At 63.6% G+C, this 55,526-nt stretch carries 53 protein-coding genes and 2 pseudogenes (1 of these 55 cut by a window edge); 39 read left to right on the top strand and 16 right to left on the bottom strand.

Features of this window, described 5'->3' with window-relative positions:
* Nucleotides 1–132: 132 nt before the first annotated feature.
* Together B0G75_RS06715 and B0G75_RS06710 are read right to left on the bottom strand one after the other, a co-directional pair.
* Entirely contained in the window at nucleotides 133–1,428 is a 1,296-nt protein-coding gene (locus B0G75_RS06715; protein WP_106302316.1) for a DUF3108 domain-containing protein, read from the bottom strand.
* Between the two features lie 280 nt (nucleotides 1,429–1,708).
* Complete coding sequence (locus B0G75_RS06710; protein ID WP_106303628.1) at nucleotides 1,709–2,602, bottom strand: IclR family transcriptional regulator; 894 nt, start codon at nucleotides 2,600–2,602, stop codon at nucleotides 1,709–1,711.
* 128 nt (nucleotides 2,603–2,730) lie between these two features.
* On the opposite strand from B0G75_RS06710, the gene B0G75_RS06705 reads away from it, so the two are divergent.
* From B0G75_RS06705 to rfaE2, 6 genes are all read left to right on the top strand, one after another.
* Nucleotides 2,731–3,714: a fumarylacetoacetate hydrolase family protein gene (locus B0G75_RS06705; RefSeq protein WP_106302313.1), complete on the top strand. Its 984-nt coding sequence runs from the start codon at nucleotides 2,731–2,733 to the stop codon at nucleotides 3,712–3,714.
* A 254-nt stretch (nucleotides 3,715–3,968) separates the two neighbouring features.
* Complete coding sequence (locus tag B0G75_RS06700; protein ID WP_106302309.1) at nucleotides 3,969–5,204, top strand: ABC transporter substrate-binding protein; 1,236 nt, start codon at nucleotides 3,969–3,971, stop codon at nucleotides 5,202–5,204.
* Between the two features lie 49 nt (nucleotides 5,205–5,253).
* Nucleotides 5,254–6,141, top strand: coding sequence for an enoyl-CoA hydratase/isomerase family protein (locus B0G75_RS06695; protein ID WP_106302306.1), 888 nt, complete (start codon nucleotides 5,254–5,256; stop codon nucleotides 6,139–6,141).
* Between the two features lie 97 nt (nucleotides 6,142–6,238).
* Nucleotides 6,239–7,060 carry a PhaM family polyhydroxyalkanoate granule multifunctional regulatory protein gene (locus B0G75_RS06690; protein WP_106302303.1) on the top strand — a complete coding sequence of 274 codons (822 nt, stop codon included), beginning with the start codon at nucleotides 6,239–6,241 and terminating at the stop codon, nucleotides 7,058–7,060.
* A 563-nt stretch (nucleotides 7,061–7,623) separates the two neighbouring features.
* Nucleotides 7,624–8,496 carry a ferritin gene (locus B0G75_RS06685; RefSeq protein ID WP_012431553.1) on the top strand — a complete coding sequence of 291 codons (873 nt, stop codon included), beginning with the start codon at nucleotides 7,624–7,626 and terminating at the stop codon, nucleotides 8,494–8,496.
* 154 nt (nucleotides 8,497–8,650) lie between these two features.
* Complete coding sequence (gene rfaE2 / locus B0G75_RS06680; protein WP_106302300.1) at nucleotides 8,651–9,133, top strand: D-glycero-beta-D-manno-heptose 1-phosphate adenylyltransferase; 483 nt, start codon at nucleotides 8,651–8,653, stop codon at nucleotides 9,131–9,133.
* Between the two features lie 72 nt (nucleotides 9,134–9,205).
* Here the strand turns inward: rfaE2 and B0G75_RS06675 are convergent, their stop codons facing one another.
* Genes B0G75_RS06675 through B0G75_RS06665 form a run of 3 tightly spaced genes read right to left on the bottom strand, consistent with a single transcriptional unit; the run spans nucleotide 9,206 to nucleotide 11,200 of the window.
* Nucleotides 9,206–9,445, bottom strand: coding sequence for a hypothetical protein (locus B0G75_RS06675; protein ID WP_106282276.1), 240 nt, complete (start codon nucleotides 9,443–9,445; stop codon nucleotides 9,206–9,208).
* 52 nt (nucleotides 9,446–9,497) lie between these two features.
* Nucleotides 9,498–10,310, bottom strand: a complete 813-nt coding sequence (locus B0G75_RS06670; RefSeq protein ID WP_106302297.1) for a type III pantothenate kinase — start codon at nucleotides 10,308–10,310, stop codon at nucleotides 9,498–9,500.
* Nucleotides 10,307–11,200 (bottom strand): biotin--[acetyl-CoA-carboxylase] ligase, encoded by an 894-nt coding sequence (locus B0G75_RS06665; RefSeq protein ID WP_106302294.1) that lies wholly within the window; start codon nucleotides 11,198–11,200, stop codon nucleotides 10,307–10,309. The genes B0G75_RS06670 and B0G75_RS06665 overlap by 4 nt, the downstream gene beginning before the upstream one ends.
* Before the next feature lie 105 nt (nucleotides 11,201–11,305).
* Here B0G75_RS06665 and B0G75_RS06660 point away from each other — a divergent pair, with 105 nt between their 5' ends.
* The 10 genes from B0G75_RS06660 to B0G75_RS06615 all read left to right on the top strand — a co-directional run bounded on the left by B0G75_RS06660 (nucleotide 11,306) and on the right by B0G75_RS06615 (nucleotide 20,035).
* On the top strand, nucleotides 11,306–12,439 hold the full coding sequence (locus B0G75_RS06660) for an ABC transporter permease (protein ID WP_012431558.1): 1,134 nt from the start codon (nucleotides 11,306–11,308) through the stop codon (nucleotides 12,437–12,439).
* On the top strand, nucleotides 12,436–13,314 hold the full coding sequence (locus B0G75_RS06655) for an ABC transporter ATP-binding protein (protein WP_106302291.1): 879 nt from the start codon (nucleotides 12,436–12,438) through the stop codon (nucleotides 13,312–13,314). The genes B0G75_RS06660 and B0G75_RS06655 overlap by 4 nt, the downstream gene beginning before the upstream one ends.
* Before the next feature lie 16 nt (nucleotides 13,315–13,330).
* Complete coding sequence (locus B0G75_RS06650; protein WP_106302288.1) at nucleotides 13,331–14,293, top strand: MlaD family protein; 963 nt, start codon at nucleotides 13,331–13,333, stop codon at nucleotides 14,291–14,293.
* Nucleotides 14,294–14,337: 44 nt separating this feature from the next.
* Nucleotides 14,338–14,964 (top strand): ABC-type transport auxiliary lipoprotein family protein, encoded by a 627-nt coding sequence (locus B0G75_RS06645; RefSeq protein WP_106302284.1) that lies wholly within the window; start codon nucleotides 14,338–14,340, stop codon nucleotides 14,962–14,964.
* Nucleotides 14,965–14,995: 31 nt separating this feature from the next.
* Nucleotides 14,996–16,153: a VanZ family protein gene (locus B0G75_RS06640; protein ID WP_106302281.1), complete on the top strand. Its 1,158-nt coding sequence runs from the start codon at nucleotides 14,996–14,998 to the stop codon at nucleotides 16,151–16,153.
* A gap of 136 nt (nucleotides 16,154–16,289) precedes the next feature.
* A complete protein-coding gene (locus B0G75_RS06635; RefSeq protein WP_012431563.1) occupies nucleotides 16,290–16,613 on the top strand; it encodes a ferredoxin in 324 nt (107 codons plus the stop codon).
* 8 nt (nucleotides 16,614–16,621) lie between these two features.
* The gene (locus tag B0G75_RS06630; RefSeq protein ID WP_106302278.1) at nucleotides 16,622–17,266 is read left to right on the top strand and encodes an alpha/beta hydrolase; all 645 of its coding nucleotides are present in this window, start codon (nucleotides 16,622–16,624) and stop codon (nucleotides 17,264–17,266) included.
* A 319-nt stretch (nucleotides 17,267–17,585) separates the two neighbouring features.
* Nucleotides 17,586–18,815, top strand: coding sequence for a D-alanyl-D-alanine carboxypeptidase family protein (locus B0G75_RS06625; protein ID WP_106302275.1), 1,230 nt, complete (start codon nucleotides 17,586–17,588; stop codon nucleotides 18,813–18,815).
* A gap of 13 nt (nucleotides 18,816–18,828) precedes the next feature.
* Complete coding sequence (locus B0G75_RS06620) at nucleotides 18,829–19,794, top strand: D-amino acid aminotransferase (protein ID WP_106302272.1); 966 nt, start codon at nucleotides 18,829–18,831, stop codon at nucleotides 19,792–19,794.
* Nucleotides 19,766–20,035 (top strand): DUF493 family protein, encoded by a 270-nt coding sequence (locus tag B0G75_RS06615; protein WP_106302269.1) that lies wholly within the window; start codon nucleotides 19,766–19,768, stop codon nucleotides 20,033–20,035. The genes B0G75_RS06620 and B0G75_RS06615 overlap by 29 nt, the downstream gene beginning before the upstream one ends.
* Before the next feature lie 16 nt (nucleotides 20,036–20,051).
* Here B0G75_RS06615 and B0G75_RS06610 read toward each other — a convergent pair whose 3' ends face one another.
* A complete protein-coding gene (locus B0G75_RS06610; RefSeq protein WP_106302266.1) occupies nucleotides 20,052–21,020 on the bottom strand; it encodes a transcriptional regulator GcvA in 969 nt (322 codons plus the stop codon).
* 98 nt (nucleotides 21,021–21,118) lie between these two features.
* Between B0G75_RS06610 and B0G75_RS06605 the strand changes: the two genes are divergently transcribed.
* The 3 genes from B0G75_RS06605 (at nucleotide 21,119) to lipA (ending at nucleotide 23,400) form a co-directional block, all read left to right on the top strand.
* Entirely contained in the window at nucleotides 21,119–21,445 is a 327-nt protein-coding gene (locus B0G75_RS06605; protein ID WP_106302264.1) for a DUF2917 domain-containing protein, read from the top strand.
* A gap of 208 nt (nucleotides 21,446–21,653) precedes the next feature.
* Nucleotides 21,654–22,379 (top strand): lipoyl(octanoyl) transferase LipB, encoded by a 726-nt coding sequence (gene lipB / locus B0G75_RS06600; protein WP_106302261.1) that lies wholly within the window; start codon nucleotides 21,654–21,656, stop codon nucleotides 22,377–22,379.
* Between the two features lie 13 nt (nucleotides 22,380–22,392).
* The gene (gene lipA / locus B0G75_RS06595) at nucleotides 22,393–23,400 is read left to right on the top strand and encodes a lipoyl synthase (protein WP_106302258.1); all 1,008 of its coding nucleotides are present in this window, start codon (nucleotides 22,393–22,395) and stop codon (nucleotides 23,398–23,400) included.
* A 120-nt stretch (nucleotides 23,401–23,520) separates the two neighbouring features.
* On the opposite strand, the gene B0G75_RS41190 is transcribed toward lipA, so the two are convergent.
* Both B0G75_RS41190 and B0G75_RS06590 read right to left on the bottom strand, forming a co-directional pair.
* Nucleotides 23,521–23,655 (bottom strand): hypothetical protein, encoded by a 135-nt coding sequence (locus tag B0G75_RS41190; RefSeq protein ID WP_012431572.1) that lies wholly within the window; start codon nucleotides 23,653–23,655, stop codon nucleotides 23,521–23,523.
* A gap of 56 nt (nucleotides 23,656–23,711) precedes the next feature.
* Nucleotides 23,712–24,158: a hypothetical protein gene (locus B0G75_RS06590; protein WP_106302255.1), complete on the bottom strand. Its 447-nt coding sequence runs from the start codon at nucleotides 24,156–24,158 to the stop codon at nucleotides 23,712–23,714.
* Nucleotides 24,159–24,433: 275 nt separating this feature from the next.
* Here B0G75_RS06590 and tauA point away from each other — a divergent pair, with 275 nt between their 5' ends.
* The 3 genes from tauA to B0G75_RS06575 are packed head-to-tail and all read left to right on the top strand — an operon-like array spanning nucleotide 24,434 to nucleotide 27,161.
* The gene (tauA, locus tag B0G75_RS06585; RefSeq protein WP_106302252.1) at nucleotides 24,434–25,456 is read left to right on the top strand and encodes a taurine ABC transporter substrate-binding protein; all 1,023 of its coding nucleotides are present in this window, start codon (nucleotides 24,434–24,436) and stop codon (nucleotides 25,454–25,456) included.
* 41 nt (nucleotides 25,457–25,497) lie between these two features.
* A complete protein-coding gene (locus B0G75_RS06580; RefSeq protein ID WP_106302249.1) occupies nucleotides 25,498–26,295 on the top strand; it encodes a taurine ABC transporter ATP-binding protein in 798 nt (265 codons plus the stop codon).
* Nucleotides 26,292–27,161: an ABC transporter permease subunit gene (locus tag B0G75_RS06575; RefSeq protein WP_106302246.1), complete on the top strand. Its 870-nt coding sequence runs from the start codon at nucleotides 26,292–26,294 to the stop codon at nucleotides 27,159–27,161. The genes B0G75_RS06580 and B0G75_RS06575 overlap by 4 nt, the downstream gene beginning before the upstream one ends.
* Nucleotides 27,162–27,188: 27 nt before the next feature.
* On the opposite strand, the gene B0G75_RS06570 is transcribed toward B0G75_RS06575, so the two are convergent.
* Entirely contained in the window at nucleotides 27,189–27,872 is a 684-nt protein-coding gene (locus tag B0G75_RS06570) for an HAD family phosphatase (RefSeq protein ID WP_106302243.1), read from the bottom strand.
* 216 nt (nucleotides 27,873–28,088) lie between these two features.
* On the opposite strand from B0G75_RS06570, the gene B0G75_RS06565 reads away from it, so the two are divergent.
* Entirely contained in the window at nucleotides 28,089–29,756 is a 1,668-nt protein-coding gene (locus B0G75_RS06565) for a Na/Pi cotransporter family protein (protein ID WP_106303625.1), read from the top strand.
* A gap of 31 nt (nucleotides 29,757–29,787) precedes the next feature.
* On the opposite strand, the gene B0G75_RS06560 is transcribed toward B0G75_RS06565, so the two are convergent.
* The gene (locus B0G75_RS06560) at nucleotides 29,788–30,558 is read right to left on the bottom strand and encodes a DeoR/GlpR family DNA-binding transcription regulator (RefSeq protein ID WP_106302239.1); all 771 of its coding nucleotides are present in this window, start codon (nucleotides 30,556–30,558) and stop codon (nucleotides 29,788–29,790) included.
* Between the two features lie 566 nt (nucleotides 30,559–31,124).
* Between B0G75_RS06560 and ugpQ the strand changes: the two genes are divergently transcribed.
* The 8 genes from ugpQ to B0G75_RS06520 all read left to right on the top strand — a co-directional run bounded on the left by ugpQ (nucleotide 31,125) and on the right by B0G75_RS06520 (nucleotide 41,249).
* Nucleotides 31,125–31,913 carry a glycerophosphodiester phosphodiesterase gene (gene ugpQ, locus B0G75_RS06555; protein WP_106302237.1) on the top strand — a complete coding sequence of 263 codons (789 nt, stop codon included), beginning with the start codon at nucleotides 31,125–31,127 and terminating at the stop codon, nucleotides 31,911–31,913.
* Nucleotides 31,914–32,018: 105 nt separating this feature from the next.
* The gene (locus B0G75_RS06550) at nucleotides 32,019–33,134 is read left to right on the top strand and encodes an ABC transporter substrate-binding protein (RefSeq protein ID WP_106302234.1); all 1,116 of its coding nucleotides are present in this window, start codon (nucleotides 32,019–32,021) and stop codon (nucleotides 33,132–33,134) included.
* A 144-nt stretch (nucleotides 33,135–33,278) separates the two neighbouring features.
* Complete coding sequence (locus B0G75_RS06545) at nucleotides 33,279–34,217, top strand: ABC transporter permease subunit (RefSeq protein WP_106302231.1); 939 nt, start codon at nucleotides 33,279–33,281, stop codon at nucleotides 34,215–34,217.
* On the top strand, nucleotides 34,214–35,005 hold the full coding sequence (locus tag B0G75_RS06540; protein ID WP_106302229.1) for an ABC transporter permease: 792 nt from the start codon (nucleotides 34,214–34,216) through the stop codon (nucleotides 35,003–35,005). The genes B0G75_RS06545 and B0G75_RS06540 overlap by 4 nt, the downstream gene beginning before the upstream one ends.
* A 59-nt stretch (nucleotides 35,006–35,064) precedes the next feature.
* Nucleotides 35,065–36,135: an ABC transporter ATP-binding protein gene (locus B0G75_RS06535; protein WP_106302227.1), complete on the top strand. Its 1,071-nt coding sequence runs from the start codon at nucleotides 35,065–35,067 to the stop codon at nucleotides 36,133–36,135.
* A 406-nt stretch (nucleotides 36,136–36,541) separates the two neighbouring features.
* Entirely contained in the window at nucleotides 36,542–37,822 is a 1,281-nt protein-coding gene (locus B0G75_RS06530; protein ID WP_106302225.1) for a dicarboxylate/amino acid:cation symporter, read from the top strand.
* Nucleotides 37,823–37,878: 56 nt separating this feature from the next.
* Nucleotides 37,879–39,879, top strand: coding sequence for an ATP-binding protein (locus B0G75_RS06525; RefSeq protein WP_106302222.1), 2,001 nt, complete (start codon nucleotides 37,879–37,881; stop codon nucleotides 39,877–39,879).
* A 17-nt stretch (nucleotides 39,880–39,896) separates the two neighbouring features.
* Nucleotides 39,897–41,249 carry a sigma-54 dependent transcriptional regulator gene (locus tag B0G75_RS06520; protein ID WP_181309187.1) on the top strand — a complete coding sequence of 451 codons (1,353 nt, stop codon included), beginning with the start codon at nucleotides 39,897–39,899 and terminating at the stop codon, nucleotides 41,247–41,249.
* Nucleotides 41,250–41,327: 78 nt separating this feature from the next.
* Here the strand turns inward: B0G75_RS06520 and B0G75_RS06515 are convergent, their stop codons facing one another.
* Entirely contained in the window at nucleotides 41,328–41,858 is a 531-nt protein-coding gene (locus B0G75_RS06515; protein WP_106302219.1) for a TlpA disulfide reductase family protein, read from the bottom strand.
* Between the two features lie 329 nt (nucleotides 41,859–42,187).
* Between B0G75_RS06515 and B0G75_RS40540 the strand changes: the two genes are divergently transcribed.
* Nucleotides 42,188–42,736 carry a hypothetical protein gene (locus tag B0G75_RS40540; RefSeq protein ID WP_374956880.1) on the top strand — a complete coding sequence of 183 codons (549 nt, stop codon included), beginning with the start codon at nucleotides 42,188–42,190 and terminating at the stop codon, nucleotides 42,734–42,736.
* Nucleotides 42,737–43,079: 343 nt separating this feature from the next.
* On the opposite strand, the pseudogene B0G75_RS06505 reads toward B0G75_RS40540, so the two are convergent.
* The 3 genes and pseudogenes from B0G75_RS06505 to B0G75_RS06500 form a co-directional block, all read right to left on the bottom strand.
* A pseudogene (locus B0G75_RS06505) lies at nucleotides 43,080–44,195 on the bottom strand (YifB family Mg chelatase-like AAA ATPase); the annotation flags it as partial.
* Between the two features lie 83 nt (nucleotides 44,196–44,278).
* Nucleotides 44,279–44,678: pseudogene (locus B0G75_RS41970) on the bottom strand (magnesium chelatase domain-containing protein); the annotation flags it as partial.
* A 121-nt stretch (nucleotides 44,679–44,799) separates the two neighbouring features.
* Entirely contained in the window at nucleotides 44,800–45,054 is a 255-nt protein-coding gene (locus tag B0G75_RS06500; protein WP_012431591.1) for an accessory factor UbiK family protein, read from the bottom strand.
* Nucleotides 45,055–45,479: 425 nt separating this feature from the next.
* Between B0G75_RS06500 and B0G75_RS06495 the strand changes: the two genes are divergently transcribed.
* From B0G75_RS06495 to ptsP, 7 genes are all read left to right on the top strand, one after another.
* Nucleotides 45,480–45,818 (top strand): P-II family nitrogen regulator, encoded by a 339-nt coding sequence (locus B0G75_RS06495; protein WP_006048089.1) that lies wholly within the window; start codon nucleotides 45,480–45,482, stop codon nucleotides 45,816–45,818.
* Between the two features lie 44 nt (nucleotides 45,819–45,862).
* Nucleotides 45,863–47,371 (top strand): ammonium transporter, encoded by a 1,509-nt coding sequence (locus tag B0G75_RS06490; protein WP_106302214.1) that lies wholly within the window; start codon nucleotides 45,863–45,865, stop codon nucleotides 47,369–47,371.
* 237 nt (nucleotides 47,372–47,608) lie between these two features.
* The gene (gene gshA, locus B0G75_RS06485; protein WP_012431593.1) at nucleotides 47,609–48,898 is read left to right on the top strand and encodes a glutamate--cysteine ligase; all 1,290 of its coding nucleotides are present in this window, start codon (nucleotides 47,609–47,611) and stop codon (nucleotides 48,896–48,898) included.
* A gap of 103 nt (nucleotides 48,899–49,001) precedes the next feature.
* Nucleotides 49,002–49,958 (top strand): glutathione synthase, encoded by a 957-nt coding sequence (gene gshB, locus B0G75_RS06480; RefSeq protein ID WP_106303615.1) that lies wholly within the window; start codon nucleotides 49,002–49,004, stop codon nucleotides 49,956–49,958.
* Between the two features lie 337 nt (nucleotides 49,959–50,295).
* The gene (locus B0G75_RS06475) at nucleotides 50,296–50,823 is read left to right on the top strand and encodes a PTS sugar transporter subunit IIA (protein WP_106302211.1); all 528 of its coding nucleotides are present in this window, start codon (nucleotides 50,296–50,298) and stop codon (nucleotides 50,821–50,823) included.
* Nucleotides 50,824–50,919: 96 nt separating this feature from the next.
* Nucleotides 50,920–51,189, top strand: a complete 270-nt coding sequence (locus B0G75_RS06470; RefSeq protein WP_012431596.1) for an HPr family phosphocarrier protein — start codon at nucleotides 50,920–50,922, stop codon at nucleotides 51,187–51,189.
* Nucleotides 51,190–51,497: 308 nt separating this feature from the next.
* A complete protein-coding gene (gene ptsP / locus B0G75_RS06465; protein WP_106302208.1) occupies nucleotides 51,498–53,246 on the top strand; it encodes a phosphoenolpyruvate--protein phosphotransferase in 1,749 nt (582 codons plus the stop codon).
* Nucleotides 53,247–53,332: 86 nt separating this feature from the next.
* Here the strand turns inward: ptsP and B0G75_RS06460 are convergent, their stop codons facing one another.
* Together B0G75_RS06460 and B0G75_RS06455 are read right to left on the bottom strand one after the other, a co-directional pair.
* Nucleotides 53,333–54,091, bottom strand: a complete 759-nt coding sequence (locus tag B0G75_RS06460) for a molybdopterin-synthase adenylyltransferase MoeB (RefSeq protein ID WP_106302205.1) — start codon at nucleotides 54,089–54,091, stop codon at nucleotides 53,333–53,335.
* 167 nt (nucleotides 54,092–54,258) lie between these two features.
* A protein-coding gene (locus tag B0G75_RS06455; RefSeq protein ID WP_106302202.1) for a S41 family peptidase crosses the window boundary here: on the bottom strand, nucleotides 54,259–55,526 show its 3' portion. The gene runs 301 nt beyond the window's last position; only the last 1,268 of its 1,569 coding nucleotides appear in the window; its start codon lies beyond the right edge, outside the window; it ends in the stop codon at nucleotides 54,259–54,261.

Below are 55,526 nucleotides of genomic sequence, written 5' to 3'. Positions count from 1 at the left end.
CTGCCTGGCACTTGCTTACCGGGCTGATCTATATACGCAGCATAGGCGCGAACGGTTGCAGCAGATGGTGCGAGTCGGCCCCGATGCAGAAGTTTCGCCGAACCGATGGAAACTCTCTTCAAGTTCGCCGATTCAGGGTTTGATGATGCCGGGCGTGTTGCCGGAGTCGGTCGGATCGACCGGCGCGGAGGGCGTGGCCTCGGGCATAGCTGCCGATGCGGCCGGAGCCGAAGGACTGGTCGAATCGTCAGGAGAAGCCGCGGCCGCGTCGCTATTGCTGTTGGGAGCGCTGCCACCCGTGTCCGCATTGAGCTTGCCGCGCCACACCAGTTCGAATTGCGTGCCGTTCGGCTCCGTCTGCACGATGCGCGCAGGCAGCCAGCCAAGCGACGGCGCGAGCCACACGTCGATGCGGCGCAAATCGCCGTCATGCCGGGGCAGGCGTTTGAAATGGCGCGTGTCGAGGAAACCTTGGGCCGTGCGGATGGTTTCATCGCCGATCGTTTCGACCGGCCAGTTTTCGCCGCTATCGTTATCGACCACGAAGAACTCGCGTGTCACGCCGGGCTTGTAGGCGCCCGGATCGCCACGCACGAGGCTCGCAAGCTGCATCACCATGCTGAAACGGTCCTGCGCGCCGTCGGGCAACGGTAAGGTGGACGGGGTGCGTGTAAAAGCGATCTTCTTGTCGGGGCGGTTGAAGATTGCGATGTCTTCCGCCCGGCGGCCGCGTTTTTCGATGTACTGGTCCGGCGCGAGACCGAAGGCGTCGATACGGCCATGGCTCGAATACACAAAGGTGCCGACAAAAGGCAGCGGCACGGAGACGACCATTTCGTAGCTTTGCGCGTTGCTGGTCCAGTGGATCGTGCCCGGCTGGTTGCGCACGCCGTTGTAAAACGTGTCGTACTGCAGTTCGCCCGATGGCGGGACGGAGAACTTCACGCCCGGCGACGCTTGCGGCGCGCTTGCGGCAGCGGGCGCGCTGGCCGTGCCGGTGGCGCTGGCGGCGGCGTTAGTTGCTGTGTCGGCGCTCGACGCCGCGCCGGGAGCGCTCGCGACGGCGTCCGATGCCGTAACAGGTACCGCCGGCGTGGCTTGCTTTGCCGGCTGCAGGGCAGTCAGCACGTGTTCGCGCGGCTTGCTCGCCGCAGCGTGGCGAGCGGGCGCAGGCTCAGGCGCGGGCGACGCGGCGGCGGCCGGTTTGCGTTCGATACGTTCGGGCGTCAGCAATGCGACTTGCACCGGCACATGCTCATTGTCGGAGGGATTGAGGTTCGCGCGATTGCGCTCGACCCATTGCGCGGCGATCCAGTGCAAAACGGCCACGATGAACAGCACCACGATCCAGCGCCACACGCGCAAACCGGTGCGCGGCCCGCTGGGTGGCGTGTGATCGGAACGGCGGGTGGCGGGGGCTGAGGACATCGGTCAGTGATTGTGCGCGGGCGCGAGGCTTTGGGATTGACGAGCGGAGCGTGCGAGCTGCGGTGAATGCGACAAAGGCGCAAGGCTTTGTCGCCTGATGCGGTTAGGGACGGCAGCGAACCGATTCGACCGCGCCGCCGCGAGCGATGTTCCGCGCGGTTGAAAACACGCGCACGTTCAAGACCCGGAACAGTACACACAGCGCGGTGCCGCCATGCTTGCCGACTGAGTTCCTGTGAAACCCAGCAACGCGTCACGCACCGACCGCGCCGCCTCACACCTATTCGTCGCGTGGCGACGCACTATACCCCAGCTCATACGACAGTTTTTCTGCGCATTCGCGCAATGCCGTATCGATCTCACCACCCCAGCGAATATCGAACGCGCCCTCATGACCCAGCGCGACGAGGCCGAGCGCGAGTTCACCGGTCGAGTCGAACACCGGCATGCAAAACGCGTGAATGGTCGGCAGCAACATGCCTTCGACGCGCGCCGCCTGATGCTCTCGCACCTGCGCGAGGACCTGTTCGACTTCATCACGCGTACGGGGCGCCCCGATATGCGACGAACGGCGCGAATCGGCCAGTTCACGTTCGAGCATCGCGGCGGTCTTGCTCGCCGGCAGATACGCGGCGAACAACAGGCCGGTGGCGGAACTGAGCAGCGGCATCACGTCGCCGAGTTTGAGCGATGCTTTTGCCGGATAGCTCGATTCCATCCAATGCACCATGGTCGGCCCCCGATTGCCCCATACCGCGATGCCGACCGTGAGATCGAGCCGGTCGCGCAATTCGGAGAGCGCGATGCGCGCGAGCTTGACGCCGTCGACCCGAGCAAGCCGCGCGAGTCCCAGTTGCAGCGCGAATCCGCCAAGCTCGTAACGGCCCGACAGCGGGTCTTGCGACACCACACCGAGGCGCAGAAAGCTCACCAGATAGCGATGCGCTTTCGCCGGGCTCATGCCGGCACGCTGCGCGAGATCGCGCAGCATCATGGCGCGCGGTTCGTGGGTCAGCACATCGAGCAACCTGAAGCCGACTTCGATCGACTGGATGCCCGAGCGCAGCTTTTCCTCGCCGCTCTCGCCGCCTTCTTCGTCGGGTTCGATCGGGTCGAGCGGTTCAGCGGAGTCGACGTCGGTGCGGATGGCGCCGGAGCGGGCAGTTGGAGGCATGAGCGAGGCGCACGCGGCGCATTCAAAAAGTGACACACGGATGAGGCGGATCGCCGGCACTTGGGCCGGGCCGATTCACCATCGTAGAATAGATTCCTTCTATCGTCACTAACACGGTTCATTCCTCTATGAAACTTGCCACGCTGAAGGACGGCACGCGCGACGGCCAGCTGATCGTCGTGTCCCGCGACCTGCACACCGCAGCTGTCGCCGACGCGATCGCGCCCACGTTGCAGCGCGTGCTCGACGATTGGGCCTTCTACGCGCCGCAATTGCACGATCTCTACGACGCGCTCAATCAGGGCCGCGCGCGCAACACTTTCGCGTTCGACGCCAAGGAATGCATGGCGCCGCTGCCGCGCGCGTTTCAATGGGCCGACGGCTCGTCGTATGTGAACCATGTCGAACTGGTGCGGCGCGCGCGTGGCGCGGAAATGCCGCCGGAATTCTGGACCGATCCGCTGATGTACCAAGGCGGCAGCGACGACTTCATCGGCCCGAAAGACGACGTACTGTGCGCGTCCGAAGCATTCGGCATCGACTTCGAGGCTGAGGTCGCCGTGATCACCAGCGATGTGCCGATGGGCGCCACGCCCGACCAGGCGCTCAGAAGCGTGCGTCTGATCACGCTCGTCAACGACGTGTCACTGCGCAATCTGATTCCCGCCGAACTCGCGAAGGGCTTCGGGTTTTTCCAGAGCAAGCCGGCCACGTCGTTTGCGCCGGTTGCTGTGACGCCCGACGAACTCGGCGAACACTGGCGCGAAGGCCGCGTGCATCGGCCGATGATCGTCCACTGGAACAACAAGAAGGTCGGCCAGCCGGATGCCGGCACGGACATGGTGTTTCACTTCGGCCAGTTGATCGCGCACGCCGCGAAGACACGCAATCTGCGCGCGGGCGCGATCGTCGGCTCGGGCACGGTGTCGAACAAGGATGCCAAGCGTGGCTATTGCTGTATCGCCGAGAAGCGCTGCCTCGAAACCATCGAGCACGGCGCGCCGCAGACCGAGTTCATGAAGTACGGCGATACGGTGAAGATCGAAATGTTCGACGAAGCGGGCAAGTCGATTTTCGGTTCGATCGATCAGGGCATCGCGCCGCTGGATTGACGCACCGCTGTTGTGCGGAACGCGGCATATCGGCCACGCGCCAGTCCGCGCGCTTCATTCCGATTCGAAAGGGTTTCGCCCGATGCCGCGGCGAGTGTGCACCGCTACACTGACTGGCGCGACGGCATGGCCGGGGTGGCTGACTGCGGATTCATCGCAGGACTGTCGCGAAGCCGCGTGTGACGGCAGGCGAGCAGGGCATGAGCCGGACATCGGCAGTACATCAAAACGAAAAACCGACGTGAGGAGACAGCATGCCGCGAATCGAATTCCTTGAACCCGAAACACGGCGCGCTCGCGCGTCCAACCACTCGCGCCTGACGCCCTCGCGCAATCGCCTCGCGCGCCGTGCCGTTGCGTTATGCGCGGCGTTGGCAGGTGTATTGCCCGGTATCGCGTTGGCGCAGGTGAAGATCGGACTGGTGCTGTCGCTCACCGGACCGGCCGCGTCGCTCGGCATTCCCGCGCGCGATACGGTCGCGCTGCTGCCCAAACAGATCGGCGGTCAGAGTGTCGAATACATCGTGCTCGACGATGCATCCGATACCACGCAGGCCGTGCAGGACACCAAGAAACTGATCTCCGAGAATCACGTCGACGCGATCATCGGGTCGTCGATCACGCCGAATTCGCTGGCGATGATCGACGTGGTCGCTGAAGGTCAGACACCGATGATCTCGCTGGCCTCGTCGGCGAAAATCATCGAGCCCGTGGATGCGAAACGCCACTGGGTCTTCAAGACGCCACAAACCGACGCGATGATGGCGTCGGCGATTGCCGAACACGCCAGTCTGCACGGCGTCAAAACCATTGCATTTATCGGCCAGGCCGACGCGCTCGGCGAGACTTTCTATACCGAGGTCGCGAAGTTCGCGCAATTGCATCACATCGAGATGGTGGCCAGCGAGCGCTTTAATCGCACCGATCCGAGCGTGACCGGCCAGGTCCTCAAGATTCTCGCGACGCATCCCGACGCGGTGGTGGTCGGCGCGGCCGGCACGCCCGCCGCCTTGCCGCCGAAGACGCTCAGGGAGCGTGGTTACAAAGGCGTGATTTATCACAATCACGGCGTCGGGAATAACGACTTTTTGCGCGTCTGCGGCGCCGATTGCAATGGCACCTTCCTGCCCGCGAGTCCGGTGCTGGTCGCCGCGCAATTGCCGGCGGATCATCCGGCCAAGCGGCTCGCGCTCGATTACATTGCGCGCTTCGAAGCGGTGCGCGGCGCGGGCAGCGTCTCGGCATTCGGCTCGTACACGTGGGACGCGGGCATGCTGCTCGGCAATGCCGTACCGATCGCGCTCAAAAGCGGCGCGCCGGGCACGCCGGAATTTCGCCGCGCGCTGCGCGATGCGCTCGAAGCGACGCACGGGCTCGCGGACACCAACGGCGTCGTCAACATGAGCGCCACGGATCACCTCGGGCTCGATCAGCGGGCGCGGGTGATGGTCGAAATCAAGAATGCGAAGTGGGTTTATCAGCCGCGTTGAACGAACGCGGCACGGTTCAAACGAAACACCGATATACGGATTGCTCATCATGTCTCAGGCACCACACCGTAACGACGCGTTTTACGCGCACTACCAGTCGCTCCAGTTGCATCGCCATCCGCACGGCGTGCTCGAAGTCGTGATGAGCGGCGAGGGCGCGAACAAGAGCGCGCTCGCCACCGCCAACGCGCGCATGCACTTCGAACTCGCGGAGATCTGGCGTGACATCGACCGCGATCCCGACACGCGCGTGGCGATCATTCGCGGCGAAGGCAAGGGCTTTTCGGCCGGCGGCGACCTGCAACTCGTCGAAGACATGGCCACTGATTTCGACGTGCGCGCGCGAGTGTGGCGCGAGGCGCGCGATCTGGTCTACAACGTGATCAATTGCAGCAAGCCGGTTGTGTCGGCCATGCACGGGCCGGCAGTCGGCGCGGGGCTCGTGGCGGGGCTGCTCGCCGACATTTCGATCGCGACGAAGACGGCGCGGATCATCGACGGCCATACGCGTCTGGGCGTGGCCGCGGGCGACCACGCGGCGATCGTCTGGCCGCTGCTGTGCGGGATGGCGAAGGCCAAGTATTACCTGATGCTGTGCGAGCCGGTGAGCGGCGAGGAGGCTGAGCGCATCGGCCTCGTCTCGCTCGCCGTCGACGAAAACGATCTGCTCCCCAAAGCATTCGAAGTCGCGCGGAAGTTGGCCAACGGCTCGCAAACGGCGATTCGCTGGACCAAGTACGCGTTGAACAACTGGCTGCGCTCGGCGGGACCGGCGTTCGATACGTCGCTCGCGCTGGAATTCATGGGCTTTGCCGGCCCGGATGTGCGCGAAGGCGTGAACTCGCTGCGCGAGCGGCGCGCGCCGGATTTCGGTGGCGCCGACCCGTGGGGCGGTCAGCCGTCGAACGGCGGCGCGACAGGCGGCGAGCGCTCCTGAGGCCGCCTTCCGCACGGTATGATCGAAACAAGACGCGCGCGGGACGGCGCCCCTTCCTTAACGCTTCTTCTTCAATTTACGCAGCGAGTCGACAACCATGACCGATTCTTCTAACTCCACGCCGCCCTTTCCCGGCTTTCCCGGTTTCCCGCCCGCTGAAATGCTCGAACGCATGTGGGGCATGATGCGGCTGTCGCCGTTCGGCTCGGCTTTTTCGGGCGCGCAGCCAGCCGGTGGCGGCGGCCTCGGACCTTCGCTGTCGATGATGTCCGACATGATGGCGCCGCTCACCAATGTCGAGGAACTCGACAAGCGCATCACCGACATGCGGGCGGTCGAGCAATGGCTCAAGCTGAATCTGAGCATGCTGCAATCCGCGATTCAGGCGCTCGAAGTGCAGCGCGCGACGCTCGCGACATTGCGCGCGTTCGGCGCGTTCGCGCAGTCGTCGATGTCGCAGCCTGCGGCGGAGTCGGCAGCGCCGAGTCCCGCGCCTGCGAGAGGCTGGCCGCATCCGGCGGCGCCTGCCCCGGCGCCGGCTGCTGAGGCGAGCGCCGCTTCGTCGGCTGAGGAGCCGGCGGGTGGGGAAGAGGAGGCGCCGGCCACGCCGCCATTCGACGCGTCCGCGTGGTGGAATCTGCTGCAATCGCAGTTCAACCAGATCGCCCAGTTCGCGATGACGCAACCGCCGGCCGCCGGTGCGGGCGCCGAGCCGTCTGATTTTGTCCCGGACAATGCGGCCGCTTCGGCTGCCGGCGGCGAGCCAGCGGGCGGCGAACCGCAGACGTCGGCACGAGACGCGGACGCCGCGGAGTCAGAGGCCAAGCGGCCAGCGGCGAAGCGGGCTCCAGCGGCCACGAAGCGCACGAGCGGCGCCAGCGCAAGCACCAGCCCGAAAGCCACGAAAAAGTCCGTTTAAAGGCGGAAATGAAACACGCGGGGTGGCGCGGTTTTGAAGCGACACAGAAAGGCGAGTTGGCCGTCTGTCATGCTTTTGACCCCGATCGTCCGCCACACTGCGCAAATCGCACGATTTCTTGCGCACGGTCAGCCAGGCACCGGAATTGCTCCTGTCACAGCGCGGGTTTGGCCAAGTCAGCGTGCTATCATTGTGTAAGCTTTATTTTGGCTTTTGGGCGCGCGCTGAAAACTACCAATCCAGCCGCCCTTGCTCCATTCGCCGCCGGCAACACCGGCGCAGGGCTGGACGGTGCGGTTTTCATCGCAAACTGGCTCGACCTCAGGCACAGGGTATCCCTCACCCACGGTTGGCCGCGCAGCGCGTAACGTAGGGTGACGCGCGGGCGCAAACGCCTGGACTTCTTTGCCGTCAGGTGCATCTGGGCGGCCGATTACCGCGTAAAATTGAATGCTTGGCCGGCAAACGGTGCACATTTAGGTGCGATCCGTTCGTCGTGGGCAAAAGTACTACACCGTAGTAGTGACAGACACACACAGTATGCGCAGAACAGGGGTGGGACTATGAACACCATGCTTTATCCGGAACTTTATAAATCGCTCGAATCCGTTCGATGGGACATGGAGAAAGACATTCCCTGGGACAAGTTCGATGCATCGCTATTGACCGACGAGCAGGCAGCGACGATCAAGATGAACGCGATCACCGAATGGTCGGCGTTGCCCGCCACGGAAATGTTTCTGCGTGACAACCATCACGACAGCGATTTCTCCGCGTTCATGAGCGTGTGGTTCTTCGAGGAACAGAAGCATTCGCTGGTGCTGATGGAATATCTGCGCCGCTTCAAACCGGAAATGTGCCCGACCGAAGAGGAACTGCACGCCGTGCGCTTCGAATTCGATCCAGCGCCGCCGCTCGAAACGCTGATGCTCCACTTCTGCGGGGAAATCCGCCTGAATCACTGGTATCGCCGTGCAGCCGAATGGCACACCGAACCGGTCATCAAGCACATCTACGAAACCATCTCGCGCGACGAAGCGCGGCATGGCGGCGCGTATCTGCGCTACATGAAGAAGGCAATGGCGCAAACCGGCGACATCGCGCGGGCCGCGTTTGCGAAGATCGGTGTCCTGATGGCATCGGCTCGCCGCACGGAAAAACCGCTGCACCCCACGAACCTGCACGTGAACCAGGCGCTGTTCCCGCGCGACACGATTCAGTCACGTCTGCCGGATCCGGAATGGCTCGAACGCTGGCTCGACGAACAGATCCGCTTCGACGACGGCTGGGAAAAGAAGGTGGTCGAACGCATTCTGCACAACCTGTCCATTCTGTTCGAGCGCACGTTCAATACGGCGCAGGAACTGAACCGCTACCGCAAGGAAGTGGTTCTACGTTTGCAGGCCGATCAGAAGTCGGCTGAACAACCGGCCTGAGGGTCGCGAGCATGTGACTCGGTTTGCGCCGCCACGCGCTGCGAAACGGTTTGAAAAAGGAACGGCCTGACGCCCTTATGTGCGCCAGGCCGTTTTGTTTCATGCGACCCATCGTGTATGGTGACGACACCTTCCTGTCCTTTCCGATTTCTCCATGGCTGCCATTTTTGAACGCAAGATTCTCACGCGCGATGCACTGGTGACGCTGCGTCCCTCGCTGAACGCGCCGGTTGTGTTTACCAACGGCGTGTTCGATATCCTGCATCGCGGGCACGTGACTTATCTTGCCGATGCCAAGGCTTTGGGCGCTTGCCTGATCGTCGGCGTGAATAGCGATGCGTCGGTGCGCATGCTTGGCAAAGGCGACGACCGGCCCATCAACAACGAGGCCGATCGCATGGCCTTGCTGGCAGCGCTGGAGAGCGTCGACTACGTGGTGTGCTTCGGCGAGAAGACGCCAGTCGAGTTGATTTCGGCGGTGCGGCCGGACGTGCTCGTAAAAGGCGGCGACTACGACATGGACGTGTTGCCCGAGTCGGCCATCGTACGAAGTTGGGGCGGTAAAGCTTTGGCAATTCCCTTCGAGCACGACCGCTCGACTACCGCGCTACTGAAAAAGGTTCGTACGCAAAGCTAGTGGTCGGCTGCGACGTGAGTCTCTCACCGGCTTCGCGACTTGCATCGCATACGCCGCAAGATTGCGAGCGACTTACTGCGAAAGCGCGGATGCCGCGATCGGCGCCACCGGCGCCGGACCGCCCACAACGGCCTGATCGGCGGCTTCGGCGGCAGTGACCGGCTGCACCTTCAACCATTCCTGATGAACCTGGCGATTCAGATGATTGGGCTCGCGTCCGCCGGCTGTGGGCGTCGGGCCGAACACGCCGCGGACCGCGACGAATGCCAGCATATTGGCAAGAAACAATATGGCGATCAGCCAGCGCAGCATTGTTGGTTTTCCCCGTCCAGAAGTTGGCCGCCGTTATGCCGTTGGTCGCGATTCACTTGCCGCGTTCCAAGGCGCGCTCGGCAGCAATTAGCGCAAGACCGGACAGCACGAGCGAATCGTGGCGAGTATGCGGCACTTTCAGTGCGCTCGCCACTTCGTCCACGGCGCCGCCGCTGACCACGAGCCGCACCGGCACCCGCCATTCATCCTGCAGATCGCGCCACATCCGCTCGATCAAGCCCGCTTGCGCCAACGTGCAACCGGCGGACAACGAACGCGGCGTATCTGTTGCGAAGAACGGGCCGCTGCGCGCCGCATCGGGCGTGCTGCCGTCGAGCAGACCGCGAGCCGCGTGGGCGTCGAGCGTCGGCAATTGCGCCGTGTGCTCGCCTAGCGAGCGCATCATCAAGCTCCAGCCCGGCGCGATCAGACCGCCGACAAAGCAGCCGTCCGCGCGCAATGCTTCGAGCGTGGTCGCCGTGCCGAACGTCGCAATCAGCAGATGTTCGCCGGGGAACGCCGCGTGCGCGCCGATCATGCCGGCCCAGCGGTCGCTGCCGAGCGCATGCGGCGTGGTGTAGCTGTTGGTCACACCGCATTGCTGCGTGCAGGCGCGGATCGTGGTGAGCGGCAACTGCGGCCAGCGCGCGTCGAGCAAAGCGGCAATCCGCGCCGCGACATTTTCGCCCGCGACATTGGACAACCATGCGCGGCCGGGCGTCGGCAAGTCCGACCAGTCCGGTTGATCCGCGCCGCCGTGGGGCAGGGCGCCGGCCGCGATCTGCGACCCGTCCGCCGTTACCAGCGCCCACTTGATACGGCTATTGCCCGCGTCGATCAGCAAATCAGGCGCGCCGCTCGTCATGCGACACCGTCGGCCAGACGCAGCGAGACGTCGCCGGTCGCGACGGTCTCGCGGCCGGTGGCGGTGTCGAGCAGCAACTGGCCGCGCTCGTCCACGCCCGCCGCCACGCCGCGCATCTGTTCCTGGCCTTGTTCCAGCAACACCACTTCGCGGCCAGCATAGGCGTGCACCGCGTTCCAGCGCGCCTGGAACGGCGCGAAACCTTCAGCGCCGAAGCGCTGCAAGGCCGGTTCGAGCGCGTTCAGCTCGGCGGCGAGCGTGTCGGTAAGGTTGGCGTTGGGCAGCGCGCGCTGCAAGGCGGTCGGCGCGGTGCCGCGCGCCTGCGGCGGCACGCCGGCGTTCAGCGCGCCGACTTTGGCCGCGAGTTCGTCCGCGCCCTTCACGTTGGTGCCGATGCCGATCACCACCGCGCTGGCGTCGTCGGTGCTCCACGCGGTTTCGATCAGGATGCCGGCCAGCTTGTCGCCTTCGAGCAGGACGTCGTTCGGCCACTTCAGCGCGATCTGGCCGGGACCGGCGACCGGCAGCGCGCGTAGCCCGTCGACCAATGCGACGCCCACCGCGAGACTCAGGCCCGCAAGCCCTTCGAGCGGACGCGGCAGCACGCACGCCACCGAAAACAGCAGCGCATTGCCCGGCTCCGCATACCACGGACGGCCACGGCGGCCACGCCCGGCGGTTTGCAGATACGCGACCCGCACGATCGGCCGCGGCAGCGCGCCGGCCTTGCGCGGCAGCGCTTTGACGCGCGTCATCAGGTCGGCGTTGGTCGAGCCGGTTTCCTCGACGATTTCGATCGGCCAGTCGTGCGCGTGCGGGCCGAAGAGCGCGACGGCGCGCTCGCGGTCGATGCGCCAGTCGCCTTGAGGGGGAGTCTTGGACGTGTTCATGATTCATATTGTAGCGACAGCGAACCCGTTGAGCCCGCGCGCACGGTTCCCGCGCCGTGCCTTCGTTACAATGGCCGCTAATCCGATAACCAGATTCAACGATCCTTGAACTACGACACTCCGCCCGGCCTCGAAGTCGCGGCAGGCAGCCAAGGCAAGATCGTCCGGCTCTCGGGCCAGTGGACGGCGCTCGCGCTCGCGCGCGACAGGGCCACTGGGCACGTGATCCCTCTGTTGCGGTCGCTGGTCGGCGCCGAAGGCATCGGTCAATGGGATCTGTCGCGTATCGACCGGATGGACCACGTCGGCGGCCAGGCGCTGTGGCGCGTATGGGGCCACAAGATGCCCCCGGACACCACGCTGACCGACACGCAACGCGACATTTTCGAGCGCATCGCCTTGCTCGACACCGTGCGCGAAAAGGCCGAGCCGGTGATCAGGTTCGATCCGCTCACGCGGCTCGGGCTCGCGATTTTCTCGTTCTTCGAGCATCTGTACGGCGGCGTGGCGATGCTCGGGCGCGTCGTCCTCGACCTGCTGGCGATCGCGCGCAAACCGAAAATCACGCCGTGGACCGAGATCTCCGCGAACATCTATAACGCCGGCACCAAAGCCCTGCCGATTACCGCGCTGGTCGCGTTCCTGATCGGCATCGTGCTCAGTTATCTGTCCGCGCAGCAACTGCGGCTTTTTGGCGCAAACCAGTACATCGTCAATATCCTGGGGCTTTCAGTAATTCGCGAGCTCGGGCCGGTGCTCGCCGCGATTCTGGTGGCAGGCCGCTCGGGTTCGGCGATCACCGCGCAGATCGGCGTGATGCGCGTGACCGAGGAACTGGACGCCATGCGCGTGATGGGCATCCCGCACGGCCTGCGGCTGATCTTGCCGCGCGTGGTGGCGCTCGGCGTGGCGATGCCGCTGCTCGTCATGTGGACCAACATCATCGCGCTGACGGGCGGCGCGCTCGCCGCGAAGATCGCGCTCGGCATCGACATGAGCTACTTCGCGCGGGCTTTGCCGGGCGTGGTGCCGGTCGCGAATCTGTGGATCGGCCTGGGCAAGGGCGTCGCGTTCGGCATGCTGATCGCGATCGTCGGCTGTCATTTCGGTTTCCGTATCAAGGCCAATTCGCAGAGTCTCGGCGAAGGCACGACGACCTCGGTGGTGACCTCGATTACCATCGTGATTCTCGCGGACGCCGTGTTCGCGATCCTCTTCCAGAACGTGGGGCTCGGATGATCGCGCCACTCACTCAGGCCGTGCGCGGCCAACCCGTGCCTTCGATCGCCGAGCCGGTGATCGAAGTGATCGACGTGACCAAGCGCTACGGCCGCAACATCGTGCACCAGCATCTGAATCTGGACGTGCGGCGCGGCGAGATCGTGTCGATCGTCGGCGGCTCGGGTTCCGGCAAGACCACGCTGGTGCGGCAGATTCTCGGGCTGGAGCGCCCCTCGTCGGGCACCATCAAGCTGTTCGGCGAGAATCTCGCGACCATTTCGCCGGAAACCGCGCTGCTGATGCGCAGCCGCTCCGGCATGCTGTTTCAGCGCGGCGCGCTGTTCTCGTCGCTGTCGGTGTTCGACAACATCGCGCAGCCAGTGCGCGAACTCGGCAAGGTGCCCGAAGATCTGTTGCGCGACATCGTCATGCTCAAGCTGGAGATGGTCGGCCTGCCGTGCAAGCACGCATCGAAAATGCCGTCGGCGCTGTCGGGCGGCATGATCAAGCGCGTGGGCATTGCGCGCGCGATCGCGCTCGAACCCGAACTGCTGTTTCTCGACGAACCGACCGCCGGGCTCGATCCGCAGGCGTCGGATGAATTCGTCGAGCTGATCTCGGCGCTGCATCGCGCGCTCGGCCTGACGGTGGTGATGGTCACGCACGATCTCGACACGATGATCGCGCTGTCCACCCGCGTCGCCGTGCTGGCGGATCGCAAGGTGCTGGTCGCGGCGCCGGTCGAGGAGGCCGCGGGGGTCGATCATCCTTTCATCCGCGAATATTTCCTCGGCCTGCGCGGGCGCCGCGCGTTGCAGGCGCTGCCGCCGGAGCGCCGCGCGAAGCTGCCGCGGGCGGCGCTCGAGCCGGCATCGTCCGAATTGCCGCTGTGAACCAGGGAACCTGACAATGGAAAACAAATCACATGCCTTCTGGGCCGGGCTCTTCACGATCGTTTTGCTGGTGGCTATCGCGCTGGCGGGTTTTTTGTTCAATGTCGACCGTTCCGTGCGGGTGCCGTACGATCTGATCGCACGCACCAACGTGACGGGCCTGTTCACCGACGCCGCGGTGCGTTATCGCGGGCTCGACGTCGGCAAGGTGCAGTCCATCAAGTTCGATCCGGCTCATCCGGGGCAAATTCTGATTCGCATCCTCGTCGATACGCACGCGCCGATTACCCATTCGACGTTCGGCAGCCTGGGTTTCCAGGGCGTCACGGGTATCGCCTTCATCCAGCTGGATGACAGTGGGCGCGATCCGACGCCGCTGGCGTCGTCGGCCAAACAGGTGGCGCAGTTGCCCATGCGCCCCGGCTTGCTCGATCAACTGCAGCAACGCGGCGACGTGCTGCTGCGCAAACTCGAAAAAGTCGCGGACGACGTCGACCGTTTGCTGTCGCCGGAAATGGCTGCGCAGTTGCAAGGAACGGCCGCAAGCCTGCAGCAAGCCGCCGACGGCGTGGCCACGCTGACGCAGAAAATAACGCCGGCCGCCGGGATGCTGCCCGGCACGATCAACCAGCTGGATCGCACGCTGGCGTCGACCAATCAGTTGATCACCAGCCTGAACCGGCCGAACGGCCCGTTCGAGACCAACCTGAACAAGGTCGGCACGGCCGCGCAGCAGGCCGGCGACGCGCTGGTGTCGATCAACGGCGCGGTGCAGGACCTGTCGTCGCGGGTCGGCTACGACACCTTGCCGCGCGTCAATTCGCTCGCTGAAGACGTGCGCTCCGCGGCCCGCTCGGTGGACCGCGCCGCCGATACGTTCAGCAGCAGCCCGCGCAGCGTGCTGTTCGGCGCGCCGGGTGCGGCGCCCGGTCCCGGCGAAGCGGGCTTCAAATGGCCCGCCGCGCGCGCTGCCCAATGAAGTTGAAGCAATGATTTTGAAGGTTTGAAGAAAGGAAGATTGTCATGTCACGCTCGATTCACCGATTTTTGCCCATGAGCGCCGCGCTGGCGGTGCTGCTCGCATTCGGCGTGCTCGCCGCGGGCTGCGCCGGCACGCCGGCCGCTCTCTCGGACATCCGCTATGACTTCGGCCCGCCGAGTCCGGCAGCGTCCGCAGGCACGTCGCCGGCCGTGAAGGTGCTCGATGTGAGCGCGCCCGACGTGCTCGAGTCGGACAAGCTGATGTACCGCCTGAGTTACGCCGACGCGCAGCAGACCGCTGCGTACGCGAACAGCCACTGGACCATGACGCCTTCGCAATTGCTGACCCAGCGTCTGCGTGGCGCGCTGAGTTCGCGCGGCACGGTGCTGACGGGCGCCGACGGCGTCGCCGCGCCGGTGCTGAAGGTCGATCTGAGCGAGTTCGAACAGGTCTTCGACAGCCAGTCCGAAAGTCACGCCGCGGTCACCGCGCGCGCCACGCTCACGCAAAGCGGCAAGGTGCTCAGCCAGCGCACGTTCATTGCCCGGGCGCCGTCCAGGTCGGCGGACGCCGCCGGAGGCGCGCAGGCGCTCGCCACCGCCAGCGACGATCTCGTCTCGCAGATCGGCGCATGGCTCGGCGTGCAGGCGCTGGTCGCTGCGCAATGACGGGCTTGCAGCGCACATCGCGGAGCGCTGCATGAGCGTGAAACCCTGGGCGCGCCGCCCGTCGGTGCTCGCCCGCCAGGCGCTGGTGCTATATACCGCGTTGATCGTCTACGGTTCGTGGTATCCGTTTTCGGGCTGGCGTTCGCTCGGCCTCGCTCCATTTGCCTATCTGTCCGATCCCATGCCGCAGTACCTGACGGCGTTCGACGTCGTCACCAACGTGCTCGGCTATATGCCGTTCGGCGCGCTGGTGGTGCTCGCGGCTTATCCGCGCTGGCGCGGCACGCTCGCCGTTGCCTTCGCCTTCGTGCTGGGCGGGCTGCTGTCCGGCGTGATGGAAGCCGTGCAAACCTATCTGCCGACGCGCGTCGCCTCCAACCTCGATCTCGCCGCCAACGCGCTCGGTGCACTGCTCGGCGCGGCGATCATGTCGCCGGCGACGGGCGCGCTGCTCGATCGCGGCTTGCTGCGGCGCGTGCGGCTTCTGTGGTTCGAGCGCGATCGAGCCGCGCTCGCGTGCCTGGTCGTGGCGTGGCCGTTCGCGACGATGTACCCGGCGCCCCGCCTGTTCGGTCTCGGCAACTGGCCGCGCGCGCTCTGGCTGCGTTTCGATTCGACCACGCAAGATGCCTTGCTCGCGTGGACGCCACCGGGCTGGCACGTCGGCGCCTGGCCGGCGCTCGTCGCCGCCTGGATGCCCGACGACGTGTGGGAAGCCGTGATCACCACACTCAACCTGTTCGCCGCGCTCGCGCTGGCGTCGTTGCCGGTGCGCCGACATGCGCCGCGCGTGCGCCTGCTGCTCCTGTTTATCGTGATGACTTTGTGCGTGAAAGCGGGCGCGACGTTTTTGCAGTCGCAGTCCGGCCTCGCGTTCGACTGGGCGACGCCCGGCGCGTTGGCGGGTCTTGTGTGCGGGACCGCGGCCGCACTTCTGACGTTGCGTCTGCAGCGCCGATCGCGCGCGGCGCTGGCGGGTGTCGCGCTGACGATCGCGCTGGTGTTCGTCAACCTGCTGCCGGTCAATCCGTATTTCGATGCCGTGCTCGCCGACTGGCGGCAAGGGCGTTATCTGCACTTCAACGGACTGGCGCACTGGCTCGCGTGGATCTGGCCGTATGCGGCGCTCGTGTGGCTGGCGTATGTGGTCGAACAGGCGTGGCTCAAGCGGCGCATGAAGCACACATGAAGCCTATGCGGCGCGCGGGCAGGCGTGGACAGCATCAGCGACCGCTAGCCTCGCTCGTTATAATCGTTCGCACAACAGGCGCGCCGCCGTGCATCCTGCGCCATTCCCCACACCGACAGTCTCGCCCCCGGACATCATGGACTCCTTCTACAAGTACCACGTCTTCTTCTGTCTCAATCAGCGCGACCCCGGCGCCGAGCGCCCAAGCTGCGCGAACTGCAATGCGCAGGAGATGCAGGAGTACGCGAAAAAACGCGTAAAGAAGCTCGGACTCGCAGGCCCGGGCCAGGTGCGCATCAACAAGGCCGGGTGCCTCGACCGCTGCGAACTCGGCCCGACGCTCGTCGTGTATCCGGAAGGCATCTGGTACACGTACGTCGACGAGAGCGACATCGACGAAATCGTCGACTCGCACCTCGCGAACGGCAAGATCGTCGAGCGTCTGAAAATCGATCAATAAGTCCCGCCATGAACGTACACACCAAAAAATATCTGATCGACGGCCCGGTCGGCAAGATCGAGGTCGCGCTGGATCTGCCCGACGAAACGCGCGAAAACGGCGCCGCGCCGCGCGGCATCGCGCTGGTCGCGCATCCGCATCCGCTGTTCGGCGGCACGATGGACAACAAGGTCGCGCAGACGCTCGCGCGCACGCTGGTGCAGTTGAACTACGTAACGTATCGCTCGAATTTTCGCGGCGTCGGCGAAACGCAAGGCGAGCATGACGCAGGCATCGGCGAGCGCGACGACTTGCGCGCCGTGCTCGATCACATGCGCGCCGAACCGGGTCAAAGCGATCTGCCCCTCGTGCTGGCGGGTTTTTCGTTCGGCACCTTCGTGTTGTCGCACGTGGCCGCGCAGCTGCGCGAAGAAGGTCAGGAGATCGAGCGAATGGTGCTGGTCGGCACGGCGGCGAGCCGCTGGGAAGTCGCCCCCGTGCCGGAAAACACACTCGTGATTCACGGCGAAACCGATGAGACGGTTCCCATTCAATCCGTTTACGACTGGGCGCGGCCGCAGGAATTGCCGGTTGTCGTGATTCCGGGCGCGGAGCATTTTCTGCATCGCAAGCTGCACGTTCTGAAGCGGATCATCGTCGACGCCTGGCGGTAAGCGGCGCGCGATGTGTGTTTTCCGGGGTACAGGTACGCACAAACGCAAATTAATCGCCGGCCTTTGCGCAAAGTAACGGGGAGAGCGCGCGTATAATGGCGACTCTTTTTTGGGCGCAGCGCCGCCCATCCGGCAGTTCGCGCGACGCGTAGCGTCTTTTCGCGCGCAGCGGTGCCGGATGCGGGCGTGCTGCGCGAACCGATCGCGTGGCCGGAAGTCCAATGGGCGCCGCGCCGTTTTTACGGCCAGACGCTCGCCGACCGGCTCTTCCAAACTCTGCGCCCTGCGCGCGATGTATTTTTCTGCACGAATCGACCCTATGCGTTTTTCCACCTCCGGCCGCACGTCATTCCCTTCCCTTGCTTCCTTCGTTCCTTCTACGCTTAGCCGTGCCGTGACCCTCGGCGTGGTGCTGCCGGCCACGCTCGTCGCCAGCACCGCGTTCGCGCAAGTGCCGCCGCCGGCCGTGAATGCGCGCTCGTGGGTGCTCGTCGACGCGACCAGCAACCAGGTGCTCGCCTCGGGCAATCCGGACGAGCGCGTTGAACCGGCGTCACTGACCAAGCTGATGACGGCGTACCTCGTCTTCGAAGCACTGCAGACGAAGAAGATCAACATGGACCAGACGGTCATGCCGAGCGAAGCGGTGCGCCGCGTGCGCACGGACGAATCGCGCATGTTCATCGAAGCCAACAAGCCGGTGACCGTGCACGATCTGGTGTACGGCATGATCATCCAGTCGGGTAACGACGCGGCGATCGCGCTGGCCGAACTGGTCGGCGGCAGCGAGTCGCAGTTCGTCAATATGATGAACACGGAAGCGCAGCGCCTCGGCATGAAGAACACGCATTTCGCCGATGTGAACGGCATGCCAGATCCGCAGCACTACACCACGGCGGGCGACCTCGCGGTCCTGTCGGCGCGTCTGATTCGCGACTTCCCTGACTACTACAACATCTTCTCGGTCAAGGATTTCACGTACAACAAGATCAAGCAGCCGAACCGCAACCGTCTGCTGTGGATCGACCCGACCGTCGACGGTCTGAAGACCGGTCACACGCAAGGCGCCGGTTACTGCCTGATCGCGAGCGCGAAGCGTTCGCTGCCGGGCGCGACCGACGCGTCGCGCCGTCTTGTCTCGGTCATGATGGGCGAGACCAAGGAACACGACCGCGTGCAGGATAGCCTGAAGATGCTGAACTACGGCTACAGCGCCTACGACACGGTGCGTCTGTACAAGGCGAATCAGGTGGTGAGCACGCCGCGCGTCTACAAGGGTGCGCAGGACACCGTGCAGATCGGCGTGAAGAGCGACCAGTACATCACCGTGCCGAAGGGCATGGGCGACAAGGTGAAGCCGCAGATCGAGCAGATCGATCCGCTGATCGCACCGATCGCGAATGGTCAGCAGGTCGGTACCGCAAAGCTGGTGGCCGACGGCAAGGTGCTCGCACAGTTCCCGATCGTGGCCTTGCAGGCTGTGCCGCAAGCGGGCGTGGTCGGCCGCGTGTGGGATTCGCTGATGCTCATGTTCAACAAGAAGAAGTAAGAGCCTGATTGCAATGAGCGCTGTTTCCGATGTTTCGCCCGATCCGATTGTCTATCTGAACGGCGAGTTGGTGCCGTTGTCCAAAGCGCGCGTGCCGGTTCTCGACCGCGGCTTTATTTTCGGCGACGGCATTTACGAAGTTGCGCCGCTCTACGCGCACCCCGCGCATGCGGGCGGCCGCACACCGTTCCGTTTCCAGCAGCACCTGGCGCGCCTCGCGCGCTCGGTCGACAAGATCGGCATCGTCAATCCTTTCGACGACGCCGGCTGGCGCGCGCTGATCGAGCGCGTGGTCGCGGCGAATGAGGCGGACGGCGGTTTGCGTGCGGACCAGGACGCGATTGCCTATATTCAGGTCACGCGCGGTGTCGCCAAACGCGGTCATGCGTTTCCGGCCGGCATCCAGCCGACCGTGTTCGTGATGGTCACGCCGCTGAACCTGCCAGACGCAACGCAGCGCGCGCAAGGCGTGCGTTGCGTGACCGCGGAAGATCGCCGCTGGCTCAATTGCGACATCAAGTCCGTGTCGCTGCTCGGCAACGTGCTGATGGCGCAATATGCCGCGGAGAACGATGCGTTCGAGACGATCCAGTTTCGCGACGGCATGCTGACCGAAGGATCGTCGTCGAATGTATGGATGGTGAAGGACGGCGTGTTGGCCGCGCCGCCGCGCAGCCACAAGATTCTCGAAGGGATTCGCTACGGCCTGATCGAGGAGCTGACGGGCGAATGCGGCATCCGTTTCGAAGCGCGCGAGATCAGTGAAGCCGAACTGCGCGCGGCTGACGAGATCATCGTCAGTTCGGCAACCAAAGAAGTGCTGCCGGTCACGCAACTCGATGGCCGGCCGGTCGGCGAGGGCAAGCCGGGCGCCGTCTTTGCGGCGCTGTACGCGGCGTATCAACGAGCCAAGGCCCAGCAAGCGCGCGAGGCGCAGCAAGGAGTAGAGAATGAGTTCCGTGAACGAGTCACTGTTTGAGTTTCCTTGCGATTTCCCGATCAAGATCATGGGTAAATCGCACCCTGAGTTCGCCGAGACGATTGTCACGGTGGTGCGGGAGTTCGACAACGAAGTCGACGCCTCACGCATTGAAACGCGTCCGTCCAGCGGTGGCAATTACACGGGCCTGACGGTCACGGTGCGCGCCACGAGCCGTGAGCAGCTCGACGATATCTATCGCGCGCTCACCGGCCATCCGATGGTCAAAGTGGTGCTTTAAGCCCTTCGTTTACGTGTTACGGCGTGACGCGCAATGCGTTCGCCGACAGATCGGCGCTTGCGGCAGGTCGTAGCTCGCAAGCCCGGTCGAAAAGCTGCTTGAAGCGTCCCACCTCCTCGAATACCCAGTCGCGAAACGCTTTCACACGGGCGGTTTCGAGCATCTGCGGCGTGCAGATGAAGTAGTACTGCCATGGGCTCGGCCCATCCACATCGAAAAGCCGCACGAGGCGGCCCGCCGCGATTTCGGGCATGGCCAGCGAGCGGCGCGTGAGCGCGACACCCTGGCCGTCGATGGCGGCCTGCAGCAGATTCGACGAATCCTGGTACAGCACGCCGCGCTTCGGCTCCGGCCAGTCGGTGAGGCCGGCGGCGTCGAACCAGGGGCGCCAGAGTTCATCGTCGGAACGCAGCAAGGTGACTTTGGCCAGATCGGCCGGTGTTTGCGGCAGCTTGCCGCCGTTGAAATTCGGCGCGCAGGCGGGAAAGAAAATCTCCTCCAGCAACAACTCCGAATGCAGACCCGGATACCTGCCGAAGCCGAAACGGATCGCCACGTCGACGTCGTCGCGCGCGAAGTCCGTGAGCGCGTTGGTGGACAGCAGTTCGAGGTCCCACTGCGGATGCGCCTCGATAAAGCTGCCGACGCGCGGCGTAACCCAGCGCGCCGCAAATGACGACAGCATGGACACCACGAGGCGCCGCTCGCGGTCGCCGGCGCGAATTTCGCGGGTGGCATCGGCGAGCGCCATGAGGGCGGAGCGCACGTGCGTGGCGTAGCGTCGGCCGGTCTCGGTGAGCCGCACGCGCTTGCCGTCGCGCGCGAACAGCGAGACACCGAGTTCGGCTTCGAGCGCGCGGATCTGGTGGCTGACGGCGCCGTGGGTGACGAAGAGTTCGTCGGCGGCGCGCGAGAAGCTTTCGTGGCGGGCGGCGGCCTCGAATGCCTTGATTGCGTTCAGGGCGGGTAATTGCCGAAGGTCCATGGCAATATTTCTCACATAGAGGTGAAAATAGATCGTTTTGCTTAAACCCTTGCTGCGTCTAGGATTGTAGTCATGAAACGACTTTTGGCGAGGGCATCATGCGAGAAATTTCCTCTAGCATCGCGTTTGAAATCCGCAGTGGCGAAACAGTTCCCCTGAAGGTGGCGCGCAGCACCAAGCTGGTCGTTCGTCGCGGTGCGGTGTGGGTCACGCGCAGCGACGATACGGAAGATTACTGGCTGCAACCTGGTCATACGCTGCGGTTGCGGCGCGGTGAGCGGCTGTGGCTGAGCGCTGAGGGCAGCAGCCAGGCGAGAGTGGCGTTTTCAGTGCCCACACGCTGCGATGAGCGCGCGCTGAACTGGTTTGCGCGCATCGGCGAACGGTTGACGGCGCGTATGCGAGGCGGCTGGCGCACGGTTTGATGGTGCTGCCGCGGGCGCGCTGGTTTAGCCGGATGGCGCGCCGCGGCGGAACTCGGCGGCGCAGCCGAGCGACTGCATCTGGCACTGCCGGCGTGGCCGCGCGACGGTGGAACGGTACTTTGAGGCTCGGCCACGCCACAACGACTCGACGCGTCCAACCCCGCCACCTTCGGCGGGGATTCCCAGATTTCGGTAAACTGCGGGGATCATGTGCGCCGCCCCGGTTTCCCCGACACCCTTGCCCTCCACGACGCCGCTCACGCTGCGTTGGCGTGGCAGCGAACCGTACGAAGCCAGTTTCGAAGCCATGCGCACGTTCACCGACGAACGCACGGCCGACACCCCCGACGAAATCTGGCTAGTCGAACACCCACCCGTCTTCACGCTAGGCCAGGCGGGCGATCCCGCCCATCTGCTGGCCGCCGACAGCGGTATTCCTCTGGTCAAAGTCGACCGGGGCGGGCAGATCACGTATCACGGGCCCGGCCAGGTGGTGGCCTACCTGCTGCTCGATTTGCGCCGCCGCAAGTTGATGGTGCGCGAGTTGGTCACGCGGATCGAGCAAGCCGTGATCGACACCCTTGCGGCGTATAATCTCGCCGGAGAACGAAAGGCGGGCGCCCCCGGTATCTACGTGGCGCCGGGGCTGGACGTCGGACCGCACGCCGGCGCCAAGATTGCGGCGCTGGGTCTGAAGATCCGCAACGGCTGCAGTTATCACGGCGTGAGCCTGAACGTGAACATGGATTTGCGGCCGTTTCTGGCCATCAATCCATGTGGCTACGCGGGGCTCGAAACAGTCGATATGGCAACGCTCGGCGTGGCCGCCGGCTGGGACGACGTGGCCCGTACCTTTGCAGAACGCCTCACCGCAAACCTCGACGGCAGTCCCGCGGCCGTCGCCCAACCACAGGCCGGTGTGCTCACCGCCTGACTGGATCGAACGAATGACTGACGTTACCGCGAACCTCGCAGCTTCCCCCGCTCCTGACGCCGTGCCGGCTTCCGCCGCCGCATATGACGCCACCGCGAAGCAAAAGGCGCAAGCCAAGACCGCCCGTATTCCGATCAAGATCGTCCCGATCGAAAAGCTCAAGAAACCCGACTGGATCCGCGTCAAAGCGGCGACCGGCAATTCGCGTTTCTACGAAATCAAGCAGATTCTGCGCGAGCACAACCTGCATACGGTGTGTGAAGAAGCGAGCTGCCCGAACATCGGCGAATGCTTCGGCAAGGGCACGGCGACCTTCATGATCATGGGCGACAAGTGCACGCGCCGCTGCCCGTTCTGCGACGTCGGCCACGGCCGCCCGGATCCGCTCGATGTGGACGAACCGGGCAACCTCGCGCGCACCATCGCCGCGTTGAAGCTCAAGTACGTGGTGATCACCAGTGTCGATCGTGACGATTTGCGTGACGGCGGCGCGGCTCACTTCGTGGAATGTATCCGTCAGACGCGCGAGCTTTCGCCGGAGACCCGCATCGAAATTCTGACGCCGGACTTCCGTGGCCGTCTGGATCGCGCGATCGGCATTCTGAATGCCGCGCCGCCCGATGTGATGAATCACAACCTCGAAACGGTGCCGCGTCTGTACAAGGAAGCGCGCCCGGGTTCGGACTACGCGCATTCGCTGAAGCTGCTGAAGGACTTCAAGGCGCTGCACCCTGACGTGGCCACCAAGTCCGGTCTGATGGTCGGCCTCGGCGAAACCGAAGAAGAGATTCTGCAGGTGATGCGCGACCTGCGTGAACACGACGTGGACATGCTGACGATCGGTCAATACCTGCAACCGTCGGAACACCATCTGCCGGTGCGTTCTTACGTGCACCCGGACACGTTCAAGATGTACGAGGAAGAAGCGTACAAGATGGGTTTCACGCACGCAGCCGTGGGCGCGATGGTTCGCTCGAGTTACCACGCCGATTTGCAGGCGCATGGAGCTGGCGTGGTCTGAGCGTCTTAGCTGATAGCTGTCAGTTTGAGAAAAAGCCTGCACACGTTGCAGGCTTTTTTCTTTTGGGGCGCCAGATTTTGATTGCCGATGCAGCGCGTTTTCAGGCTTCTCTGCAAAGAATTACCGGTAGTAACGTGCGAGCAGCATGCAGATCGAGGCGATGATGCTACCGATGACTGAAAATGGAGCGGCCAGTTCGATCAGGCGATCACGCACATCGCGATTTTCCATGACGTAGTCGATCAGATTGGGCATTTGAGTTCTCCCTGTTGGACGTGCTTAAAAGTATAGCTCAGAGGGTTGCTAATTAGTTAGTTTAACGAATAATGAGATAGGGCGAATGAGGCGGCCACTGCAGCAGTCATGATCGTGGATGTCCACATCAACTTCCGCTCACGTGCCTCGTCGCCGTGACGATAGTCAGGATGTGGCGTCGAGTCAGCTGCGCCGAACGACACGAGGATGGATGCCACGACGAGAAAGAGAACATGCCAGAGCAACCCTGCCAACATGAAAGCCAGCCTGCTAGTCGTCGATGCATCGCCCAGCGCGCTTCCGATCTCATAACACGCGCTGGCACACATTGAGATGACGACCCAGAGAAGTTGTCCGTTCTGAACAGAACGTATCGCAATACCGTTGGACGACTGCCGATAGAACCGCGAAAAGCTCAACAGAGGCAGCAGCGCGAAGGGCGCACACACCGGCACGCCGACGTTGAAAAGCAACCAGCTAAGGCGGCCAACGAAATCGATCATAGGAATGCGAAGTTCTAGCAACGCATAGATGATCCTGCTGCCGTCGATAAAAGGTCAATCTGCCGAACGGCCAACTTGCGCGCACATGCCACAATCCGCCATCATTCGCTGGAACTGCCCGACTGCCCACCCCAGCAGTCGCCGCTAACCGACCGAACGTGAAAAGCAATGCTCAAACAGCGTGATTAGCAATCGCGGATTAATTAGAACCGGCCGCGAACAAACTGCCTATAGTCGAAAGCCTCCCGAACAACACCTGCTCAAGGGGCTTCCCGATGAACCGCATCCTCCGTCCGCTTGCCGCGTTTGCTACGCTGCTCGCATTGTCCGCGCCGTTTGCTTCCGTGGCGCACACCGACACCAAAGAAGTGGTGATCGCGTATCAGGACATGGTGGTGCCCTGGCGTTACGCGCAGGCGACAGGTGAAGTGGAGAAAGCCACCGGCTACAAGGTCACCTACCGCAAGCTCGGCAGCGGCGCCGACGTGATCCGCGCGCTGGCCTCCGGTTCGGTGCAACTCGGTGAAGCCGGCTCGAGCCCGATCGCCGCGGGTCTGTCGCAGGGCGTGGATATTTCGTTGTTCTGGATTCTCGACAATATCAACGACGCCGAAGCGCTGGTCGCACGTGATGGCTCCAATGTAACGAGCGTTGCCGGCCTCAAAGGCAAGAAGATCGGCGTGCCGTTCGTATCGACGTCGCACTTTCATACGCTGGTTGCGTTGCAGAGCGTCGGCGTGAATCCGTCCGACGTCAAGATCGTCAATCTGCGCCCGCCTGAAGTCGCGGCGGCGTGGGAGCGCGGCGACATCGACGCGACGTATATCTGGGATCCCGTGCTCGCCAAGGTCAAGAAGAACGGCAAGGTGCTCATTACGTCGGGGCAGGTCGCGCAGCAGACCGGCAAGGCGACCTTCGACGGCTTCGTCGTCGATCGCAAGTTCGCCAGTCAGAACGCCGAGTTCGTCGCGCGCTTCGTGAAGGTGCTCGCCGCGACCGACGCAAGTTACCGCGACCACACATCCGCATGGACGGCAGCGTCGCCGCAGGTGGAGGCAGTCGCCAAAGAGTCCGGCGCGAACGCGCAGGAAGTGCCGGCAAGCCTGGCGTTGTACGCGTTCCCGACGCCGGCGCAGCAGGCTTCGAATGCATGGCTCGGCGGCGGCGCGCAATCGGGCGCGGCGAAGTCGCTGGCCGCCACTGCGGCGTTTCTGAAGACGCAAGGCACGATCCAGAACGTGCTGGCCGACTATTCGACCGGCGTCGATCCGCAGTTCGTGCGGCGTGCGGCGCATTGATCGTCGCGCACTGTTTCCCATTGGCGTCATGAGGTCCGGCGATGAGCGGTCTTGAGATCCGGCGACTGCACGTCGCCTACGAAGGCGCGCGCGGCGTGGCGCCGCATGTCGCGCTCGCCGATGTCGATCTACGTATCGAACCCGGCGAGTTCGTGGTCGCGCTGGGCGCGTCGGGCTGCGGCAAGACGACCTTGCTCAACTGCATTGCCGGCTTCATCCCGCCGACTGAAGGTGAAGTGAGATTAAACGGCGAACCCGTGCTCGGACCAGGCGCGGACCGCGGCGTCGTGTTTCAGAAGTATGCGTTGATGCCCTGGCTCGATGTGCTCGACAACGTCGCGCTCGGTTTGCGCTTTCAGCGTGTGCCGAAGGCGGAGCGCGAGCGTATCGCGCTCGACATGCTGAAGCTTGTCGGACTCGAGAAGCATGCGCGCTCGCGGGTCTATGCGCTGTCGGGCGGCATGCAGCAGCGCGTGGGCATTGCCCGCGCGCTCGCAAGCGATCCGCAAGTGCTGCTGATGGACGAACCGATGGGCGCGCTCGACGCCATGACGCGCGAGTCGATGCAGGAGCTCGTGCTCGATGTCTGGGGCCGCACACGCAAGACAGTGTTCTTCATCACGCATAGCGTCGAAGAGGCGCTCTTTCTCGCGACCCGTCTCGTCGTCATGACGCCGGGACCGGGCCGCATCGCCGATAGCTACGACCTGCCGTTCGCACGGCGTTTTCTGCAGACACGCGATGCGCGCGCGGTGAAGTCGTCGGCGGATTTTATCGAATGGCGCGAGCGGCTGGTGCATCGGCTGCATGAGCGCAAGCAGGACGAGGTGCTGTCATGACGGCTTCTCGCGAATCATTGGGTGACGTGCCGCTCGCGCAGACCGGCAAGCGCCCGCGGCAAACCGGGCGGCCCGTGCACGGCTGGCGTCTGCCGGGCGAAGGTCCGACCGCCGTGCTGAGTGCGCTCTCGGTCACGACGCTCGCGGCATTGTGGTGGCTTGCCACGCATCTGCACTGGTTGCCGCCGCTATTTCTGCCGACGCCGGAAGCGGTATGGACCGCGTTTCTCGACGCGTGGCACGGCCGCATTCAAGGCGGTTTGCCGCTCTCGCAGCATCTCGCTTGGAGCGCTTTGCGCGTGTTCGGCGCATTTGCGCTGGCCGCGCTTACGGCGGTGCCGGTCGGTATCCTGATGGGCGTGAGCCGGGTTGCGCGCGGCCTTCTCGATCCGCCGCTCGAGTTCTATCGACCGTTGCCGCCGCTCGCTTACCTACCGCTGGTGGTGATCTGGTTCGGCATCGACGAAACGGCGAAGATCGTCGTGATCTATCTTGCCTGTTTCGCGCCGATTGCCATGGCCGCGCGCGCCGGTGTGCGCAGCGCCACCATCGAGCAGATTCATGCGGCGTATTCGCTCGGTGGCCGCTTCCCGCAGATCGTGCGGCATGTGGTTTTGCCCGCAGCGTTGCCGGAGATTCTCACCGGCCTGCGTATCGCAATCGGCTTCGGCTGGACAACGCTGGTCGCCGCGGAAATGGTCGCGGCCACTGCGGGCCTGGGTCAGATGGTGCTCAACGCGTCGAGCTTTCTACGTACCGACGTGGTGGTAATGGGCATCGTGCTGATCGGGCTGATCGCTTGGCTGTTCGATCTCGGTATGCGCGCGTTGGAGCGGCGGCTCGTGCCGTGGAAAGGGCGCGTGTAAAGCGGCAGTGGCCGCACAAGTTCACACTCAAGCAAACAGCTCGATCACCGGCCAGCCGCGTTCCGTGGCGATGGCACGCAAACGCGCATCAGGATTGGTCGCGACGGGATTCGTGACGCGCTCCAGCAACGGCACGTCGTTGATCGAATCGCTATAGAACCAGCTCTGCGGGAAATCCTGCAGACGATGGCCGAGCGAGGCAAGCCAGCTCTCAGTACGCGTGATCTTGCCCTCGCGGAAGGTGGGCGTGCCGACCGCCATCCCCGTAAAACGCGCCGACGGGTCGCCGCCTTCGGTGCCAAGCTCGATTCCCAGCAGATGCTCGAAACCGAGCGCCTTGCCGATCGGCTCCGTGATGAACACATTAGTTGCGGTGACGATGCAGCACAGGTCGCCCGCATCCAGATGGCGTTGCACGAGCGCGCGCGCTGCCGGCAGAATGGCCGGCGCAATCACCTGCTGCATGAACTGCGCATGCCACGTGTCGAGTTGCTCGCGCGAGTGGCGGGCAAGCGGCGCAAGCGTGTAGTTCAGATAAGCGGCCATGTCGAGCGTGCCGGCCACGTACTGCTGATAGTAATCGTCGATTTCCTGCGCGTGCCGCGCGGCGCCTTCTATCCCCAGTCCGGCAATGAAGTGGGCCCACGCCTGATCGCTATCCAGCGGCAGCAACGTGTGATCCAGGTCGAACAGCGCAAGGTTACGGCTCATCCAGAGTTCTCGTGGTTAGGTGGTCGAGTGGCCGGACTCGCCGCATGACTGACCATGAGCCCGCACACAGCAATCCGCAGCTTTACCGAGCCTATATTTAAAAGCACAAAAATACAATAAGGCAAAAATATGCAACACTACTGTCATACGCCCCGGGTGCCGGTTCGCGCGGCATGCGGTTCGGTCATGGCAGCAGGAATGGATGCGCAGTGCCTTATGTTGATTCTCCTAAACCTTCTGGCCGGTGTGGCGCTCCTCGTGTGGGGGTCGCACATTGTGCGCACCGGCATCCTGCGAGTCCTCGGCGCCGACCTGCGCAGCGTGCTGGGGCGCAGCACCAGTAGCCGCTGGCGGGCTTTTCTCTCGGGTGTCGGCGTGACGAGTCTCGTGCAGAGCAGTAATGCCACCGCGGTGATCGTCACGTCGTTCGCAGCGCAGGGACTCCTGCCGCTCACCAGCGGCCTCGCGATCATGCTCGGCGCAGACGTCGGCACCGCGTTGATGGCGCGGATCCTCACGCTCGATCTGTCCTGGTTGTCGCCCATCCTGATTCTGCTTGGCGTGCCGCTCTTTCTGTCGCGCAAGCAAACCCGTCTCGGCCAGGCCGGCCGCACGTTGATCGGCCTCGGTTTGATCCTGCTGGCGCTGCGCCTGATCGTCGAAGCCGCGCAGCCGATGATGCACGGCGCCGGCGTGCGCGTCATGTTCGGTGCGTTGACCGGCGACACCATGCTGGACGCACTGGTCGGCGCCGCGTTCGCCATGCTGTCCTATTCGAGTCTTGCCGCGGTGTTGCTCACCGCAACGCTCGCCTCGTCCGGCGTAATTTCGCTGAAGGTCGCGCTGTGCCTCGTGATCGGTGCGAATCTCGGAAGCGGCCTGCTCGCGCTGCTGGGCACCGTCGCTCAAAACGCGGCGGCGCGGCGTCTTGCTTTGGGCAGCTTTGCGTTCAAGCTGGCCGGCGCGCTGCTGATCCTGCCGTTCACTTCGCTGCTCGCGCGCGGTCTGCCGGTGCTGATCGCGAATCCGCGTGAAGCGACGGTCGGCTTCCACCTGATCTACAACACGCTGCGTTGCTGCGCGTGCCTGTCGCTGATCGACCCGGTGGCGCGTATCTGCGTGCGCGTGTTGCCGAACCGGCCGGTGCCGGGCGGTGAGCTGCGGCCGCTCCATCTGGATGCCACCGCGCTGTCCACACCGACGCTCGCGCTCGCGCATGCCTCACGCGAGGTGCTGCGGATCGGCGACATCGTGCGATCCATGCTCGATAATGTCGCGGATCTGATCCATCAAAACAATCTCGACAAAGCACGCGAAACGGTCCGCATGGACGACGACGTGGACGAACTCTATGCCGCCGTCAAAAGCTATCTGACGCTGATCTCGCGCGAGCAACTCGACGAAGCCGACAGCCGCCGCTGGACCGACATCATTTCATTGACGATCAACCTGGAGCATGCGGGCGACATCATCGAGCGGATCGTGGGGGACATCGAGGAAAAGAAGATCGCTCATCGCCTGTCGTTTTCGGAAGAAGGGCTGGGCGAACTGGACGATTTGCAGGCGCGGCTCGTCAGCAATCTGCAGCTCGGCCTGTCGGTGTTTCTGAACAACGATCTGCGTTGCGCCGAGCGCCTGCTCGCGGAGAAGGAGCGCTTTCGCGATCTGGAGCGCGCGTATTCGTACCGGCATCTGGACCGGCTCGCTGGACAGACCTTGCGAAGCATCGAGACGAGTGCGCTGCATCTCGATCTGATCAGCGACATGAAGCGGCTCAATTCGCTGTTCTGCTCGACCGCCTATCCGGTACTCGACGCCGCCGGCGCGTTGCACGACACGCGCTTGCGCAAGCGTTCGCTCGATACGATGCACGTGAAGGAATAACGCCCGAGCGTCCTGACCCAAGCCCTAAGCCCTAAGCAAGCACGATCTCTTCGAGCTTCTTCTTCAGCGATGCAAAATCGGCGGCTTCGGCCGCTTTTTTGTTGGTGACGAGCACGTCGATCCGGTCGACCGGACAGTACGAGATACGGCTGCGCTGGCCGATCTTGCTGTAGTCGGCGAGGATGACCACGCGGTCCGCGTTGGCGACCATGGCGCGCGCCACCTCGGTTTCGGCGTGATCGTAATTGGTCGCGCCATGCCGGTGATCAATGCCGACCGGCGACAGCAGCGCGAGGTCCGCGCGATAGCGCTGGATGTCGAGCACGGTGGTCGCGCCGGTGGTCGCCATGGCGCGGTCGCTGATCGAGCCGCCGAGCAGGATGACTTCGTTGGCGGCTTCGGTCTGATCGACCGCGCCGCGCATCTTGAGTGCGACATCGATCGAATTGGTGACGATGGTGAGGTTCGCGAGCTTCGCGAGTTCTTCGGCCAGCGCGGCGGTGGTGGTGCCGGCGTCGATGAACAGCGTCTGGCCGCTCGCGATCAAACCCGTGGCCGCCTTCGCAATCGCCGTCTTGGATTTGACGCGCATGTGCGCGCGTTCGGCGATCGGCGCTTCGTCGGCGGGCTTGATCGCGCCGCCGTGCACGCGCCGCAGTTCACCGAGCGCTTCGAGATCGAGCAGGTCGCGCCGCACGGTTTCGCGTGATACCCCGAGGTCCGCCATGATCCGTTCCGTGGACACGCGTTGCAGCGTGGACAGCAACGCGCGAATTCTTTGATGACGGTCTTCCTGCCACATTCATTTTTCCCTAATGCGTACGCGCGTTGGTTCAGCTTGTATTTAACTCCGACATCGTGGTCACGAATGTGTGTCCGGACGATGTCAAGCCTACTACTTTAGTCGAATTGTGTTGTATTTTTTTGGCAGCTTGCAAGTTTGTGTATTTCAACTTAGCCTTCGCAGATCGAAGCGCGCAGCCTATTTTGAACATCAAATGTTCGAAAAGGAATTGAAATTGCCGGTTTCGAGCATTTCGCGGTGTTTTTTGGCAATTTGACTGACCCGTGCCATCGCCATAATGGGTCTTGCGGTTTGCCCTCCAGGCGATAGCTCGGTGATGTTTCGCGCTGCGGGATGGCTGCACGCTTCGTCATCCTGACAATGATATTGCAACGCACGGTGCGATGGATGCATCGAGTGTATGCCCGGCTTTCGCAACGCTTGCCTTGGCGCGATACTACGCACGGGCTCGCGCCTGGAGGCAACATGAGGCCCCGCATGCCTCACGTTGGCCGAGGCGGCGGTGACGGCCGGGAACGTGTCGAGAGCATAGTCAACCCGCTCTATCTGAAAGGTAACGAGACGTGGGAAACGGGATTAATCGCACCTTATCCGCAGACTGGCCTTATCCGCGACTGGCCGCCCATCGCTGCGGCGGCACGCTGGCGCCGGAAAACACCCTCGCGGGTTTCGACGCCTGCGTGCGCTACGGCTACCGCATGGTCGAATTCGACGCCAAGCTATCCGCCGACAACCAGCTGTTCCTGCTCCACGACGACACCCTCGAGCGCACCACCAACGGCCACGGCGCCGCCGCCGAACACACATGGCAGCAGCTGGCAACGCTCGATGCCGGCTCATGGTACGGACCGCAATTCGCCGGCACGCGGTTGCCGACGCTCGCCGAGGCGGCCGAGCGCTGCGCGCGCGACGGCATTGCCGCCAACATCGAAATCAAGCCGTGTCCGGGCCGCGACGAGATCACCGGCACGTTGGTGGCAAGCGGCGCGCTGACCTTGTGGCAAGGACAGAAGACGCCGCCGCTGCTGTCGTCGTTTTCGTTCGAGGCGCTCGCCGCCGCGCGCGACGCCGCGCCTTCGGTGCAGCGCGGCATGCTGTTCGACGAAATTCCTGACGACTGGCTGCGCATCGTGCGTGAACTGGACTGTGTGTCATTTCACGCGAACCAACGTTATCTCACCGAGCGGCTGGTCGCGGAGGTTCACTGCGCCGGCCTGCGCGTGCTCGCCTACACCGTCAACGATCCGGCGCGCGCGCAACTGCTCGCGCAGTGGGGCGTCGACATGATTTGTACAGATCGCATCGATACACTGCAACACGACATGTTCCCGGCGCCGGCCAACCCGGCCTGAACATGGTGCGGGCGCGCAAGTGCAACCATGCACGCGCGCGCTCTCTGAAGCTCGAACTAGAAATTTTCCAAACGTAGCAATTTCGGCAGAGGATGGGGAAAGACTATGAACCGCACCGCGTTAGCTCGCTTACTTTCGATGTCGGCCGTTGCGGGTGTCGCCGCCGCCGGCGTCAGCAGCAGCGTTTCGGCCGCGCCGCTCGACGCACTGATCGCCGCCGCCAAGCAGGAAGGCCAACTCACCGTGATCGCGCTGCCGCACGACTGGTGTAACTACGGCGAACTGGTGGCCGGCTTCCAGAAGAAATACGGCATCAAGATCAACGAACTGAATCCGGACGCGGGTTCGGGCGACGAAGTCGAAGCCATCAAGGCGAACAAGGGCAACAAGGGCCCGCAGGCGCCCGACGTGATCGACGTGGGTCTGTCGTTCGGTCCGTCGGCGAAGGCCGAAGGATTGCTGCAGCCGTACAAGGTCGCCGCGTGGAACTCGATTCCGAAAGAGTCGAAGGATGCCGACGGCTATTGGTATGGCGATTACTACGGCGTGCTGGCGTTCGAAGTCAATGCCGACATGATCGACAAGGCGCCGTCCGACTGGAGCGATCTGCTCAAGCCCGATTACAAGAACGCCGTCTCGCTGGCGGGCGACCCGCGCTCGGCCAACCAGGCGATCCAGGCCGTGTACGCCGCCGGTCTGTCGCAAAGCAAGGGCGACGCGAGCAAGGCCGGACAGGCCGGCCTGACGTATTTCGCCAACCTGAACAAGAGCGGCAACTTCGTGCCGGTGATCGGCAAGGCCGCGTCGCTCGCGCAAGGCACCACACCGATCGTCGTGCGTTGGGACTACAACGCTTTGGCCGACCGCGACACGCTGAAGGGCAACCCGAAGGTGAATGTGGTGATTCCGAAAACGGGTGTGGTCGCCGGCGTGTACGTTCAGGCGATCAGCGCTTACGCGCCGCATCCGAACGCAGCCAAGCTGTGGATGGAATATCTGTACTCCGACGAAGGCCAGATCGGCTGGCTGAAGGGCTATTGCCACCCGATGCGCTACAACGAGCTGGTGACCGGCAAGAAAGTGCCGCAAGCGCTGCTCGACAAGCTGCCGCCGCCGTCGGCTTACAAGAACGTGGTGTTTCCGACGCTCTCGCAACAGGACGCGTACAAGGAGACCATCACGAAGCACTGGGACGAAGCGGTCGGCGCGAACGTCAAGTAAGGCGTAGCGCGTAGGTCGCGGCGGCAGCAGAGCAACGCGCCGCGACAAAAAACCGTAGCGTGAAGTTTTCCGCCCCGGCGCGCCGCCGCTCGTGATGAGCGCAGCGCGCCGGATGCGTTTGCCAGATTGCCCCAAGGGTGAGCTATGAGCGCTTCATCGGATGCCGGGTCGGTGCAGCCGGAATTGCTGGTTCCGCCTGTGCCTACCCCAACGCCTCGCGTCGACGGTCCGGGTCGCGCGTCGCAGTTACTCGCCTGGATCGGCGTGGTGCCGTTCTTTACGTTCGCGCTGCTGTTCCTGATTCTGCCGACCGGCTTCCTGATGGTCGGCGCTTTCCAGGACCCGCAAGGCCACTTCACGCTCGCCAATTTCCGCGACCTGCTCCAGCCAACCGTCATGGACGCGTACTGGATCAGCTTCAAGGTGAGCGCGGCGTCTTCGCTCGGCGGCGCGGTGATCGGTTCGCTGCTCGCATGGGCGGCGGTGCAGGGCAAACTGCCCGGCTGGATTCGTCCGACCTTGATGACGTTTTCGGGCGTCGCGTCGAACTTTGCCGGCGTGCCGCTCGCGTTCGCTTTCATCTGCACGTTGGGGCGCGTCGGGCTCGTCACCGTGCTGCTGAAAAAATACCTGGGCTTCAATCTTTACTCGACCGGCTTTAGCATCCTGAGCTTTTCCGGCTTGACGCTGACCTATCTGTATTTCCAGATTCCCTTGATGGTGCTGATCGTCACGCCCGCGCTCGACGGTCTGAAGCGCGAATGGCGCGAGGCCTGCGACTGCCTCGGCGGCACCGCGTATCAATACTGGCGCTACGTCGCGCTGCCGGTGTTGTGGCCAAGCGTGCTCGGCGCCGCGCTGCTGCTGTTTGCCAATTCGTTCGGCGCGGTTGCCACGGCCTACGCGCTGACCGGCAGTTCGCTGAATATCGTCACGATCCTGTTGTACGCGCAGATTCGCGGCGACGTGATGCACAACCAGAACCTCGGCTATGCGCTCGCGCTCGGCATGGTACTCGTCACCGGGCTCTCGAATGGCGGCTACATCTGGCTGCGTTCGCGCGCCGAAAGGGGGCGTCGATGAAAAGCCAATCGCGCGTGGGGGCGTGGACCGCGATGATCGTCGGTTCGCTGTACTTCCTCATTCCCTTGATCGCGACGTTCGAGTTCAGCCTGCGTATGAAGCGCGGCATCTACAGTTTCGAAGCGTACAGCGTCGTGCTCGGCGATCCTCGCTTTCAAGCGTCGTTCGGCTACTCGATTCTGATGGCGCTGCTGACGATCGTGGTCGGCGTGCTGCTGGTGGTGCCGACGGCTTACTGGGTGCAATTGCGGTTGCCGAGGCTGCGGCCGGTGGTCGAATTCATCACGCTGCTGCCGCTGGTGGTGCCCGCCATCGTGATCGTGTTCGGTTATCTGCGCATCTATAACAGCAGTTCGATTCTGCCGCTCACCGGCAACGAGCGCGCCACCGACCTGCTGCTGGTATTCGGCTACGTGACGCTCTCGCTGCCGTACATGTACCGCGCCGTCGATGCCGGTCTGCGTGCGGTCGACGTGCGCTCGCTTACCGAAGCCGCCGAGTGTCTCGGCGCGAACTGGCCGACGATTCTGTTCAAGGTGATCTTCCCGAATATCCGCTCGGGCATTCTGTCCGGCGCGTTCCTCACCTTTGCGGTGGTGATCGGCGAGTTCACGCTGGCGAGTCTGCTCGACCGTCCGGCGTTCGGTCCGTATCTGCAGTTGATCGGCGCGAACCGCGCGTACGAGCCGTCGGCGCTCGCGATCATCGCGTTCGTGATCACGTGGGCGTCGATGGGGCTGATTCAGGTATTCGGCTCGGCCCGCGCGATGAGCGGCCAGAAAGTATGAGCAATGAGTGTGACCAACGAGTTTGATCCAACGAGTTTGACGGACTGAGGCAGCGAATCATGGCATTCCTTGAGATCGAAAATCTGCATAAGTCCTTCGGGGCGAACATTGCGCTGCATCACTTCGACATGAAGATCGAACGCGGCGAGTTCATTACTTTCCTCGGGCCCTCCGGCTGCGGCAAGACGACGGTGCTGCGCATGATCGCCGGCTTCGAAACACCGACGCGCGGCATCATCCGGCTCGACAACAAGGACGTCACGCACCTTCGCACGCGGCAGCGCAAGGTCGGCATGGTGTTCCAGTCGTATGCGCTGTTTCCGAACATGACGGTGGCCGAGAACATCGGCTTCGGGCTGAAGATTACGCATCGGCCGCAGGCGGAGATCAACAGCCGCGTCGAAGAGATGCTGCAACTGATCAAGCTGCCGCATCTGGGCGGGCGCTATCCGTGGCAATTGTCGGGCGGCCAGCAGCAGCGCGTGGCGCTCGCGCGCGCGCTCGCCGGCAAGCCGCAGGTCTTGCTGCTCGACGAGCCGCTTTCCGCGCTCGACGCCAAGATCCGTATCTCGTTGCGCCAGGACATTCGCGCATTGCAGCGCGAACTCGGCATCACGTCGATTTTCGTCACGCACGATCAGGAAGAGGCGCTGTCGATTTCCGACCGCATCGTCGTGATGAACGAGGGCCGCGTCGAACAGATCGGCTCGCCCTCGGAGATCTACAACTTTCCGCGCACACGCTTTGTCGCGTCGTTCGTCGGCACGCTGAATATTCTGGCCGGGCACGTGGTGGATCCGGCCACCGGCAGGATGGTGGTGGACGGCCAGGAACTGACCACGACGCAAGAACTGCCGTCGGACGATGCGGGCAAGAAGCGCCTGCTCGCGCTGCGGCCCGAAGCGATCGTGCTGGAGCCGGCCGCGCCCGGCCGCAACACGCTGAACGCCACCGTCGAAGAAGTGAATTTCCTCGGCGCGGTGGTGCGCATCAGAACCCGCGTGAAAGACGCCGTGATTTCGCTCGACGTATTCAACGATCCGAATCGCGGTTTGCCCGAACGCGGGCAGCCGGTGTCGCTCGGTTTCTCGCACGAGAATCTGCTGGTGCTGGAAGAGGGCGGCGTTTAGAGACCAGCAAGCTGGAAGGCGCGCTTGCCGCCTGGCAACGCACGCCATAGAAAGCCCCTACGGGTTATCCCGAGGCCGTCGTCCCAATGGATTCCGGATTCCCCGACAGTCTTTGTCCGGATTTCCAGAATCCCGGACGGCGTGTATGCTGGATCGCCAGAAAACCTATAAAAATCAAGGCCTCGATCCAGACATCGAGCTGGCATCGACCTTGCAAAATAGAGCACGCGGCCGCAACGGTCCGACAACTACAGCAAGGAGACAACGATGTCCGATTTCCCTTCCCGGTATTTCTGAATTTCGTCCCTTGTCGCGGCCTAATGCCGTGCACAGGCGTGACGACTATTCGTTCGCATGATGCGCAGCGTGGCAGGCCATTGAGCTCATCCACATCGCAGGAACCATCGTGAAGAAACCTATCCACAAAGTGCTGTACGTCCAGGTGATCGTGGCGATCCTTATAGGTATCGCGCTCGGCCATTTCTATCCGGATTTCGCCGTCGACATGAAGCCGCTCGGCGACGGCTTCATCAAGCTGATCAAGATGGTGATCGGACCGATCATCTTCTGTACGGTGGTGACGGGTATCGCCGGCATGGAGGACATGAAGAAGGTCGGGCGCGTAGGCGGCAAGGCGCTGCTGTACTTTGAAATCGTCTCGACCTTTGCGCTGGTGCTCGGCCTGATCGCCACGCACGTGCTGAAACCGGGCGTCGGCTTCAACATCGATCCGGCCACGCTCGACGGCAAGGCCGTCGCCTCGTATGCCGCGAAAGCGCACGGGCAGACCACGGTCGACTTCCTGATGCACCTCATCCCGGACACGCTCGTGTCGGCGTTTGCGCAGGGTGAAATCCTGCAGATTCTGCTGATCGCGCTGCTGTTCGGCGCGGTGCTCGCCACCGCTGGTGAGAAAGGCAAGGTCGTGACGAGCTTTATCGACGGGCTCTCGCATGTCCTGTTCGGCATTGTGCGGATCATCACGAAGCTGGCGCCGATCGGCGCGTTCGGCGCGATGGCCTTCACGATCGGCAAGTACGGTATCGGCTCGCTCCTGCCGATGCTCAAATTGATCGGCACGTTCTATCTGACGTCGATCGTGTTCGTGGTGGTCGTGCTCGGCCTCATTGCGCGCGCGGTGGGTTTCAACATCCTGCGCTTCGTGGCGTACATCAAGGAAGAGATGCTGATCGTGCTCGGCACGAGCTCGTCCGAAGCGGCGCTGCCGCAACTCATGCTGAAGCTCGAAAAGCTCGGCTGCTCGCGTTCGGTGGTGGGCCTCGTGGTGCCGACCGGTTATTCGTTCAACCTCGACGGCACCAACATCTACATGACGATGGCCGTGCTGTTCATCGCGCAAGCCACCAACACCGACCTCACGTGGACGCAGCAGCTCACGCTGCTGGCGGTGACGATGCTGACCTCGAAGGGCGCGAGCGGCGTGACCGGCGCGGGCTTCATCACGCTGGCCGCAACCCTGGCCGTGGTGCCGACCATTCCGCTGTCGGGCATGGTGCTGATTCTCGGTATCGACCGCTTCATGAGCGAATGCCGCGCGCTGACGAACATCGTCGGCAACGGCGTGGCGACGGTAGTGGTGTCGGCTTGGGAAAGGGAACTGGACCGCAACAAGCTGAACGCCGCGTTGCGTGGCGATGTGCCGGTCAAAGAGCCGGCCGGCGTTTAAGCCGCGCAATCGGCAACGCCTTCTAACGTAACGCTCATGGCCGCGGACACCAGCGTATGAAACCGGTGGCCGCGCGCCCAACCCTCACGTCGTCGGCCGATGAAGCTGACGCCGACGACGCATCGCCTTATGCCACAATAAACGATCCTCACCGATCGGATATTGCCAACGTGACGCGACGCCTGCTGATCCTCTTCGCGCTCGTCGCCGGGCTCGTGGTGGCGTGCGGGCTCACTTACAGCATCGCGTGGCAAAGCGGCATCGACCATTTGCGGCGCAACGCCGCGGTGCGCGTCGATCGTACGACCAGCGCGCTGAAGAGCACGCTCGAACGCTACGAATCGCTGCCTTATCTGCTGGCGGAACATCCCATCGTGCAGGACGCGCTGGTCGATCCCACGCCGGCCAATGTCCAGCGCGCCAACCTGTATCTCGATGACCTGAACCGCCACGCGCGCGCCACGGTCACCTACATCATTCCGCTCGACGGCTTTTGCGTCGCCGCGAGCAACTGGCGCGGACCGGGCAGCTTCATCGGCGGGGGCTATCTGTTCCGGCCGTACTTCGTCGATGCGGTCAAAGGCGGCGTGGGCCGCTTCTTCGGCATCGGCACGATTTCACAGGCGCCGGGCTACTACATCTCGCAGCCGGTGCGGCGCGAGGGCAAGATCGTCGGCGTGGCGGTGGTCAAGCTCGATCTCGAATGGTTCCAGGGCGTGGATGCGTCCGAGCCGCTCGTCGTCACCGACGACCACGGCGTGATCTTTCTGTCGTCGGTACCGGCCTGGAAGTACCACACGATCCGGCCGCTGTCGGGGCCGGTCGCCGATTCGATCTATCAGGCGCGCCAATACGCACAGCAGCCGCTCGCGCCGCTGCCGGTGTCGATCGAACGCACGCTCGAAGGCAACGCGCAGATCGTGCGCATCGGCGGCGGCCGTTATGCGCCGCGTTATCTGGCGTCGCGGCGCGGCATGGGCGAGCCAGACTGGCATCTGATCACCATGTCGCCCGTCGATCCGGTCGACGCCGATGCGCGCAAGGCGACCATCGTCACGGGCTTCGGCTACGTGTCGCTCGTGTTGCTCGCGTTCTACTGGAGAATGCGCCGGGCTCGCGTGCGCGAAGTGATGCGCAGCCGCGCGCTGCTGCAAAAAGCCTACGCCGAACTGAACCGGCGGGTCGCCGAGCGCACCGCGGATCTCTCGCAGGCGAACGAGCAGTTGCAGAAGGAGGTGGCCGAACGCACGCGCGCCGAGCAGGAGTTGCGCGCCGCTCACGACGAACTGATCCAGGCGAGCAAGCTCGCCGCACTCGGTCAGATGGCCGCCGGCATCACGCATGAATTGAATCAGCCACTCGCCGCGTTGCGCGGTTTCTCGGACAACACGCGCGTGCTGCTCGAGCGCGGCGATCAGGCGTCGGCACGCGAAAATCTCGAAGCGATCGCCGCGCTCACCGAGCGCATGGGCAAGATCACCAATCAGTTGAAACTGTTCGTCGGACGCGCGCGGCCGCGCAACGCGCGGGCGCCGATCGTGCGGGCGTTGCGCAACGTCGTCGCGCTATTGCAAAAGCGCTTGCAGGGCGTCGAGGTCGAAATCACTTTGCTCGATGCGGACAGTGGCACGCGCACGCCGCTAAGTCTCGCTGACGACTATCCCGAACTTGTCGCGCACTGCGACGATCTGCGGCTCGAACAGGTGTTGATCAACCTGCTCGGCAACGCGCTCGATGCGACCGCCGACGTCCACCCGCCGCGCATTTCGATCGAGATCGAAGTCGCCGATGCGAACCTGTCGTTCGCCGTGAGCGACAACGGCCCCGGCATTGCCGACGACGTCCTGCCGCGTTTGTTCGAGCCGTTCTTCACCACCAAGGAAATGGGCCAGGGGTTGGGGCTGGGGCTCGCGATATCGTCGTCGATCGCGCGCGATTGCGGCGGCTCGCTGGTGGCGCGCAACGCGCCGGACGGCGGAGCATTATTCGTGTTGACGCTGCGCCGCGCGCGCGTGCAGACGAGCCACACAACGGACCCGCTGACCACGGGCTCCTGAATCACACGGAAAACGCCATGCTGAACCACGGCCTGCAAGTGCTGTATATCGAAGACGACGAACTGGTGCGGCGCGCCAGCGTGCAGAGCCTGCAACTGGCGGGCTTCGACGTGATCGGCCATGCCTCGGTGGAATCCGCGGCGAAGACGATCAGCGCGGACTTCTCCGGCGTGATCGTCAGCGACATTCGCTTGCCGGGCGCGAGCGGCCTGGACCTGCTTGCTCAATGCCACGAGCGTGCGCCCGACGTGCCGGTGATTCTGGTCACGGGACACGGCGATATTTCAATGGCCGTCCAGGCGATGCGCGACGGCGCGTACGACTTCATCGAAAAGCCTTTCGCGTCTGAACGTTTGATCGAAACCGTGCGGCGCGCGTTGGAGCGCCGCAAGCTGGTGCTGGAGAATCTCGCGCTGCGCCGTGAGTTGGCGGAACAGAACTCGGTGGCGCCGCGGATCATCGGCAGGAGTCCGGCCATCGAACAGGTGCGTCGGCTGATCGCCAATGTCGCGCCGACCGACGCCTCCGTGCTGATCAACGGCGACACCGGGGCAGGCAAGGAGTTGATCGCGCGCAGTTTGCATGAGTTGTCGCCGCGGCGTGACAAGCCGTTTATCGCGGTGAACTGCGGCGCGCTGCCGGAGCCGATGTTCGAGTCGGAAATGTTCGGCTACGAGCCGGGTGCTTTCACCGGCGCCGCGAAACGCCGCGTTGGCAAGCTCGAACATGCGTCGGGCGGCACGCTGTTTCTGGATGAAATCGAGAGCATGCCGCTCGCCTTGCAGGTCAAGCTATTGCGTGTGCTGCAGGACGGCGTGCTGGAACGGCTCGGCTCGAATCAGCCGATTCGGGTGAATTGCCGCGTGGTCGCCGCTGCCAAAGGCGATATGGCCGAACACGTCGCGGACGGTTCGTTCCGGCGCGACCTGCTGTACCGGCTGAACGTGGTGACGATCGCATTGCCGCCGCTGGGTGAACGTCGTGAGGATATCGTGCCGCTCTTCGAACACTTCCTGCTGGACGCCGCGGTGCGCTATCAACGCCCCGCGCCGATCCTCACCGACCGTCAGCGCGCTGGCCTGATGCAGCGCGACTGGCCGGGCAACGTGCGCGAGCTGCGCAACGCCGCCGACCGCTTCGTGCTCGGCATCGCGGACGATCCGATGATGTCTTTCGGCGAGGACGGCGCGGCCACGCAGCCGTTGAAGGAGCGAGTCGAACAATTCGAGCGGGCGGTGATCGCGGAAGCGTTGGAGCAGACCGGAGGTGTTGTGGCGGTCGCGGCGGACAAGCTGCAACTCGGTAAGGCGACGCTCTACGAGAAGATCAAGCGCTATGGGCTCGCCGCGAAGGGAGAAGGGGAGCGGTGAGGAAATGAAAACGCCGGCGTCGCAATGCGAGGCCGGCGTATTTGATTCAGTTGAATCGGGTCGGGCTGCGCTGCTCGTTCAGGCCGGTTTCAGCGCCTTTTCCAGCAACTGGTCGAGTTCCGCGAATTGCGGTTCGCCCACATAGCGCTTGAGAATCTTGCCGTCCTTGTCGACCAGGAATGTGGTCGGCGTGAGCTGGACATTGCCGAACTGCTTGGCGGCCGAGCCGTCGTCCATTGCGACCTTGAACGGCAACTGGCGGGTTTGCGTGTAGTTGGCCACGTACATGGGCGCATCGTAGTTCATCGCCACGGCGACAAATTCGAGGCCTTGGCCTTTGAAGCGGTTATAGGTCTGGACCATCTGCGGCATTTCCTTCATGCACGTGTCGCAGCTCGTCGCCCAGAAGTTGACGAGGTACACCTTGCCTTTCAGGTCGGCGGTCGAAACTTTCTGGCCGGACAGCAACGTGAAGGTCGCATCCGGCACGCGCTGCTGGCCGGCAAACGCGAAATAACCGGCGACGGCGATCGCGACGGCCACGGCGGCAATGATGATGTAGCGAAGCGGATTCGCGCGCCGGGTGGCGGTGGACGGCGTGGAGCTCATGAACGGAACCTCAGGAGTCGCGCGGAACGCGCGGGACAGTGCGTCGGTTTGGGTTTTCGGCCCGGTGCTGAACAGCCCCGCTATTGTAGCCCCATTCCGACGGCGCGGCAGGACGCGGGCCGGGAGCGGATAATAGGGGTTCTACGTTCTCGTCAGTCTGGTCTTCTGTCCCCATGTCTCGAACTGTTTTCCGCGTCGACCGCGTTAGTCGCTTTCTCGTTCGAATTCCGTCCTGTCTTGCTTCTGCCAGCCGCTCTGCGGGCCATTTTTTTAACCGCGGGCCGCGCCCGATCGTGGCCGGCGACCGGTCAGTCGGCGCCACCCAGCCATTGTCGAGCGCGCGCGCGGTCTTGAGCACGCTGGCTTGCGCGCTGACGCTAGGCGTCGCGCTGAGCGCCTGTTCGCCCACTTTCGACTGGCGGACCATCATGAACAACGACAACGGCTACACCGTCGACCTGCCGGCCAAGCCGGGCAACGATCAGCGAGCCGTGCAGATCAACGGCACGCCGATGCAGATGGCGATGCAGACGGCCGAAGCCGGCGACGCCGTCTTCGCGGTCGGCACGGTCATGCTGCCCAACGACGACGAGGCCACGCAGCGCGCCGCGCTCGATTTTCTGCGCACCGGCCTCGCTCGTAACGTGGGCGCCGCGCCTGATGCGCGCGCTGTGCAGATCCCGCTTGCTGCCGGCGGCCAGGTGCTCGGCCTGGAAATGAAGCTGAGCGGCGAGGCCGGCTCGCAGCACGAAACCCGCACAGTCTACGCCCGGCTCGTGGCACGCGGGCGGCATGTCTATCAGGCGGCGATCATTGCATCGAAGCCAATGCAGCAGGAACAGGTCGACCAATTTTTTTCGTCGTTCCAACTGTATTGAGAGCGGTATTTTTGGCCGATTCTGCGCGTCATGGGGCGCAACAGAGTTGCTGCGCACAGTGAAAGTTCCTTCGCAGCATCGCGCGCTAATTCCCGGTTTACGTTGAAGTTTTCCTATTGCTCGCCGTTCCTGTGGATAACTCTGTTGAGAACTCACGCAAACTGGCCGGAGATGCCCATTCTATGGGCACTCTGTCAGATTCCACTCTATTGAGGCGGATAAAAAAACTCAATCAAATCAATGCCTTTTTGGCGTGGCCAATAGCGTACCTTTCAGATGTTTCAAAATTTATCTGGAACGCGTGCGTGTGCATAAGTCAAGTCTTGACAGCATGTTTTTCGCCTCATAAGGAGCCAAACGCCCGGCGATACTGGATCGCCTCGCCGATCTGCGCGGCGCTCGGCATGGGCGCGCCGGCGAGATCAGCGATGCTGCGTGCCACCTTCAGAACCCGGTAGTACGCGCGCGCCGACCAGCCGAAGCGTTCCCCGGCTTCACGCAGCAAGGCTTCGCCCGCGGAGTCGGGACGGCAGACCTCGTCCACTTCCCGTCCTCCCAGTTCACGATTGGTTTTGCCCTGACGGCTTAATTGCCGCTCGCGGGCGCGACTGACGCGCGCCGCGATGGCGGCGCTTGTCTCGCCGGCCGCCGTGGAGCGAGCGGACAGTTCCGCCGGCGTGAGCGCGGGTATCTCGAGCTGGATGTCGATCCGGTCGAGCAGCGGGCCAGAAAGCTTGCGCAAATAGCGCGCGGCGATCTCCGGCGTGCAACGGCAGCGGCCGTTGGGATCGCCGCGCCAACCGCACGGGCACGGATTCATGGCGGCGATCAATTGACACGCAGCCGGGAAATCCGCCTGCAAGGCGGCGCGTGAAATCGTGATGCGGCCGGCTTCGAGCGGTTCCCGCAGCGTTTCCAGGACATGGCGGTCGAATTCAGGAAGCTCGTCGAGAAAAAGCACACCCAGATGCGCCAGCGTAATTTCCCCGGGCTGCGGTGGGTTGCGCCCGCCGACCAGCGCCGCGGCACTCGACGAATGATGCGGGGCGCGAAACGGCCGTCGGCGCCATTGCGAGGGCGTAAAGCCGGCTCGGCTGGCGGACAGCAAGGCGGCGGAAGCGAGCGCTTCGTCGTCGGTCATGGGCGGCAGCAGGCCCGGGAGGCGGGCGGCGAGCATCGATTTGCCCGCACCGGGCGGGCCGACCAGCAAGACGTGATGGCCGCCGGCCGCCGCAACTTCGAGTGCCCGGCGCGCGCCGCGTTGACCGATGACGTCGCCCATATCCGGGACGATGGCCGCCGGGCTTTCCGCGAGGTCCGGTGCGGCGACTGGATAGAGTCGCCCGTCCGGCGCCTGCGCGAGGTGAGCGCATAACGAAGGCAGGTCTGCGGCGCCGTAGACGTCGACGCCAGGTACGAGCGCCGCTTCCGCGGCGCTCGCAGCGGGCAAATAGAGCTGAGGCGTGGAGTGCGCGTGTGCGTCGCCTGCGACGAACTCGCCTGCAAGCGCGGCGGATTGCAGCGCACCGCCGCCTTGAGCAACGGCGCTGCGCGCCGTTCCGCACGCCATGGCGAAAGCGCCGCGCATCGGCCTGAGGGCGCCGGTCAGCGACAGTTCGCCCGCGAATTCGCGATGCAGTAACGACTCGGCGGGAATCTGGCCGCTCGCCGCGAGAATGCCTAAAGCAATGGGCAGATCGAAGCGGCCGGATTCCTTCGGCAGATCGGCCGGCGCGAGATTGACGGTGATGCGTCGGACCGGGAAGTCGAAATTGCAGTTCTGCAGCGCCGCGCGCACGCGCTCGCGGCTTTCGCGCACTTCCAGATCAGGCAGGCCGACGATCGAAAAAGAGGGTAATCCGTTTGCGAGGTGGACCTCGACGGTTACTTCGGGCGCGCGGCCAGAGGCCGGCGCGCGACTGCGCACCACGGCAAGCGACATGTTTTCTCCCGTCGGACGGCGCGCCGGGGGCGCGCGCAAGTCCCCTAAAACGCTGATGACGTCACGGCTCGCTTGCCTGTGATGTGCAGCACTGCGCGGCGCTTACGCCGCGAGCAAAGCGTTACGGCGTTTGCGTGACCGGCAGCTTCTGTTCGAGTTCGGCGACGCGGCGCTCCAGCTCTTCCAGGCGCGCGCGCGTGCGGACCAGCACCTGCGTCTGCGTATCGAATTCCTCGCGCGTCACCAGGTCGAGCTTCGAGAAGCCCTGCGACAGCATGGCCTTGACGTTCCGTTCGACGTCCTTGGCCGGCGAATTCTTGAACAGCTCGCTCATGCGGGCCTGAAAGTCATTAAAAACATCGTTCGGTTGTTTCATGGTGTTCCCCTTGGTGCACAAAAAATGTGCATGTTTCATTACGCCTGTGCTTTGTAACGGCAAATGGGCGGTGTTGGTGCATGTCCCGCTGCGTGCCGCTGCCGCATGAGCCCCTTTGGTGCGCGCCTATGCGTTCCAGACCTGCGAACACTCTAGCAACGATCCATACGCCGCGCCAGCGTGCCCCCGCTAACGTTGGCCGTCCGGCCAAGGCGGCTTGCGCCCCTTTTGCGACGTCCACGGGGCGGAGTCTGACACAACATGGCATGCGAGTTGCTGTTACTGCCCCGCGCGCACTGCCGGGGCCTTTTTGCCGGCGGCGGAACGAGACCACGCGAACGGTTTAGGGATTCGCAACGAGAGTTAGCAAACGGGTTACGCAAACGGGTTACGCAAACGGGTTACGCAACTAAGCGAGGGATGTCATGAAACTCATTACCGCAATCATCAAGCCGTTCAAGCTGGATGAGGCGCGCGAAGCCTTGTCGGCCATCGGCGTCTCGGGCATCACGGTGACGGAAGTCAAAGGTTTCGGTCGCCAGAAAGGCCACACGGAGCTGTATCGCGGCGCTGAATACGTCGTCGATTTTCTGCCGAAGGTGAAGATCGAGGCCGCGGTCTCGGACGACATCGTCGACCAGGCGATCGAGGCGCTCGAGCGCGCGGCTCGCACGGGCAAGATCGGCGACGGCAAGATTTTCGTCACGCCGATCGAACAGGTGATTCGGATCCGCACCGGGGAGACCGGCGCGGACGCTCTGTAATACCAAAAGATAGCGACACAGATAGCGACAAGAGGAAACGAAAGATGCGCAAATTAATGATGTCCTTGCTGATGGCCGGTTCGCTGCTCGCGGGCGGTATCGGCGCCGCCCTCGCGGACGACGCTTCCGCCCCCGCAGCCGCTTCGGCCGCTGCTCCCGATACGACGGCGAGCGCGCCGGCACCGGACGCTTCGGCCGCACCCGCTGCCGCCGCGGCTTCGGCACCGGCCGCTGACGCGTCCGCCGCACCGGCTGCCAGCGCGGCCGCCGCCGCACCCGCAGCATCGGACGCTGCGCCGGCTGCCCCGACCGCGCCGTTCTCGGTCGATTCATCGAAGATCAATTCGGGCGACACCGCCTGGATGCTGACCTCCACCGCACTCGTGCTGTTCATGACGATTCCGGGTCTGGCGCTGTTCTACGGCGGCATGGTCCGCAAGAAGAGCGTGCTCGCGATCCTGATGCAAAGCTTCGCGATCACCTGCCTCGTGTCGATCATCTGGGTCGTGGTGGGCTACAGCCTCGCCTTCACGCCGGGCGGATCGTTCATTGGCGGCTTCTCGCGCTTCTTCATGGCGGGCATGAACTACATCAAGGGCGACAAGGCCACGACGCTGACCGTCAGCCACCTCGCCCCGACGATCCCGGAAACGGTCTACGTCGTCTATCAGATGACATTCGCGATCATCACCCCGGCGCTGATCACGGGTGCGTTTGCCGACCGTATGAAGTTCTCGGCGATGCTGGTGTTCATGACGCTGTGGTCGATCATCGTCTACTCGCCGATCGCGCACATGGTCTGGGAACCGACCGGCTGGCTGGCTAGCGCGGGCATCCTCGACTTCGCGGGCGGCACGGTGGTGCACATCAACGCCGGTATCGCGGCGCTGGTCTGCGCGCTGGTGCTCGGCAAGCGCGTCGGCTACGGCAAGGAAGCGATGGCGCCGCATAACCTGACGCTCACGCTGATCGGTGGCGCCATGCTGTGGGTAGGCTGGTTCGGCTTCAATGCGGGTTCGGCGGTGGCAGCAGACGGCCGTGCCGGTTTCGCGATGTTCGCAACGCAAGTGGCAACGGCAGCAGCAGCACTCGCATGGATGTTCGCCGAATGGGCAACCAAGGGTAAGCCGTCGGTGCTCGGTATCGTGTCGGGCGCCGTGGCGGGTCTGGTGGCGATTACGCCGGCTTCGGGCTTCGTCGGTATGGCGGGTTCGCTGGTGATCGGTATCGCGGCGGGCGTGATCTGTTTCTGGTCGGCAACGTGGCTCAAGCACAAGCTCGGTTACGACGACTCGCTCGACGCGTTCGGCGTGCACTGCATCGGCGGTATCGTGGGTGCGCTGCTGACCGGCGTGTTCGCGGTGAAGGACATCGGCGGCGCGGATGGCAGCGTGATTCTGCAAGCCAAGGGCGTGCTGACGACGCTGATCTACAGCGGTGTGGTGAGCTACATCCTGCTGAAGATCATCGACATGGTGATGGGCCTGCGCGTGACCGAAGAACAGGAACGCGAAGGTCTGGACGTGACGCTGCACGGCGAACACGTCGAATAAGCAACACACCGCGAGCCCGCGCTCCCGGGCTCGTGGGGATGACGAATAAGCGCAGCGATTTTGGCCCGCCTTTACGGCGGGCTTTTTTCTTGCGGGCTATCTTGTAAACGGTAGTTTTCCCCGCCTATGATGACAATAGCGAGAATGCATTCGCGTCCGCTTGCGAATGGAGAAACCGTCCCCAAATGGACAAAGCATTTGCTCTACAATCTTTTTTCTCCAGTCTGCGAGTGATCAATGGTTCCGCACCTAGTTACGGCGTTAAACGGCCCGCTGCTCGATCTTGAGCGGAAGATCCTCGACGCCACGCCCGCCATCGAACGCTGGTTCCGGCTCGAATGGCAGGAGCACACGCCGCCGTTCTACTGTTCCGTCGACCTGCGCAACGCGGGTTTCAAGCTCGCGCCGGTCGACACCAATCTGTTTCCCGGCGCATTCAACAATCTGCCGCAGGAAGTGTTGCCGCTGGCCGTGCAGGCCGCGATGGCATCGATCGAGAAGATCTGCCCGGACGCCAAGAACCTGCTGGTGATTCCCGAACGCCACACGCGCAACGCGTTTTACCTCGAGAATGTTGCCCGTCTGGCCGCGATCATGCGTCAGGCCGGCTTGAACGTGCGTTTTGGCACGCTCGACGAAACCATCAACGGGCCGGTCACGATCGCGCTCTCCGACGGTCAGAAACTCGTGCTCGAACCGCTCGAGCGCTCGCAGCGGCGCCTCGGCCTGAAGAATTTCGACCCGTGCTCGATTCTGCTGAATAACGACTTGTCGGGCGGCATTCCGCCGGTGCTCGAAAATTTGCACGAGCAGTATTTGCTGCCGCCGCTGCATGCCGGCTGGGCCGTGCGCCGCAAATCCACGCATTTTTCCTGCTATGACGACGTCGCGAAGAAGTTCGCCAAGATGGTCGAGATCGATCCGTGGATGATCAACCCGTACTTCGCGCATGTTGAAGGCGTCGACTTCCAGGAGCGCACCGGCGAGGAAGCGCTGACGGACGCGATCGACGGCGTGCTGAAGAAGATCGCCAAGAAGTATCGCGAATACGGCATCTCCGAAAAACCGTATGTCGTGATCAAGTCGGACGCGGGCACGTATGGCATGGGTGTGATGACCGTGCACGACGCGTCGGAAGTCGCCGCGCTCACCAAGCGCGAACGCGCCAAGATGGCCGCGACCAAAGACGGTCTGGAAGTGCATGACGTGATCGTGCAGGAAGGCGTGTACACCTTCGAGCGCATCGGCGAAGAAGTGGCCGAGCCGGTCGTGTACATGATCGACCGCTACGTGGTGGGCGGCTTCTACCGCGTGCACGGCAGCCGCGAGCGCGATCAGAATCTGAACGCGCCGGGCATGCACTTCGTGCCGCTCGGCTTCGAGCATACGGCGCTGCCCGACGCGCATGCCAAGCCGGGCGCGGCGCCGCCGAACCGCTTCTACATGTACGGCGTGGTGGCGCGGCTCGGGCTGCTGGCCGCATCGGTGGAACTGGAAAAGACCGATCCGGAAGCGATTCAGGTCTAAGCCATCTTGGGTGGTCGATGGCGGCATGCGTGCCGCCATCGCCATTTTCAACGAGTATATTTACGATCAATGCCAAGCCCCGTCAGGGCGCACCAGGACCTTCATGGACATTCTTTTCATCGCCGATCCGCTCACGCAATTCAAGATCTACAAAGACTCGACTTACGCGATGATGGCCGAAGCGGCGCGCCGCGGTCATGTGGTGTACACGTGCGAGCCGAAGCATCTGGCGTGGACGGGCGGCGACGTCGAGGCGAACGTGCAGCGCTTTGCGATTGTCGGCGACGTCACGGATCTGCATCGCGAAGTCTGGTACGAGGCCGAAGCGGCCGCGCCGCGCTCGCTCAAGAGTTTCAGCGCCGTGGTGATGCGCAAAGACCCGCCGTTCGACATGGAATACGTCACGTCGACGTGGCTGCTCGAAATGGCCGAACGCGGCGGCGCGCGCATCTTCAACAAGCCGCAGGCGATTCGCGACCACTCGGAAAAGCTCGCGATCGGCGAGTTCGCGCAGTTCGTCACGCCCACGCTGGTCACGCGCGACGCGAGCCGTTTGCGCGCATTCCATGAACAGCACGGCGACGTGATCCTGAAGCCGCTCGACGGCATGGGCGGCATGGGTGTGTTCCGCGTGAAGGCCGACGGCATGAACCTCGGTTCTATCATCGAAATGCTCAGCCACGACGGCGCGCGTTCGGTGATGGCGCAGAAATTCATCCCCGAGATCAAAGAGGGCGACAAGCGTATTTTGCTGATCGGCGGCGAAGCCGTGCCGTATTCGCTCGCGCGTATTCCTCAGGGTAATGAAGTGCGTGGCAATCTCGCGGCCGGTGGCCTCGGCGTGGCGCGTCCGCTCACCGAGCATGACCGCAAGATCGCCGATACGCTGGCGCCGGTGCTTGCTGCGCGCGGTTTGCTGCTGGTCGGGCTGGACGCGATCGGCGACTGGCTGACCGAAGTGAACGTGACGAGCCCGACGTGTTTCCGCGAGATCATGGATCAAACCGGCTTCGACGTCGCCGCCATGTTCATCGACGCATTGGAGCACGCGGCGGGGTGACGGCGCGGCCTGCTGCCGGCACTTGAATGCCCGCCATGTCCCCCAAACTGTGTAGTAAATCCGCATCCCGCAGCACGCCGGATTTGGCGCGAAAATGAGCCTGATACAATGCCCGCTCTTCCGCGCCAAGGTGAATCGACGGCGCCCGGCGGGTGTCGTGGGCAGCGGACTGTAAGCGAGCAGTGTTTCGACGGCGCAGGCACGACGCCATGCGCGGCAAGCCGCTCGTCAATCGATGCGTTCCGGCCCTCATGGCCCACGGCCGGCGGAGGGCGCTGACGAACCGGGCTTCGTCCTGGTTTACGGTTCGGGGCCGTTCTTTTGCAGTAAGGCTGACATGGCAGGCATTCTGATCATTGCGCACGCTCCGTTCGCCACCGCGTTGCGCGATTGTATTTCGCACATCTATGGTGGCTTGCCGGCTCGCATCGGCGTGATCGACGTATCGCCGGATTGCGATCCCGCGCAGCAGGTTGCGTTTGCGAACTCGGAAATCGAGCGTCTGAAGGAAGAAAACGGCGCGCTCGTCCTCACGGATATGTTCGGCGCCACGCCGGCGAATATCGCCGGACGGCTCGCGTCGCTGCCGGACGTGCGCGTGCTGTGCGGCGTGAACTTGCCGATGCTGGTGCGTGCGGTCTGTTATCGCGCCACGCCGCTCGACACGCTGGTCGACAAGGCACTCGCCGGCGCCACCAAAGGCGTGCATGCGATCGGACCGGCGACCCCGGCGCCCATCGCGCCCACGGCGGCATCCGGCGACTGTTTGCCGGCCTTGCCGCCGGAGGCAGCATCGGCTGACTGTATTCCCGCGTTGCCTCCCGAGGCCGACCTGACGCAGAAAGCCGACTCGGCCGGCTTATAAGTCGCCCGGCCGGCTTGTCCTGGGTGTCAAACGGATTGCAACCGCTTTGCAGTTTCACCTTTCACAACAACACTTACCCGCGCTTCGGACCATCACATGCTGCAACAGGAAACGACTATTGTGAACAAGCTGGGGCTGCACGCGCGCGCGTCGGCCAAGTTGACCCAACTCGCGGGCAACTATCAGGCGGAAATCTGGATGAGCCGCAATGGCCGCCGTATCAATGCCAAGAGCATCATGGGCGTGATGATGCTGGCCGCGGGCATTGGCAGCACGGTGCTGATCGAAACGGAAGGCTCCGACGAAAAAGAAGCGATGGACGCATTGTTGAAACTCATTGCCGATAAATTCGGCGAGGGGCAGTGAGCTAGCGCGTCCACGTTGCGATGAGCAAGAAACGCCGCGGTTGTCCGCGGCGTTTTTTTTAGCGCGTGAGAATGGGCAGACGAAACGCGCGTGAGGGCCCGCGCGTCGACACGCGCATGCGAGAAGAATCGCGCCGCGCGAAGCGCGAGACGGAGGAAGGCGCAGCGCAACGGCTGCTTACGGTTTTTCGTGCTGCACTGCACACAGCCTTGGCGTACCTTCATAGGGCGTGGAATTTATAATGACGGACAGTGTCTGAGAGCATTGCAGCGGTTTGCCGCGGCATCACACAACTAGAGGAGGTGCGCGTGTCCTTCACGCTGCATGGAATTCCCGTGTCACGCGGTATCGCCATCGGGCGGGCTTATCTGATCGCCCCGGCTGCACTTGACGTAGACCACTATCTGATCGAACCCGCCCAGATCGAGAGCGAGATCGAGCGCTTTCGCACGGCCCAGCAACACGTGCATTACGAGCTCGAAACGCTGCGTGCCGATCTCGCCGCGGACGCACCCAGTGAAATGGGCGCGTTCATCAACGTTCATTCAATGATCCTGAACGATGCAATGCTCGTGCAGGAAACCTTCGACCTGATCCGCACACGCCGCTACAACGTGGAGTGGGCGCTGACCGAACAGCTCGAGCGCCTGTCGCGCCATTTCGACGATATCGAAGACGAGTACCTGCGCGAGCGCAAAGCCGACATCGAACAGGTGGTGGAGCGCGTGCTGAAGGCGCTCGCCGGGGCGTCGGTAGCGCTGGCCGACGGGGTGCACGGCGCGTGCGACGAAATGATCGTGGTCGCGCACGACATCGCACCGGCCGACATGATGCAGTTCAAGACCCAGACGTTTCAGGGTTTCGTCACGGACCTCGGCGGCCGCACTTCGCACACGGCGATCGTCGCGCGCAGCCTGGGTATTCCGGCGGCGGTCGGCGTGCAGCACGCGAGCGCGCTGATTCGCCAGGACGACCTGATTATCGTCGACGGCGATCATGGCATTGTGATCGTCGACCCTGCGCCGATCGTGCTGGAAGAGTATTCGTATCGGCAGAGTGAGAAAGCGCTCGAGCAGCGTAAGCTGCAGCGGCTGAAGTTTTCGCCCACGCAGACGCTGTGCGGCACCCGCATCGAACTGTGCGCGAACATCGAGTTGCCGGACGACGCGCGCGCCGCGATCGACGCCGGTGCGACGGGCGTCGGCCTGTTCCGCACCGAGTTCCTGTTCATGAATCACAAGGACCGCCTGCCGGAAGAGGAGGAGCAGTTCGGCGCGTACCGTCGCGCGGTCGAACTGATGAACGGACTGCCGGTCACCATCCGCACGATCGACGTGGGTGCCGACAAGCCGCTCGATTCGATGAGCGGGGGCGACGGTTATGAAACCGCCGCGAACCCGGCCCTGGGGCTGAGAGCGATTCGCTGGAGCCTTTCCGAGCCGCAAATGTTCCTCACGCAATTGCGCGCGATTCTGCGCGCGTCGGCGTTCGGCTCGGTGAAGATTCTGATTCCGATGCTCGCGCACGCGCAGGAAATCGACCAGACGCTCGATCTGATCCGCGAAGCCAAGCGTCAGCTCGATGACGCGGGTATGGCCTACGATCCGAACGTGCAGGTCGGCGCGATGATCGAGATTCCGGCCGCCGCTATCGCTTTGCCTCTGTTCCTGAAGCGGCTCGATTTTCTGTCGATCGGTACCAACGATTTGATCCAGTACACGCTTGCGATCGATCGCGCGGACAACTCGGTCGCGCATCTGTATGACCCGCTGCATCCGGCGGTGCTGCATCTGATTGCGTTCACGCTGCGCGAAGCGAAGCGGGCGGGCGTGCCGGTCTCGGTGTGCGGTGAGATGGCGGGGGATCCGGCGATGACGCGTCTCTTGCTCGGCATGGGCCTCACCGAGTTTTCGATGCATCCGAGCCAGTTGCTGGTAGTGAAGCAGGAAGTGCTGCGCTCGCATCTGAAGACGCTGGAGAAGCCGGTGGCCGATGTGCTGGCTTCGTTCGAACCGGAAGAAGTGCAGGCTGCGCTGAAGCGCGTGATGCTGGCCTGAGTCGCCGCGTTCGCTTGGTCATCAGGTGAAGAAACGCCGCCCATGGGGCGGCGTTTCTATTTCGGCGTGCGGTTGAGAGACTGGCGTCAGGTGAGCTGCGTCTGCCCGCACACCGGGCAATCCGGTTGGCGCGCGATGCGCATCGTGGTCCACTCCATCCGCAGCGAATCGAGCATCATCAGGCGGCCGAGCAATGGCGTGCCGATCGCACCGATCACCTTGAGCGCTTCGGCGGCCTGCATCGAACCGACGATGCCGACCGTCGGCGCGAACACGCCCATAGTCGAACATGCGACTTCCTCGAACGGCTGGTCTTCGGGAAACACGCAGGCGTAGCAAGGCGACGCTTCATCGCGGAAATCAAAGGTGCTGATCTGGCCGTCGAAGCGCAACGCCGCGCCCGACACCAGCGGCACGCCGTGCTTCACGCAGGCGCGGTTGATCGCATGGCGCGTGGCAAAGTTATCGGTGCAATCGAGCACGACGCTCGCGTGTGGCACGTGCGCGTCGAGCCACGCGTCGTCGACGCGCTCGGCCACCGCGTCCACCAGGACTTCGGGATTGATCCGCGCGATCGCGTCGCGCCCGGACTCGACCTTCTTGCGTCCGACCGATGCGGTCACGTGCAGGATTTGCCGCTGCAGATTGGTCAGGTCGACCGTATCGGCGTCGACCAGCGTCAAACGGCCGACGCCGGCCGCCGCCAGATACATCGCCGCGGGCGAACCCAGGCCGCCCGCGCCGACGACGATCGCATGCGCATCGAGAAAGCGCTGCTGCGCCTCGATACCGATTTCATCGACGAGGATGTGGCGGGAATAGCGAAGGAGTTGATCGTCGTTCATGGCGGGGCGCGTGTAGGTATCGCGCGATGCGATGCAGGACCGAATGGGCCTGCCGTGCGCGTTGTGGATATTTTAATCGCGCCGGGAGCGGGTGTTCTTGCTGATGCTGGGTATGACAGCGTGTCTTCGCAGCATGTTTCGCTGCGAAGACACGTCAGGCTTGCTGCTTAGTTGCTTTTCGAAGCAGGCGCCGATGCACCCGGCACCGGTTGCGTCGGTTTCACCGCGACCGGCGCGGACGCCGACGTGGCCGGCTTGTTCTGCGCCAGACGACGCTCGGTCAGCGACTTCGATTCCTGCACCGGCTTGCCTTCCAGCTTGTTCAGAGCCTGTTGCAGCATGAAGTCGTCGGCCGAACCGAATTCCACCGGCTTGCGCTCACGATCCTTCTGACGCTGTTCCGGCGTCTTCTTATCGTTCTGCTCTTCAAGCTGGCGCAATTGGTCCATGCGTTCTTGTTCGCGCTGTTCCGTTTCCTTCTTCTCGTTCGGGTCTTGCGTGTTCGCAAGGTGATTCGTGTAGTCGACTTCGCGGGTGACGAGTGCGTCGTCCGGATCGCCTTCCGCGTATTGATCGACCGCGACGTCAGGACGGATGCCCTTGTTCTGGATCGACCTGCCGCTCGGCGTGTAGTAGTACGCCGTGGTCAGACGCAGCGCGGTTTCGGCCGTCATGGGGCGAACCGTTTGCACGGAACCCTTGCCGAAGGTGGTCTTGCCGACGATCAGCGCACGATGTTGGTCCTGCAGCGCGCCCGCGACGATTTCCGACGCCGACGCGGAGTATGCGTTGGTCAGCACGATCATCGGCACGGTCTTGAAGATCGGCGCTTCGTCCTTCAGCGGATCGCTGTCGAAGGATTGCAGGCGGTAGTTGTCGTAGGTGTCGCGATAGACCTGTTTCGAATCCGGAATCTGGCCGTTGGTGGAGACCACAACCGAATTCGGCGGCAGGAACGCGCCGGCCACGCCGACCGCACTTTGCAGCAGGCCGCCGCCGTTGTTGCGCAGGTCGAGCACGAGGCCCTTCAGATTCGGCTGCTGACGCGCGATGTCTTGCAGTTTGGCTGCGAGATCAGGCGTGGTGCGTTCCTGGAAGCTGGTGATCCGCACATAGGCGTAGCCCGGCGCGAGGATCTTCATCTTGACCGACTGGACCTTGATGATCGCGCGCGTCACGGTGAGCGGGAACGTGCGGTCGTCGGTCTTGCGGAAGATGGTGAGCGTGACCTTGGTGCCCGGGTCGCCGCGCATCTGCTTGACTGCCTGGTCGAGCGTCATGCCGCGCACGGGTTTGTCGTTGATACGCGTGATCAGGTCGCCCGGACGAATGCCGGCGCGGAACGCGGGCGTGTCCTCGATCGGCGAAATCACCTTGATCAGGCCGTCTTCAGAAGAAATTTCGATGCCGAGGCCGGCGAAGCGACCCTTGGTCT

Source organism: Paraburkholderia sp. BL18I3N2 (genome assembly GCF_003001875.1).
Lineage (GTDB): Bacteria > Pseudomonadota > Gammaproteobacteria > Burkholderiales > Burkholderiaceae > Paraburkholderia > Paraburkholderia phytofirmans.
The sequence above is the reverse complement of the archived record's forward strand: the minus strand, read 5'-3'. Positions and strand labels throughout refer to the sequence as shown.

What these genes read in the sequence shown, in the direction of transcription:
- B0G75_RS06650 (WP_106302288.1), top strand. Translation starts at nt 13,331, where the DNA reads ATGGAAAACAAATCACATGCCTTCTGGGCCGGGCTCTTCACGATCGTT.
- B0G75_RS06635 (WP_012431563.1), top strand. Translation starts at nt 16,290, where the DNA reads ATGGACTCCTTCTACAAGTACCACGTCTTCTTCTGTCTCAATCAGCGC.
- B0G75_RS06575 (WP_106302246.1), top strand. Translation starts at nt 26,292, where the DNA reads ATGACGGCTTCTCGCGAATCATTGGGTGACGTGCCGCTCGCGCAGACC.
- B0G75_RS06515 (WP_106302219.1), bottom strand. Translation starts at nt 41,858, where the DNA reads ATGAGCTCCACGCCGTCCACCGCCACCCGGCGCGCGAATCCGCTTCGC.
- B0G75_RS06580 (WP_106302249.1), top strand. Translation starts at nt 25,498, where the DNA reads ATGAGCGGTCTTGAGATCCGGCGACTGCACGTCGCCTACGAAGGCGCG.
- B0G75_RS06495 (WP_006048089.1), top strand. Translation starts at nt 45,480, where the DNA reads ATGAAACTCATTACCGCAATCATCAAGCCGTTCAAGCTGGATGAGGCG.
- B0G75_RS06645 (WP_106302284.1), top strand. Translation starts at nt 14,338, where the DNA reads ATGTCACGCTCGATTCACCGATTTTTGCCCATGAGCGCCGCGCTGGCG.
- B0G75_RS06490 (WP_106302214.1), top strand. Translation starts at nt 45,863, where the DNA reads ATGCGCAAATTAATGATGTCCTTGCTGATGGCCGGTTCGCTGCTCGCG.
- B0G75_RS06525 (WP_106302222.1), top strand. Translation starts at nt 37,879, where the DNA reads ATGAAACCGGTGGCCGCGCGCCCAACCCTCACGTCGTCGGCCGATGAA.
- B0G75_RS06550 (WP_106302234.1), top strand. Translation starts at nt 32,019, where the DNA reads ATGAACCGCACCGCGTTAGCTCGCTTACTTTCGATGTCGGCCGTTGCG.
- B0G75_RS06640 (WP_106302281.1), top strand. Translation starts at nt 14,996, where the DNA reads ATGAGCGTGAAACCCTGGGCGCGCCGCCCGTCGGTGCTCGCCCGCCAG.
- B0G75_RS06630 (WP_106302278.1), top strand. Translation starts at nt 16,622, where the DNA reads ATGAACGTACACACCAAAAAATATCTGATCGACGGCCCGGTCGGCAAG.
- B0G75_RS06520 (WP_181309187.1), top strand. Translation starts at nt 39,897, where the DNA reads ATGCTGAACCACGGCCTGCAAGTGCTGTATATCGAAGACGACGAACTG.
- B0G75_RS06670 (WP_106302297.1), bottom strand. Translation starts at nt 10,310, where the DNA reads ATGACGAGCGGCGCGCCTGATTTGCTGATCGACGCGGGCAATAGCCGT.
- B0G75_RS06690 (WP_106302303.1), top strand. Translation starts at nt 6,239, where the DNA reads ATGACCGATTCTTCTAACTCCACGCCGCCCTTTCCCGGCTTTCCCGGT.
- B0G75_RS06625 (WP_106302275.1), top strand. Translation starts at nt 17,586, where the DNA reads ATGCGTTTTTCCACCTCCGGCCGCACGTCATTCCCTTCCCTTGCTTCC.
- lipB (WP_106302261.1), top strand. Translation starts at nt 21,654, where the DNA reads ATGTGCGCCGCCCCGGTTTCCCCGACACCCTTGCCCTCCACGACGCCG.
- B0G75_RS06460 (WP_106302205.1), bottom strand. Translation starts at nt 54,091, where the DNA reads ATGAACGACGATCAACTCCTTCGCTATTCCCGCCACATCCTCGTCGAT.
- B0G75_RS06565 (WP_106303625.1), top strand. Translation starts at nt 28,089, where the DNA reads ATGTTGATTCTCCTAAACCTTCTGGCCGGTGTGGCGCTCCTCGTGTGG.
- gshB (WP_106303615.1), top strand. Translation starts at nt 49,002, where the DNA reads ATGGACATTCTTTTCATCGCCGATCCGCTCACGCAATTCAAGATCTAC.
- rfaE2 (WP_106302300.1), top strand. Translation starts at nt 8,651, where the DNA reads ATGGCTGCCATTTTTGAACGCAAGATTCTCACGCGCGATGCACTGGTG.
- B0G75_RS06715 (WP_106302316.1), bottom strand. Translation starts at nt 1,428, where the DNA reads ATGTCCTCAGCCCCCGCCACCCGCCGTTCCGATCACACGCCACCCAGC.
- B0G75_RS06620 (WP_106302272.1), top strand. Translation starts at nt 18,829, where the DNA reads ATGAGCGCTGTTTCCGATGTTTCGCCCGATCCGATTGTCTATCTGAAC.
- B0G75_RS06665 (WP_106302294.1), bottom strand. Translation starts at nt 11,200, where the DNA reads ATGAACACGTCCAAGACTCCCCCTCAAGGCGACTGGCGCATCGACCGC.
- B0G75_RS06605 (WP_106302264.1), top strand. Translation starts at nt 21,119, where the DNA reads ATGCGAGAAATTTCCTCTAGCATCGCGTTTGAAATCCGCAGTGGCGAA.
- B0G75_RS41190 (WP_012431572.1), bottom strand. Translation starts at nt 23,655, where the DNA reads ATGCCCAATCTGATCGACTACGTCATGGAAAATCGCGATGTGCGTGAT.
- B0G75_RS06675 (WP_106282276.1), bottom strand. Translation starts at nt 9,445, where the DNA reads ATGCTGCGCTGGCTGATCGCCATATTGTTTCTTGCCAATATGCTGGCA.
- B0G75_RS06685 (WP_012431553.1), top strand. Translation starts at nt 7,624, where the DNA reads ATGAACACCATGCTTTATCCGGAACTTTATAAATCGCTCGAATCCGTT.
- B0G75_RS06705 (WP_106302313.1), top strand. Translation starts at nt 2,731, where the DNA reads ATGAAACTTGCCACGCTGAAGGACGGCACGCGCGACGGCCAGCTGATC.
- B0G75_RS06500 (WP_012431591.1), bottom strand. Translation starts at nt 45,054, where the DNA reads ATGAAACAACCGAACGATGTTTTTAATGACTTTCAGGCCCGCATGAGC.
- B0G75_RS06545 (WP_106302231.1), top strand. Translation starts at nt 33,279, where the DNA reads ATGAGCGCTTCATCGGATGCCGGGTCGGTGCAGCCGGAATTGCTGGTT.
- B0G75_RS06695 (WP_106302306.1), top strand. Translation starts at nt 5,254, where the DNA reads ATGTCTCAGGCACCACACCGTAACGACGCGTTTTACGCGCACTACCAG.
- B0G75_RS06570 (WP_106302243.1), bottom strand. Translation starts at nt 27,872, where the DNA reads ATGAGCCGTAACCTTGCGCTGTTCGACCTGGATCACACGTTGCTGCCG.
- B0G75_RS06470 (WP_012431596.1), top strand. Translation starts at nt 50,920, where the DNA reads ATGCTGCAACAGGAAACGACTATTGTGAACAAGCTGGGGCTGCACGCG.
- tauA (WP_106302252.1), top strand. Translation starts at nt 24,434, where the DNA reads ATGAACCGCATCCTCCGTCCGCTTGCCGCGTTTGCTACGCTGCTCGCA.
- B0G75_RS06610 (WP_106302266.1), bottom strand. Translation starts at nt 21,020, where the DNA reads ATGGACCTTCGGCAATTACCCGCCCTGAACGCAATCAAGGCATTCGAG.
- B0G75_RS06590 (WP_106302255.1), bottom strand. Translation starts at nt 24,158, where the DNA reads ATGATCGATTTCGTTGGCCGCCTTAGCTGGTTGCTTTTCAACGTCGGC.
- B0G75_RS06540 (WP_106302229.1), top strand. Translation starts at nt 34,214, where the DNA reads ATGAAAAGCCAATCGCGCGTGGGGGCGTGGACCGCGATGATCGTCGGT.
- gshA (WP_012431593.1), top strand. Translation starts at nt 47,609, where the DNA reads ATGGTTCCGCACCTAGTTACGGCGTTAAACGGCCCGCTGCTCGATCTT.
- B0G75_RS06700 (WP_106302309.1), top strand. Translation starts at nt 3,969, where the DNA reads ATGCCGCGAATCGAATTCCTTGAACCCGAAACACGGCGCGCTCGCGCG.
- B0G75_RS06655 (WP_106302291.1), top strand. Translation starts at nt 12,436, where the DNA reads ATGATCGCGCCACTCACTCAGGCCGTGCGCGGCCAACCCGTGCCTTCG.
- B0G75_RS06615 (WP_106302269.1), top strand. Translation starts at nt 19,766, where the DNA reads ATGAGTTCCGTGAACGAGTCACTGTTTGAGTTTCCTTGCGATTTCCCG.
- B0G75_RS06475 (WP_106302211.1), top strand. Translation starts at nt 50,296, where the DNA reads ATGGCAGGCATTCTGATCATTGCGCACGCTCCGTTCGCCACCGCGTTG.
- B0G75_RS06560 (WP_106302239.1), bottom strand. Translation starts at nt 30,558, where the DNA reads ATGTGGCAGGAAGACCGTCATCAAAGAATTCGCGCGTTGCTGTCCACG.
- B0G75_RS06710 (WP_106303628.1), bottom strand. Translation starts at nt 2,602, where the DNA reads ATGCCTCCAACTGCCCGCTCCGGCGCCATCCGCACCGACGTCGACTCC.
- lipA (WP_106302258.1), top strand. Translation starts at nt 22,393, where the DNA reads ATGACTGACGTTACCGCGAACCTCGCAGCTTCCCCCGCTCCTGACGCC.
- B0G75_RS06535 (WP_106302227.1), top strand. Translation starts at nt 35,065, where the DNA reads ATGGCATTCCTTGAGATCGAAAATCTGCATAAGTCCTTCGGGGCGAAC.